Genomic DNA, 55718 nt, shown 5'->3' on the forward strand with positions numbered 1-55718 from the left:
TACGGCGAGGAGCGACAACGCCGCATGAGCGCAAAAAGCGCCGCGAGTTATGGTCGTTATTTGTGAAACACCACACTCGTGCTCCGGCAGTGCTAGAGTCACCTTCTTTTTTTGTCCCGAGGATGGAACATGCGAGCAATTCTGCCGATCACCGTGGCGCTGCTGCTGGCGGGCTGTGCATCGTCGACCATGGAAGCGGCGCGCGGCGGCGCACCCACCGCGCAGCTGGATTCGCACAAGACGCCGGATCTGGTGGCCCAGTGCATTCAGTTCAGCTGGCAGGAAGAGAACACCTTCGGGGTCGACGCCAGCGGCTACCTGGAGGCCCGCAAGCAGGGCGGATTCACCGTGTACACCCGCGAGGCCGAGTCGTTCGTCGACGTCTATGCCCAGGCCGGCGGCACGCGGGTGGACTACTACGCGCAGAAGAACGACGGCATGGCCCTGCGCCGGCGCGCGGCAGCCGCCACCTGCCTGTAGGCCGTACTCGGCCAGCGGCGCAGGGTCACATCGGCAGCAGCCGGTCCTGAATCACTTCCTTCATCACCAGCGTCGAACTCAGGCGCTTCACATTGGGAATGCTGGTCAGTTGCTCGTCATACAGCTTCTGGAAGGCCGGCAGGTCCCTGGCCACCACGTGCAGCAGGTAGTCGGGGTCGCCGAACAGGCGCTGGGCCTCGACGATCTGCGGGATCTCCGCCAGCGCCGCCTCGAAGTCCGCCACCGGCTGGCGGGTCACCTCGCGCAGGGTCACGAACACCAGCGCGGCGAAATTCAAGCCCAGGGCCGCCGGGGCCAGGCGGGCGTGATAACCGAGAATGGCGCCTGTGTCCTCCAGCGCCTTGAGGCGCCGGTGGCAGGGCGACAGGCTCAAGCCCACGCGTTCGGCCAGTTCGGTCACCGACAGGCGCCCGTCTTTTTGCAGCTCGGCAAGGATCTTGCGATCGGTTCGATCCATGGGGAAGATTCTTCCATTGTTCGGCTTGTTGCGGGGAATATACGAAAGAATATCCCTGGGCGATATCCGTAGTCTTTCTTTCACCGAAACCTGTGTGAAAGGAAGGCTCGAAATGGCCATGAGTGTACTGACGGCGTTCTGGGCCGTTTCTCTGCTGTTCGTGATTACCCCCGGTGCCGACTGGGCCTACGCCATCTCGGCCGGCATGCGCGGGCGTTGGGTCGTGCCGGCGGTGGCGGGCATGTTGTCCGGGCATCTGCTCGTCACCCTGGTGGTCGCTGCCGGGGTCGGCAGCCTGATCGCCGGTCACCCGCTGGCGTTGACCTTGCTGACCCTGGCAGGGTGCGTGTACCTGCTGTGGCTGGGCGGCAACCTGCTGCTGAGCCCGGCGGTGCCTGAGGCCGGCGCGGGTGGCGAGCAGGACTCGGGGTCGCGCTGGGCATTCAAGGGCCTGTGCGTCAGCGGCCTCAACCCAAAGGTGTTCCTGCTGTTCCTGGCCTTGCTGCCGCAGTTCACCGACCCGCAGTCGAGCTGGCCGTTGCCGCTGCAGATCCTGCTGCTGGGGTTGGTGCACCTGGGCAGTTCGCTGGTGATCTACCTGATGGTCGGCTACGGCGCCAAGGCCGTGCTGCGCACCCGACCTGCCGCGGCCCAGGCCGTGGGCCGGTTGTCCGGTGGGGTGATGATCCTGATTGCCGTGGGGCTGATTGCCGGGCAGTTGCGTTGAGCCTGTCAAGCACGGCGGGTTGGGCTATGCTGACGGCCCTCACGATTCGGACCGGACCCTCATGAAATACGCCGCCGCACTTCTGCTCAGCCTGCTGGCGCTCGTGGCCCACGCCGCGCAACCTGGCGAAACCCTCGCGCCCTGGACTTTGCTCGACCAGTACGACCAGCCTTACAGCCTGGGGGCCGACACCCAGGTCCTGCTGGTCGCCCGCGACATGGACGGTGCCAAGCTGGTCAAGGCGGCCCTGGCCGAACAGCCCAAAGGCTACCTGGAGGCGCGGCATGCCGTGTTCGTCGCGGATATCCAGCGCATGCCGGCGCTGATCAGCAAGCTGTTCGCCATCCCGGCCATGCGCGACTACAGCTACCGGGTACTGCTCGACCGCGAAGGCCGGGTCGCCAGCCGCTATGCCGGGGACGAAGGCAAGGTGCTGTGGCTGGCGCTGGATAACGGCGTGGTGGCAGCGCGCAACAGCTACGCCGATGCCGATGCCTTGAAGGCTGCGTTGGACCAGGCTGGCCGCTGAACCGGCCTGCCCGGTAGCTCAGGCGAAGGCCTGGCGCAGCAGTTGCGGCAGCACCTCACCCGCCTTGCCGGGCAACATGAACGCCCGCGGGTGCTCGCAGGGCACGGGCTGCGGATTGACATGCACCACCGTTGCCCCCGCCGCCAGTGCCATGCGAGGTATCGAGGCCGCCGGCTGTACCAGGCCTGAGGTGCCTACCGACAGCAGTACATCGCACTGCTGCGCGGCGGCGAATGCCTGCTCCAGTACAGCCTCGGGCAACATCTCGCCAAACCACACCACACCGGGGCGCAGAGGCCCGGCGCAGCAAGCGCAGCGCGGTGGTTCCATACGGCAGCCGTGAGCGGCCTCCTCGGGCAGTGCCACGGGCTCATCCGCCGGGCGCGCGCAGTCCAGGCAGCGAAAGGCATCCAGCCGCCCATGCAGGTGCAGCACGGCGCGGCTGCCGGCGCGTTCGTGCAGGTCGTCGACGTTCTGCGTTACCAGGGGCAGCTTCGGCACCTGCGCGGCCAGCGCGGCGATGGCCAGGTGACCCGCGTTGGGCGCGGCCTTGGCGATCCCGGCGCGGCGCATCTGGTACCAGCCCCAGACCAGCGCCGGGTCGGCGCGAAAGCCCTCGGCGCTGGCCAGCTGCGCCGGATCGAAGCGCGCCCACAGGCCGGTCAGCTTGTCGCGAAACGTGGAGATGCCACTTTCCGCGGACACCCCGGCACCGGTGAACACCACCACGTGGCGGGCCTGGGCAAGCAGCGTCGGATCGAATGGCATGAGGGCTTCCATGGTGCGGTGCAGGGCGGCCGGTCACTGTGCCAGTGGGCCGCGTGCCGGACAAGATCCGAGTGAACCCTCGGCGCGCGCGACAACCCAAGCCAGTACAGCCAATAGGAGAAGACTCATGGAAATCGGAACAATCTGGTTCGTTGTCGCGCTCGTCGTCATCCTCCTGGAAATCTGGGCCATCTGGCACATCATCGGCAGTGACCGGCGCGCCGAGCGCAAGATGCTGTGGGTGGTTTTCGTCGTCTATGCACCGTTCCCGGGCCTGTTGTTCTGGGCCTGGCGTGGGCCGCGCGCGGTGAAGGGCAGGGCGGTGTTGCAGGAAAAATAAGCGCCGATCAAGGTGTGGCAGGCGGGGCTTGACCTCGACCTAACCTGAGGTTTGATACTCGACCGCTCTTTCCATCGATGGAGCGATACCATGACCCAGCCAGCCGCCTTTGCCCTGAGCAACCCCGAAGGCCTCTACGACCCCAGCGGCAATGCCTATTCCCACGTTGCCGAGGTACGCGCCGGCAGCCGCCTGCTGTATATCGCCGGCCAGGGCGGCGAGGACCTGCAGGGCAAGTTGTCGGCACGTTTCGACGAGCAGGCGCGCCAGGCCCTGGTGAACCTGAAGATCGCCCTGGCTTCCCGTGGGGCAACGCTCGAGCACGTGTGCAAGCTCACCCTGCTGGTGGTCGACCATTCCGAGGCGCGGCTGCGCCAGTGGGTGGCCGAGGCCGAGCGTGCCTGGGGCGGCAGGATGACCCCGACCTGCACGTTGATCCCGGTCCCGCGCCTGGCGCTGGACGGCATGCTGGTGGAAGTGGACGCGGTGGCGGCCTTGCCGCAGGGGTGACAAAACCCGTATCCATCGTCGTGGCGACGCGCCGCGAGGATGGATGCGACGCCGCCCCGCTGCAAACACCTGAGCGCCCAGGTAGACTCGCGCTCCCGCATTCATCGAGCCTGTACCATGACCCTCCCCGTCGAACTGCTCCAGACCGGCCCCGAGCATGCCGACCTGGTGCGCAACCTCTACCAGTTCTACGCCTACGAGTCTTCTGGCTGGGAGCAGGAAGATGTCGAGGCGGATGGGCGCTTCTACCTCCATGAGCCACACTTCACCCGCTACTGGCAAACCCCGGGCTGGAGCGCCAGCCTGATACTGGTGGACGGTTTCATCGCCGGCTTCCTGCTCGTCGAGCGCAGTGAACTGCCCGGCATCGACGCCTGGGAGCTGGCCGACCTGTTCGTGCTCAAGAAATATCGCCGCCAGGGCGTGGGCCTGGCGGTAGCGCGGCGCACGCTGTGCGACGGTCAAGGCGACTGGTTGGTGCGGTGCTACGGCGAGGATGCCCCGGCCCTGGCGTTCTGTCAGGCGGTACTGGCCGACCTGCCACGGCCAGTGCAGGAGATTGCCCTGGATGACGAGCCGTCGCTGCGCAATTTCCTGGTGACCCCGCGATTGCACTGAAGGACTGCGGGTCTAGCGCCAGCATGCTTTGTGCCCTCGCTGCCAGCGAAGATCGCTGGCGTTGACGGACAGGTGCGAAAGTGGCCGATCAGCGAACGGAATGTACTGATTGGACCACAATGCTTTGTCCACCCTGTGGCTTCTCTTCTAGAATCCGCCCATGCCTGGGCGTCATGCCGGGGCAATCGCCCGAGAGCCCCATGAGTTCCAGTACACCGTTGTCCGGAGTCAACCAGCCACTGCGCGGTATCGCCCTGGTGGTCGTGGCCACCTTCCTGTTCGCCAGCCACGACGCTTTGTCGAAATTCCTCGGTGGGATCTACCCGGTCATCATGGTGGTGTGGGTCCGTTACCTGGTGCACACCTTGCTGATGGCCGGGATCTTCCTGCCCAAGGCCGGCCTGGCGGTACTGCGCACCCGCCGACCGTTGTTGCAGACCTTGCGTGCGCTGAGCCTGCTCAGCACCAGCCTGCTGTTTACCGCCGGGCTGCAATACCTGCCGCTGGCGGAGGCGACCTCGGTCAACTTCCTCGCTCCGGTGCTGGTCACCGCATTGTCGGTGCCGCTGCTCGGGGAGCGGGTGAGCGCGGGGCAGTGGCTGGCGGTGGTCATGGGCTTCGTCGGCGTGCTGGTGGTGGTGCACCCGGGCGGGGCGATGTTCACCCCGGCAATCCTGTTCCCCTTCGGTTCGGCCCTGGGCTTTTGCTTCTACCAGTTGCTGACGCGCAAGCTGGCGACCCATGACAGCCCGACCACCAGCAACTTCTACGCGGGCTTATGTAACACCCTGATCATGACAGCGCTGGTGCCGTTCTTCTGGCAGACGCCGCAGTGGCCGCATATACCGCTGATGCTGGCGCTGGGCGGTTGCGGGATGACCGCCCACCTGCTGCTGACCCAGGCGTTCCGCCACGCTGCGCCGGCGTTGCTGGCGCCGTTCAGCTATTGCCAGATCGTGTTCGCCGGGTTGCTGGGCCTGGTGGTGTTCGGGCAGGTGCCGGACGGTACGAGCCTGGTGGGCATCGCGGTGATCTGCCTCAGCGGGCTGGGGGCAGCCTGGATGCAGCGGCGGCGTTGAACGGCCCTTAACCCGCGCGTCCTTCGTGCTGTTTGCGGTATGCCCCCGGCTGCACCCCGATGGCCTTGGCGAACGCCCGGGTGAATGCCGCCACCGACTGATACCCCGCCTGCGCGCCTACCTGCTCGACGGTATTGCCAGCCTTGAGCAACTGGCAGGCATGGCGCATGCGCAGCGCCAGCAGCACTTGCCCGGGGGATTGCCCAGCCAGTTCGTTGAAGCGCTTGAAGAACGCCGAGCGCGACAGCCCCGCGCAGGCCGCCATGGCCTCCAGCGTCCAGGCCTGGCCTGGCGCCTCGATCAAGCGCTCCAGCAACCCGGCGAAGGCCGGCTGGCGGGCGAGGGCGACCAGCCCTCCCAGTGCCTGGCCGTCATGCACCTGCTGGCGCAGCACGTAGAGAAACAGCAGGTGGGTCAGGCGCTCCAGCAGCGCCTGCGAGGGTTGCGGGCGGCGGCACTCCTCGAGGATCAGCCCGAACAGCGCCCGCGCCGCGCTGCCGGCCGGATCGCTGGCGCGCAGCAGGATCCAGTCCGCCAGCCCGTCGACGATCAATGACGACAACCCCGACTGAAAGTGGAAGAAACCGCATACCAGCCCCACGCCGTCCCCGGCTTCCAGGTCCAGCGCCCGCATGCTCCGGCGCGGCTGGGCACAGGCGTTGGCGGCATCCTCGTCGCCGGACAACCGATAGGCCAGGTCACGCAAGAGGAATACCGCGTCGCCGCTTTCCAGGCGCAGCGGCTGCGCCTGGCCGTCGATGTGCAGCCAGCAATGGCCCTGCACCACCAGGTGGAAGCTGGCCCGGCCCAGGCCTTGGGTGCTGGCGTGCCAGCCGCCGCAGTAGCGGCCTACATGGAACAGGCTGGCATCGAGCTCCAGGCTCTCTAATAACCAATCGACGAGGGGGCTGGAAGAAATCATCTAATGCAAGGACTCTGGAGCAAGGAAAGACGACTGATGAATATGGATGCTACTTCTTATAACCAACAGACTGTAGCGACCTACATCAAAGGAGACCACTCCAATGTCCGCGCGCATCACTCTACACAGTCTGCAGACCGCTCCGGAAGCCGCCCGCCCGTTCCTCGAGAACGCGCAGAAGAACTCCGGCTTCATCCCCAACCTGCTGGGCATCCTGGCCAACGCCCCGGCGGCGCTGGAAACCTACGTCACCGTTTCGGCGCTCAACGGCAAGTCCGAGCTGACCCTGGCCGAGCGCGAAGTGGTGCAGCTGATCGCCGCCACCCAGCACGGTTGCGACTTCTGTGTCGCCGGCCACACCGCGGTGGCCCTGAACAAGGCCAAGCTGCCTCAGGAAGTGGTCGATGCCCTGCGTGCCCGCGGCGAACTGCCCGACGCCCGCTACGAGACCCTGGCCGCGTTCGCCCGTGAAGTGATCGCCACCCGTGGCAACGTCAGCGACGCCACCTACCAGGCCTTCCGTGAAGCCGGTTTCAGCGAAGGCAACGCGCTGGAAGTGATTCTCGGTATCAGCCTCGCAACCCTGTGCAACTTTGCTAATGTGTTCGCCCAGACGCCGCTCAACGACGAGCTCGGCAAATACCGCTGGCAGCCTTCGGCCTGACCGAGGCCTGATGCCGGCGCGCCCGGCGTTTCAAAAGGAGTTAGGGACATGCTTGACCATGCATTTCGACAATGGCTGGATGCCAATGCCGAGGCCATTGACCAGGGCCAGTGCGATCCGCACCTGGTGCTGGCGCAGATCGCCGAGTCGCAGTTGCTGCGCATCGGCGTCGACCCGACCCTGGGTGGCACGGGCGGCGACGTCAGCGAGGCGGTCGAGGCCATCGCCGCCATCGCCAGCCGGTCGCTGGCCGCGGCCTTCGTCTGCTGGGGTCAGCGCGCCTTCATCGAATACCTGCTGCAAAGCCCCAACCGGGAGCTGTGCAAACGGCTGATGCCCGACCTGCTCAAGGGCGAACTTGCCGGGGCCACCGGCCTGTCCAATGCCATGAAGTTCCTCTCTGGCATCGAGGCCTTGCAGGTGCGTGGCCGCCTTGCGGCCGATGGCTGGAACCTCGAAGGCCGGCTGCATTGGGTGACCAACCTGCGCAAGCGCGGTTTCGTGGTGGCGGCGGCTGTCGAGGATGACGCCGGCGGCGCGCCGTTCGTGGTCGCCATACCCTCCAACGCGCCGGGCCTGGAGCGTTCCGACGATCTGCAACTGATGGGCCTGCAGTCGAGCAACACCGCGGCGCTGGCGTTCCACCAGGTGCCACTGGCCCGCGACTGGCTGCTGCATGACAACGCCCGCGAGTTCCTGCCCAAGGTTCGCCCGGCGTTCCTGGCGCTGCAGTGCGGCATGGCCATGGGCCTGGCCCGGCGCGCGCTGGATGAAGTGCAGGAACACCTGCAAGGCCGTGGCGCGTTCCTCGAAGAGGCCCGCCAGGTGCTCAAGGAACGCCTGGAGAATACTGTCGGCGAGCTCAAGCAGGGGCTGCTCGACGGGCGCTTCCAGGGCCAACCGGCCGCCTTGTTCAAGTTGCGCATCACCCTCGCCGAATGCGCCGCCGATGCCGTGCAGCTGGAGCTTCAGGCCAGCGGTGGCAAGGCCTACCTGACGGCCTATGGTGAAGGCTTCGCCCGGCGTTGGCGCGAGTCGGCGTTCGTGCCGATCGTCACCCCGAGCCTGGTGCAACTGCGCGCCGAACTGCAACGCCAGGCGGCCAGCGCATGACCGAGGTGCTGCTCGAAGCCAGTGAGATCAGCCTGGGCTACCCGCGCGACGGTGGCTGGCAGGCGGTGCTGGAACAGTTCGACCTGGCGCTGGCGCCCGGCGAGGTGGTGACCATCCTTGGCCCAAGCGGGGTCGGCAAGTCCAGCCTGTTGCGCGTACTGGCCGGGCTGCAGCAGCCCCGTGGCGGTAGCGTGCACCTGCGCGGCGAGCCACTGCAGGGCCCGCACCCGCGCCTTGCGGTGGCGTTCCAGGACCCAAGCCTGCTGCCCTGGCTGAGCCTGGAAAAGAACGTCGCCTTCGGCCTCGACTTCGCCCGCCAGCCCAAGCTGGCCGCGGCCGAGCGGCGTGCACGGATCGACCACGCCATCGACGCGGTGGGCCTGGCCCATGCCCGTGGGCAGTACCCGGCGCAACTGTCCGGCGGCATGGCCCAGCGCACCGCGCTGGCCCGCTGCCTGGCGCGCCAACCCGAGGTGCTGTTGCTGGACGAGCCGTTCGGCGCGCTGGACGAGGTGACCCGCGCCGACATGCAGCAACTGCTGCTGCAACTGATCGCCACCCACAACACCGCCGCCGTGCTGATCACCCACGACATCGACGAAGCCCTGCTGTTGTCCGACCGCGTGCTGCTACTGGGCAACCACCCGGCGCGCACCCTCGGTCAGTGGCACATCGACCTGCCGCAGCCGCGCGCGCAGCGGGTCGAGGAGCTGGGCGCACTGCGTATCGAAATCCTCAAAACCCTTCGGCGGGCAAGCCGCACAGCTGAACCCACCCCATCCCCCTTGCCCTCGGAGGCTGTCCATGTGCATGGATGACTGCTGTTCCACCACGTCCCGTCGCGATTTTCTCAAGTTGAGCGCCATGCTCACCGCCGCCGGCGCCGTGCCGTTGCTGTCGAGCCTGCAGGCACGCGCCGCCGCCGAGCCGGACGCGCCGGTGCGCATCGGCTACCTGCCGATCACCGATGCCACGCCACTGCTGGTGGCGCACAACAACGGCCTGTTCGAGGCCGAGGGCATCAAGGCCGAGCGCCCGGTGTTGCTGCGCAGCTGGGCACAGGTGATCGAGGCGTTCATCTCCGGGCAGGTCAACGTCATCCACCTGCTGTCGCCGATGACCGTGTGGGCGCGCTACGGCAGCAAGGTGCCAGCCAAGGTCGTGGCCTGGAACCACGTCGGCGGCTCGGGCCTGACCGTGGCCCCGGACATCACCGACATGAAGCAGCTCGGCGGCAAGACCGTGGCCATTCCGTTCTGGTACTCGATCCACAACGTGGTGCTGCAGCAGATGCTCACCGACAACGGCCTGAAGCCTGTGTCCAAGCCCGCCACCGCGCAGCTGGCGGACAACGAAGTCAACCTGCTGGTGCTGCCGCCTTCGGACATGCCGCCGGCCCTGGCCAGCAAGCGCATCGCCGGCTATATCGTCGCCGAACCGTTCAACGCCCTGGCCGAGAACCTCAAGGTCGGCCGCGTGCAACGCTTCACCGGCGATGTCTGGCGCAACCACGCCTGCTGCGTGGTGTTCATGCACGAGCACGACCTGAACAATCGCCCGGAGTGGTCGCAGAAGGTGGTCAACGCCATCGTCAAGGCCCAGCACTGGACCCGCGAGCACCGCGCCGAGGCCGCGGCGTTGCTGTCCAAGGCCGGCCCCAACAAGTACACCCCGCACGAACCGGCGGTGCTGACCAAGGTGCTGGCGCCATCGGCCGATGACCGTGCCGGCTACATCGCCAGTGGCGCGATCCAGCACCAACAGTGGGACGAGAAACGCATCGACTTCCAGCCTTATCCGTTCCCCAGCTACACCGAGGAGTTGGTCAAGCGCCTGAAGAACACCCTGATCGTCGGCGAGAGCGATTTCCTTGCCGCCCTCGATCCGGCCCAGACTGCCCGCGACCTGGTGGACGATCGCTTCGTGCGCAACGCCATCGCCGCGGTGGGTGGCCCGGCGGCGTTCGGCATTGCCGAGAATTTCCAGCGTAGCGAGGAGTTCGCGGTCTGATGCGCAGGCATTTCGTGCATGGCGCCCTGGGCCTGGCGGGCCTGGCGGCGCTGCTGTTGCTGTGGTGGGCGGGGGTGCGCCTGTTCGGCGCCGCCGATGGCCTGTCGGCGCGCTTCGCGCCCCAGGCCACGTTGCAAAGCCTGATCGAGCTGCTGGGGCAGGGTGAGGTCTACGGGCATATCTGGGTGAGCCTCGAGCGTATCCTCATCGGCCTGCTGCTGGCGCTGCTGATTGGTGTGCCGTTGGGCCTGCTGGTGGGCAGCTATCGCCACCTGGAGGCGGCGACCACGCCGGCATTCCAGTTCCTGCGCATGATCTCGCCGCTGTCGTGGATGCCGGTGGTGGTGATGCTGATGGGCGTGGGCGACCAGCCGATCTACTTCCTGCTGGCCTTCGCCGCGCTGTGGCCGATCCTGCTCAACACCGCCGCCGGGGTGCGCCAGCTCGACCCGCGCTGGCTGCAGTTGAGCCGCAGCCTCAGCGCCACGCGCTGGGAGACGTTGTGCAAGGTGATCATCCCCGGGGTGATCGGCCATGTGCTGACCGGCGTGCGCCTGGCCATCGGCATCCTGTGGATCGTGCTGGTGCCGTGCGAAATGCTCGGGGTGAGTGCCGGGCTTGGCTATTTCATCCTCGACACCCGCGACCGCCTGGCCTATTCGGAGCTGATGGCGATGGTGCTGCTGATCGGCGCACTGGGGTTCATGCTCGATGCCTTGGCGCGGGCGCTGCATCGACGTTGGGTGCATGCCTGAACAAAGAAGGCGCGTATAGCGAATCCTGGCGCGGATCTATGGGGGCGGCGTAGCGCAGCGCCCACAAAGTCCGCGTTCAATCTTGGTATCAAGCGCATCCCTGCGCCTGAGCTGGTCAGAAGCTGTACTTGGCGGTCAGCATCAGGTTGCGCGGATCGCCAAAGGTGTCGCCCCCGTAGTTCACCGAGCTGGAAATCGACGAGTAGTACTTCCTGTCGAACACGTTGTTGGCATTGAGCTGCAGGTCCAGGTGCTGGTTGACCGCGTAGCCGGCCATCAGGTCGGTCACCGCGTAGGCACCTTGCTCAAGGCGGTAGCGGCCGCCATCGGCCACGCTGAAGTCGTTGTACATGCGGCTCTGCCAGGTGACGCCGCCACCGACGCGCAGTTTTTCCAGCGGGCCCTGGAAGCGGTAGGTGGTGAACAGCTTGAGCTGGTGCTCGGGGGTGTCGGAGGACAGCGGCTTGTTGACGTTGGCGGGGTTCTTGGCGTCCTTGATGGTGTGCACGCGGGCGTAGGTGTAGCCGGCACCGATCTGCCATTGCTCGGTCAGCGCGCCTTGCACCTCGAAGTCGATACCCTGGCTGCGCACCTCGCCGGAGGCTTCGTAGCAGGTGAACTGGCCCGCTCGGCAGACGCTCTTGTCGTCCACCTCGACCGCGCGGTTTTCCTGGTCGATGCGGAACACGGCAAGGCTGGCATTGAGCGCGCCATCGAAGTATTCACCCTTGATGCCTACCTCGTAGTTCTTGCCTTCGATCGGCCGCACCGGCGTGCCGCTGCTGTTCTGGCTGTCCTGTGGCTGGAAGATATCGGTATAGCTGGCGTAGACCGAGTGGTGTTGGTCCAGCTCGTAGATCAGGCCGGCATAGCGGGTGACGTTGCGGGTCACTTTGTAGTCGCCATCGTTGCTGCCGCGCTTGTCGTAGTCGTACCAGTCCAGGCGCCCACCGAGGATCAGCTTGAGCGGGTCGGCCAGGCTCAGGCGAGTGGTGGTGTACACGCCTTCCTGGTTGATCAGGTAGCGGCTGCTGCTGGTGTGCAGGAAGTCGGGCTTGCCGCCGTCGATGGGGTAGTCCATGTCGTAGGGGCTGTAGTTGCGCTCGCTCATGTCGTAGATGCGCTTGCTGGCGCCGACCACCAGTTCGTGGGTGCGCCCGAATGCCTCGAACGGGCCGCTGGCGAAGGTGTCCAGGCCCAGTTGGTTCTCGTCGTGGGCCGACTGGTAGACCGTTCGGCTCAGCGGCTTGGCCAGGTCCCAGCGCGACTGGTAGGAGCCGCGGAACAGCGCGTTCTGCTCACTGTAGGTGGCGTTGACCTGCAGCTTCCAGTCATTGGCCAGGCGCTGGCGCACCTCGGCGAACAGGGTATTGATCTCCTGGTCCTTTACCTCCCAGTCGGTGGCCGGGTTATAGGAGCGTGGCAGGTCCAGGTGATGGCCGTCGAGGGCGCTGGGGATCGCGCCCCAGAACACGTTGGTCTTGTCCTTCTGGTGGGAGAGGCCGAGGGTGAGGGTGGTGTCTTCGCTCAGGTCGGCCTCGGTGATCGCGTAGAACAGCCCGTGGTCCTCCTGCTGGCCGTCACGGAAGCCGTTGGCGTCCTGGTACGAGGCCACCACGCGGCCGCGCAGGGTGCCGCTGTCGTTGAGCGGGCTGGAGGCGTCCAGTTCGCCGCGGTAGTTGTCCCAACTGCCGGCGGCGCCGGTGAGGGTGACTTTCTGCTCCGCCAGCGGGCGCTTGCGCACCAGGTTGATCGCCGCCGAGGGCGTGCCGGAACCGGTGACCAGGCCGGTGGCGCCGCGTACCACTTCCACCCGGTCGAACATCGCCAGGTTCGGCTGCGCACCGACCACCCAGCCGGTGTAGGCGCTGGGGATGCCGTCGTACATGATGTTGTCGACGTCGAAGCCACGGGCCTTGTAGGTCTGCCGGCCTGGGCCGTTGGACTGGTTGAGGAACAGGCCCGGGGTGAACCTGGCCACGTCGTTGATGCTGGTCATGCCCTGGTCGTCCATGCGCTGGCGGGTGATCACCGTTACCGCCTGGGGCGTTTCGCGCATGGTCAGCGGCAACTTGGTGGCGGTGGACATGGCACCGGTGGTGTACGACTTCGATCCCTCGGTGGTGCTGCCCAGGCTGCTGTCGTCAATAGCCGTGGCGCCCAGCTCGATCACGGCAGGGGCCTGTTCGGCTGCCAGCGCGGGCGTGACGGTCGCCATGCAGATGGCCATGGCCAGCAGGTTGCGGGTTGGCGCGAAACGGTGGGGCAAGGGAAGCGATGACATGCCGAGCTTTATCCTTATTACTAGTGCTTATGAGAATGATTAGCAATAAGTATGTCGGGATTGCCCGGTCAAGAACAGGGTGGATGCATTGGAAATGATGAAATTTTCACAATTTTCTATTCGAATGGATTGTTTCTCCGGCTTTCGTGGCTACCGGTCCGCGCTACCTGGGCCAATCCGTTTACCTTGTTGTCGACCTATTTCCAGCGCTTGGCCATCGCGTTGCTTGCCGTGCCGTGCCTGGCCCACCAGCTCGGGGATCAGCGGCCCCTCGGGCAGATGACGCCAGAAGCGTCCGGGCAGATGCTGGCGTAGAGCGCCGGGGTTGAGCCGGGCAGGGTTGAAGGTGTGCCGGTAGTAGGCCAGCCACAGTTCGGCCCCAGGGTCGTCGGCGTTGCGCGCCCATTGCCGCCAGTCTTCCGGGCATTGGCGACGGTAGTCCAGTTGCGCGCCGTCGTAGCGGATGCCGTCGTGGGGCGTGGCGATCAGCCAGCGCTGGCGGCCCAGGCGTTCGGCGAAGTGCGCGCTGGCGCTGTCGAGGATGTCATGCGCGGGTTCGTGGTAGGCCACCAGGTCCAGTTGCAGCTGCTCGGCCAGCGTCTCGGGCAGTGGCACGAAGCGCACGAAGGCATGCAGATGGTGAGCCTCGCGTCCGACCTGGCGGATGCGCCGTTGCAACTCGCTGCCCAGGCGGTCGCCGGCCAGCATCGCGGTGCGATCGCCATGGGCGACGCGCCAGAGCACCTCGTACAACAGGTTCCAGCGCTGCTCGCCGCGGTAGCGCCCGGCCTGTTCCAGCTGGGCCAGCAGCGCCGCTGGCACTCGGGCGTGGAACGGGCCGGGGCCTGCGGGCAGGGGCGTGGGCACGGCCAGCAAGTCATCCATCCAGGTCTGGCCCCAGGTCACCGTGGCCGGGTCGATGCCGTGGCCGAGCAGTTGGCGGGCCTGGTCGCGCCAGGTGGCGAAGTCATCGCCGCACTCCAGCGCGATCATCCCCACAGCCCCATCTGCACGGGCGCCTGAGGTTCACGCAGGCGGGCCCTCAGCAGGCCGCTGCGCAGCTCGGCCTGGGCCGGGCGGTAGTCACTGGTGACGATGAACGGGCGGGCCTTCTCCAGCACGCAGCGCAACTGAATCAGGTCGTCGTAGCGGATGCGCCGCTCCCGGCGCAGGGCGACCAGGCGCTGCACGCTGCGCAGGCCGATACCGGGGATGCGCGCCAGCAACGCCGGTTCGGCGCGGTTGACGTCCAGCGGGAAGACCTCGCGGTTGGCCAGCGCCCAGGCCAGCTTGGGGTCGATGTCCAGGGCCAGGTTGCCGGTCTCGCCCAGCAGTTCGCCGGCCTTGTAGCCGTAACCGCGCAGGAGGAAGTCGGCCTGGTACAGGCGGTGTTCGCGCAGCAGCGGCGGTGCGGCCAGGGGCACGCTGGAGGGGCTGTCGGGGATCGGGCTGAAGGCGGAGTAATAGACCCGTTTGAGGCCATAGCCCTGGTACAGCGACTCGGCGTTGCGCAGCAAGGTGCTGTCGTCGGTGGCGTCGGCGCCGACGATCACCTGGGTGCTCTGCCCGGCGGGGGTGAAGCGTGGTGCCCGTGGTTCGCCGGCGACGGCCTGCTGGCCGTGGTGGATCACGCCCATGGCCTGGCGGATGGTGCTGGCGCGCTTTTCCGGGGCCAGGCGCTGAAGGCTGGCGTCGGTGGGCAGTTCGATGTTCACGCTCAGCCGATCGGCCAGGCGCCCGGCCTCCTCGATCAGCAGCGGGTCGGCGTCGGGGATGGTCTTGAGGTGGATGTAACCGCGAAAGGCATGCTCTTCGCGCAGCAGGCGCGCCACCCGGATCAGTTGCTCCATGGTGTAGTCGGCCGAGCGGATGATGCCTGAGCTGAGGAACAGGCCGCTGATGCAGTTGCGCCGGTAGAAATCCAGGGTCAGGCGCACCACCTCCTCGGGGCTGAAGCGTGCCCGGGGCACGTTGCTGGAGCGGCGATTGACGCAGTACTGGCAGTCGTACAGGCAGAAGTTGGTCAGCAGCACCTTGAGCAGCGACACGCAGCGGCCATCGGGGGTGTAGCTGTGGCAGATGCCCATGCCATCGGTGGCGCCGAGGCCGTCGCGGCCGCGCGAGCTGCGCTTGGGCGCGCCGCTGCTGGCGCAGGACGCGTCGTACTTGGCGGCGTCGGCGAGGATGCCGAGTTTGGCGATGAGTTGCATGGGGTGGTCCACTGAATACTGAATATTCATACAGTATTTCGGGGTTGGTCTGATGGCAAGGGCTTCTGATCGGCCAGGCGCTGCCAAGTCCCCCGTGGAACGCCCGAGCGCTCGATTACAGAATTGTAATCTTCACGCCACCCCCCAGATAACCAAGGCTCCCTAAAGTCCCTCGCCAAAGCATTCCGCCGCTTGTCGACGAGGACTTCCGCCGTGCCCATCCCCCGCAAGATCGCCTTGCTCTGCCTGTTGCTGGCCGGCCCTGCCGGCGCCGAGGGCCTGAGCCTGGACCAGGCGCTCGACGCCGCCTTTGCCCAGAACCCGGACTTCGCCGCCATCGGCCGTGAGATCGGCATCGCCGAAGGCGAGCGCCGCCAGGCCGGGCTGATCCCCAACCCCGAGCTGTCCTGGGAGGTCGAGGACACCCGCCGCGACACCAGCACCACCACCGTGACCCTCAGCCAGGCCCTGGAACTGGGCGGCAAGCGCGGTGCACGGATCGAAGTGGCCGAGACCGGCCAGGCGATCGCCCGGCTGGAGCTCGAGCGTCAGCGCAACAGCCTGCGTGCCGATGTGATCCAGGCCTTCCATGCCGCTTTGCGGGCACAGACCGCGCTGGAGTTGGCGCAACAGTCGCAGGCGCTGACCGAGCGTGGCCTGCGGGTGGTGGAAGGGCGGGTGCGAGCCGGACAGTCCTCGCCGGTGGAGGCCACCCGCGCCCAGGTTCAGCTGGCCCAGGCCGAGGCGGCGGTGCGTCGGGCGCGCACCGAACGTGGCGTGGCCAACCAGACCCTGGCGCGTCTGACGGGCAGTGCCGAGGCCGGCTTCGACCGGCTCGACGCGAGCAACCTCTCACCCGGCCCGGCGCCGCAGACCGAGCCCTTGCTGGCCAAGGTCGAGCAGACCGCCGAGTGGCGCCTGGCCGCGGCGCAGATCGAGCGTGGCGATGCCAGCCTCGGTTCCGAGAAGGCCCAGCGCATCCCCAACCTGACCGTCAGCCTGGGCAGCCAGTACAGCCGTGAGGCGCGTGAGCGGGTCAATGTGGTGGGGTTGTCCATGCCGCTGCCGCTGTTCGACCGCAACCAGGGCAACGTACTGGCCGCCGCGCGCCGCGCCGACCAGGCCCGTGACCTGCGCAACGCCGTCGAACTGCGCCTGCGCAGTGAAACCCGCAGTGCCCTGGAGCAGTGGGGCACGGCCATGGGCGAGGTGCAGGCGTATGACCGCACCATCCTGCCCGCCGCCCAGCAGGCGGTGGACACCGCCACCCGAGGTTTCGAGATGGGCAAGTTCGCCTTCCTCGATGTGCTCGATGCCCAGCGCACGCTGATCGAGGCGCGCGGGCTTTACCTTGACGCGCTGGCCCAGGCGACCGATGCGCGAGCGCAGGTGGAACGCATCTACGGCGAGCTTCCGACAGGACTGTGAACGGGGGCTGCTGCGCAGCCCTATCGCCGGCGAGCCGGCTCCCACTCGAATCCGCGTCAACCCTTGTGGGAGCCGGCTCACCGGCGATCTGACAGACGACATTTCAAGCAGGAGCAACAATGACCAACCCACGCAAGCTCGCCATCCTCGCCGCCGCCCTGGCCGTTATCGGCCTCGGTGGCGCGGCCTGGACCGGCACCCTTGGCAAGGCCGGCGGCGGCCAGGCCCAACACGACGACCACGGCGAAGCCGGCCATGGCCATGACGAAGAGAAGGACGACGGACACGGCCACGGCGAGTCCGCAGGCGAGGGGCATGGCGAGGAGGAGGGCCAACTGCACCTGACTGCCGAGCAGATCCGGGCCGCCGGTGTGCAGCTGGCCACCGCCGGCCCGCGCACCTTGGGCACTGCCATCAATTTCCCTGGCGAAATCCGTTTCGACGAAGACCGCACCGCTCATGTGGTGCCACGGGTTCCTGGCGTGGTCGAGTCGGTGCAGGCCGAGCTGGGCCAGGCGGTCAAGCGTGGCCAGGTGCTGGCGGTTATCGCCAGCCAGCAGATCTCTGAGCTGCGCAGCGAACAGCAGGCCGCGCAACGGCGCCTGGAGCTGGCGCGATTGACCTTCGAGCGTGAAAAACAGTTGTGGCAGGAGCGCATCAGCGCCGAGCAGGACTACCTGCTGGCCCGCCAGGCGCTGCAGGAGGCCGAGATCGCCGCCGCCAACGCCGGGCAGAAGGTCGCCGCGGTGGCGCCGGCCGGCAAGGGCAACCGCTACGAGCTGCGCGCACCGTTCGACGCGATGGTAGTGGAAAAGCACCTGACCGTGGGCGAGGTGGTGGACGAGACCAGCAATGCCTTCACGCTATCCGACCTGAGCCGGGTCTGGGCCACCTTCGCCGTGGCCCCGCGCGACCTGGACAAGGTGGTCAGTGGCCGTGGCGTCACCGTCAGCGCGCCGGACCTCGGCGCCCAGGTGGAGGGCAAGGTCAACTACGTCGGCAGCCTGCTCGGCGAGCAGAACCGCGCCGCCACCGTGCGCGCCACCCTGGCCAACCCCAATGGCGCCTGGCGTCCCGGGTTGTTCGTCAATATCGCGGTTACGGTCGAACGCTTCGACGCCGCGGTGGTGGTGCCGGAAAGCGCCCTGCAGACCTGGGAAGAGCAGACCGTGGTGTTCGCCCGCACCGATGAAGGGTTCGCGGCCCGTCCGGTCAAGCCCGGCCGGCGTGATGCCGGCCAGGTGGAGATCCGTGAAGGCCTGGCCGCCGGTACCGAGGTGGCCGCCGCCGGCAGCTTCGTCCTCAAGTCCGAGCTGGGTAAAGGCTCGGCCGAACACAGCCACTGACCGGGGACGCTTTTCATGTTCGAACGCCTGATCCAATTCGCCATCGAGCAACGCCTGGTGGTAATGCTCGCCGTGGTACTGATGGCCGCCGTGGGCATCCACAGCTACCAGAAGCTGCCCATCGACGCCGTGCCCGACATTACCAACGTGCAGGTGCAGATCAACACCGCCGCGCCCGGCTATTCGCCCCTGGAGACCGAGCAGCGCATCACCTTCGCCATCGAGACCGCCATGGCCGGGTTGCCGGGCCTGAAGCAGACCCGCTCGCTGTCGCGCTCGGGCTTGTCGCAGGTGACGGTGATCTTCGATGATGGCACCGATATCTTCTTCGCCCGGCAACTGGTCAACGAGCGCCTGCAGGTGGCCCGCGAACAGTTGCCCGAGGGCATCGAGGCGGCCATGGGGCCGATCTCCACCGGCCTTGGCGAGATCTTCCTGTGGACGGTCGAGGCCAAGGAGGGCGCCGTGAAGGACGACGGCACGCCCTATACCGCCACCGACCTGCGGGTGATCCAGGACTGGATCATCAAGCCGCAGCTGCGCAATGTGCCGGGTGTGGCCGAAGTCAACAGCATCGGCGGCCATGCCAAGCAGTACCTGATCGCCCCGGAACCCAAGCGCCTGGCAGCCTACAAGCTGACCCTCAACGATCTGGTCGCCGCCCTGGAGCGCAACAACGCCAACGTCGGCGCCGGCTATATCGAACGCAACGGCGAGCAATTGCTGATCCGTGCCCCGGGCCAGGTGGCTTCGGCCGAGGACATCGCCAGCATCGTCATCTCCAGCGTCGACGGCACGCCGATCCGCGTCAGCCACGTGGCCCAGGTCGGCCTGGGCCAGGAGCTGCGCTCCGGCGCCGCCACCGAGAACGGCCGGGAAGTGGTGCTGGGCACGGTATTCATGCTGATCGGCGAGAACAGCCGCACGGTGTCCCAGGCGGTGGCGGCCAAGCTCGAGGAGATCAACCGCAGCCTGCCCAAGGGGGTGGTGGCGATCACCGTGTACGACCGCACCAACCTGGTGGAAAAGGCCATCGCCACGGTGAAGAAGAACCTCATCGAAGGCGCGATCCTGGTCATCGCGGTGTTGTTCCTGTTCCTGGGCAACATCCGCGCGGCGCTGATCACCGCCATGGTCATCCCATTGTCGATGCTGTTCACCTTCACCGGCATGTTCAGCAACAAGGTCAGCGCCAACCTGATGAGCCTGGGGGCACTGGACTTCGGCATCATCGTCGACGGCGCGGTGGTGATCGTCGAGAACGCCATCCGCCGCCTGGCACATGCCCAGCAGCATCATGGCCGCATGCTGACCCGTTCCGAGCGCTTCCACGAAGTGTTTGCCGCCGCCCGCGAGGCGCGCCGGCCGCTGATCTACGGGCAGTTGATCATCATGGTGGTGTACCTGCCGATCTTTGCCCTGACCGGGGTCGAGGGCAAGATGTTCCACCCCATGGCTTTCACCGTGGTGATGGCGTTGCTGGGGGCGATGATCCTCTCGGTGACCTTTGTCCCGGCGGCCCTCGCGCTGTTCGTCACCGGCAAGGTGAAGGAAGAAGAAGGCGTGGTCATGCGCGCTGCCCGCCGCCGTTACGCCCCGGTGCTGGAGTGGGTGCTGGGCCGGCGCAACCTGGCCTTTGCCGGCGCCGCGACCCTGGTGCTGCTGTCCGGCTTGCTGGCCAGCCGCATGGGCAGCGAATTCATCCCCAGCCTCAGCGAAGGCGACTTCGCCCTGCAGGCCCTGCGCGTGCCAGGCACCAGCCTGTCGCAGTCGGTGGACATGCAGCAGCGCCTGGAGAAGACCATCATCGAGCGGGTGCCGGAGGTGGAGCGGGTGTTCGCCCGCACGGGCACCGCCGAGATCGCCTCCGACCCGATGCCGCCGAACATTTCCGACGCCTATGTGATGCTCAAGCCGCGCGAGCAGTGGCCGGACCAGGGCAAGTCACGTGACGCCCTGATCACCGAGGTACAGCAGGCGGCAGCCAGCGTGCCGGGCAGCAACTACGAGCTGTCGCAGCCGATCCAGCTGCGCTTCAACGAGCTGATTTCCGGGGTGCGCAGCGACGTGGCGGTTAAGGTGTTCGGCGACGACATGGAGGTGCTCAACCGCACCGCCGCGCAGATCGCCGCCAGCTTGCAGAACGTGACAGGGGCGTCCGAGGTGAAGGTCGAGCAGACCACCGGCCTGCCGGTGCTGACCATCGATATCGACCGCGACAAGGCCGCTCGCCACGGCCTGAACGTGGGCGATGTGCAGGACGCCATCGCCATTGCCGTGGGGGGCCGTACTGCCGGTACCCTTTATGAAGGCGACCGTCGTTTCGACATGGTGGTGCGCCTGTCCGAGGCGCTGCGCACCGATGTCGATGGCTTGGCGAGCCTGCTCATCCCGGTGCCGGCCAGTGCCGCCGCAGGCGCTGCGCAGATCGGCTTCATCCCGCTGTCCCAGGTGGCCACGCTGAACTTGCAATTGGGGCCCAACCAGGTCAGCCGCGAGGATGGCAAGCGCGTGGTGGTGGTCAGCGCCAACGTGCGCGGGCGTGACCTGGGCTCGTTCGTCGAGGAAGCTTCGCAGACCTTGATCGACCAGGTGCAGATCCCACCGGGCTACTGGACCCGCTGGGGTGGTCAGTTCGAGCAGTTGCAGTCGGCGGCCGAGCGCTTGCGCGTGGTGGTGCCGGTCTCACTGCTGCTGGTCATGGCCTTGCTGCTGATGATGTTCAACAACCTCAAGGATGGCCTGCTGGTGTTCACCGGGATTCCTTTCGCCCTCACCGGTGGCGTGCTGGCGCTGTGGCTGCGCGACATTCCGCTGTCGATCTCGGCGGGCGTGGGCTTTATCGCGCTTTCCGGGGTGGCGGTGCTCAACGGTCTGGTGATGATCGCCTTCATCCGCAACCTGCGTGAGGAAGGGCGCGGCCTGCGTGCCGCAGTCGAAGAGGGCGCCCTGACCCGTTTGCGGCCAGTGCTGATGACCGCGCTGGTGGCATCGCTCGGGTTCATCCCGATGGCCCTGGCCACCGGTACCGGTGCCGAGGTGCAGCGGCCGCTGGCGACGGTGGTGATCGGCGGGATCCTGTCGTCGACGGCGCTGACCTTGCTGGTGCTGCCGGCGTTGTACCAGTGGGCGCACCGGCGCGATGAGGCCGAGACTGTGTGAGCCTCTATCGCGGGGCAAGCCCGCTCCCACGCAAGCATCACAGTGGGAGCGGGCTTGCCCCGCAATGCTTCAACGCCGACGCCACAGCCAGTGGTCCAGGCTCAACCTTCCAGAGCCTTTCAACAGCAGTGGCAACAACGCCACCAGGTAGATCAGCGGCAGCTTGAAGTTGCCAAACCCCTGGTCGCTGATCGCATACCCCCGCCCCAGTTCCGCCAGGCTCGACCACTGGCTTGGCCAGTGCACCGCCGCGATCGCCACTACCGTCACCACCATCAGCACCGCCGAGGCCAGGCGGGTGCCGAGCCCGAGCAGCAGGAGCAGCGGGCAGAGCAGCTCGGCCCACATCGACAGTTGCCAGTTCAGGCCCGCTGGCAGCAAATCGAACGGGAACGGAAAACTGCCTTGCAGGTCGGTGAACCAGTTGGCGCCATTGAACTTCTCCAGGCCCGATTCGAAGAACTCCCAGGCCAGGAACAGGCGCAACGGCAGGTCGGCGCTCCAGCTACCGGCCCGGTCGAGGGCCATGAACGGGCGAGTCAGGGTGTTTGTCAGCATGGTGAACTCCTTGTGTCAGTGCGACAGGGCAGGGGCGGCCCGGCGTGAGCGCTGGGATTGCTTGGCGATGAGCTTGAGGGTGATGGCGGCGAACATCAGGGCGAACGCCAGCGGGTACCAACCGCCCATGGCGACGCGCTTGTAGAACGACAGGCAGAACACCGCCGCCAGCACCCAGGTGCCGGTGCTGTGCAGGCCCTTCCACAGGCGTGGACCGAGCACGCTCATCGGTGCCTTGAACGAGGTCAGGGCCAGCAACAGGATGAACAGGTAACCCACCGAGCCCGGGATGTTCGCCACGGCGCTGCGCCCGGCCCAGAACAACTCCGGGTAGCGATGCGCAAACAGGTAGATCAGCACACCATGCACGGTGTGCGAGAAGGCGAAGGCCAGGCCCAGGTAGCGCCGTTCGCGCAGCAACTGGCGGCTGGCCCGGCCGGGTAGCAGGGTGACCAGCGTCGAAGCCAGGAAGGTCAGCAGAAACAGTGCGAAGGAGCTGCGTGCCGTGGCGCGGATGGCGCTGCGCAAGCCGTCGGCACCGAGCGGATGGGTGGCGATGACCAGAGCGGTCATCAGCAGGGTCAATGCCGCGAGGGCGTGGAACAGCTTCCAGCCAGTGGGCAATGGCAATACTTTCATGGGCAAGGGTCCCGGCGTGCTTGGCGACGGCGGGGGCCGTCGCGCGGTGTGGCCGGAAGTGTGCGGGGGCGGCGTATCGGCAGTGTGTCGCGGGAGGCTGGGTTATGTATCGCTGTGTAGCGGTGCTCAGCGGGTACTGGTCAGGCGCTGCTGCGCCGCCGCGCAACCGTTGATCTCCACTGCCTTTTGCAGGTAGGCCTGGCGCTGGCGCGGGTCCAGCTCGCCCAGCAGCCGGTAGATCTCGGCCTGATAGTCACGCTGGCGCCCCCACTGCAGCTGCAGGCCTTGTGGCCTGCTGCGGTTGCACGCCAGGCGGGTGGCCGGCTGCGGATAGTAGGCGGCATACAGGGTGGCCATGCTCGGGACTGCCTCCAGGGCCTCGCGGTAGGCGGGGCTGGCATTGTAGGGTGCGCACCAGTGGGCGATAGCCAGCGCCGGTGGGGCAAAACCTTGCTTGAGGCTGGCCTCGAGCAAGGGGCAGGCAGCCTCGGCGATCTGGTTGGCGGGCAGGTAGGTGGTGTAGTACAGCGCCAGTCGGTACTGGGCCACCGGGTGGCCGAGGGCGACGGATTTCTTCAGCAGCGCCACGGCCGTGGGCAGTGTGTGCGCCATGGCCTGGCCCTGGCGGCTGAGCTCGGGGTCGCCAACGGCGGTGCGCAGCGGGCTGGCGCTGTCGTCCTGGCTGTCGGCCTGCTCCAGCAGGGGCAATGCCTGGCGGTAAAGCAGGTCGGCATGGGGGTCGATGTTCACTTCCAGGGCCTGGGTGCCGACGGCGGCCAGCAGCAACGGCATCGCCACGGCTAGGCTGGCGCGATGGCTGCGACCCTGAGGGCGGGCCGGGAACGAAGGAACGTCTGGGATGGTCATGGCAGTTACGCGGTTGCCTCGGGCAAATCAGGAGCGACGACAGCGTATTCTATCCATCCGCGCCCCTTCCCCGAAAGCCCGGCGTACGGCCATCAGACCAGCTTGATTGGTGCGACCTTGCGCAGGGCCTGTCTTTCCTGGGCCAGCCCCAGCTTGGCGGTGATCACCTTGGCCAGCGCGTTATTGCCCAGGTCGTTGAAGTGCAGGCGGTCGACGAACAGGTGTTCGCTGAAGACCGGCGAGCTGCTGAGCATGCTGTTCATGTCATAGCACGGCACCGGCTCAGCCTGGTTCTTGATACGGCGAAAGAAGGCCATGTGCAGTTGGCTGTCGAAGGTGTCGCCGAGCAGGCGATCGAAATTCGACGGCTGGCGCTCAAGCTCGCCGAGCATGGCCTGTTCGGCGCTGGGCACGACCTCGCGGCACCAGGGCAGCAGCGGCTGGAGGATGAAGGTGAGGGTGGTATGGCCGTCGGCCAGCAGGCGATCCCATTGGCGCAGGGTGCGGCCGACGCAATCGGCGGCGCGGATCAGACGCTTGTCGGGACTGGACATCGGCTCGATGTCCGGCCAGCGCGGTTGTCGCGCAGGCGCCAGAACCTGGCCCAGGCGTTGCCAGAGCGATTCGCGGCGTGCCTCGCCGGTAGCTTGCACCCCTTCGTTGAAGCGATTGAGAAAGTCCTGATAGGCCTGTGCCCGATGCGGATCCTGCGCGCCGGCCAGTACCTCGGCCAGGGCCTCCTGGGCCAGCGAGTTGAGGCCACTGAGCACCACCACATGACCGATCTGGCCAAAGCGGTGCTGGTGGGTGAGGAACATCAGCAGTTCCTGCGTGGCATTGAGCCCGCAACCGGTCAGGTTCAGCCAGATCTCGCCGGTCAGCATCGACAGGTACGAGGCCACGGTGTGCTCGTCGGAGCTGGCGCCGATACCCATGGCGGTGGAACCGCCTACCAGCAGGTTGACCCGCGCCGCGCCGCCGCGTTCGGCCACCGAGAAGCGCTTGCCGGCGCAATGGCTGTAGCGCATGCCCAAAGCGTCGGTGTTGATGGTGCCGGAACGGTAGCCGCGTTCATGCACGTACAACGTGTGCGGCGCCCGGCGGCTGCCCAGTTGCAGGAAGCGCTGGTAGTCCTCTGCCAGGGGGTCGGGCGTGCCCATGCTGCCGGGGTTGGCGCTGTCGGTCGGTGTCATGGGCGCTCCTTGGTGTGGGGGCAGGCTCAGGCGGCCAGTTCCCTGATGTTGTAGGCCAGGCCCACGGCGGCGATCAGTAGCAGGGCGACGCCCGAAGCCAGGCTGATCAGGCGGTTGCTGCGCGGCGAGGCGATCTTGCCGATTGCGAAGATGTAAAGGCTGAGCACGGCGAAGTCGATGGCGATCCACAGCAGCGACAGCACCACCATGCTCTTGCCGAACGACTCGGTGATCTGGATGAACTGCGGGAAGAAGGCGATGAAGAAGATGATGTCCTTGGGGTTGGAGATACCGACCATGAAGCCCTGCAGCAAGCCGCCACGGCCCGGTTGCACAGCGGTTGCGGCCTGCGCGGCGCTCTTGGCCGGTACCTGCAGCGCTTCGCGCAGGGTGCCCAGGGCGATGTAGCCGATGAACAGGCAACCCAGCAGGCTCATGCCGCTGAGCCAGGTCTTGTCGATGGCCGCGCTGGTCAGGATGATCCAGGCGGCCGCGCCGATCAGTACCAGTGATGCCCAGTTGGTGCCGACCGCCGTGAACAGGGCTTTGCGCGAACCCGAGGCGGCGGCGGTATTGACGATCAGCGCCACCACCGGGCCGGGCGTGGCGATCAGCAGCAGGACGGTGAGGGCATAGGTGGCGGTCAGTGCGGTATTCACGTTCAGTTCTCGGTAGGGCGTTCAGCCATTGCGTGGGTGTGGAACGGGCAGCGCGCCGGGCTCGGCGAACCGGGCTCCTGCAGTTGGTACTGCTTCCATTCGAAGTTGTCGTCCTGGCCGAAGAAGCCAAGGGTCTCGGGCATGACGCCGTCGTTGTAGTGACGCACCCGCTCGCGGATGCGCGCACGGATGCGCTGGCCGCTCTCGGTGCTGGCGCTGGCCACTTCGTCGAAGCTCTCCCGCGGATTGATGACGAAGGCAATGTGCGGGCCCAGGTTGCGGCTTTTCATCAGGCGATGGGCGGGAAAGCTCATGTTGATGAACAGCGGCATGCCGGCGAAGCAGAATGACCAGCGTGCGTCGTGTGGGTCCTGCGGGATCTCCTCGGGCCATGGCAGCGAGTCGCGGGCGTGGACCTCGCGCAGCACATCCCAGGCCAGCGCCTGCTGCGCCTCGAGCGAGGAGTCAGGGGCCGTTTCGAGAAACACCAGCAGCGGGTTGCCGATGCGCTGCTTGAGCGGGATCGGCTCGATGGTGGCGATGTAGTCGGCCAGGCCCAGGGCGATATCGTCGGCCAGCCGTGCGGCGCGAGCGAAGACGATATGGCAGGTGCGCGCGGTGACCGCCTTTCGCCCGAACAGGCAGGGGAAGTCAGGGTTGGCCAGGGTTTCCTTGAAGTGTTCGATGGTCTTGTGTGTCCAGTGGTGTCGGTTCTGGACATGTTCGTCGGCGAGCTCTAGCGCATCCAGGCGATAGCAGTTTCCATAACCCGTAAACATGATTTCCCCAGGTAGATCCGAAGGTAGCGTTAATAGAACTTTTTCGTCATATCCGTGCAGGTTGGTTATATATAATTGTTATTTACCGGCATTTTCGGAGATGGCCTCTGCGTTGTAAAACGCCTGGATCTATGACCTACTATTAGCTTCACTCATGCTCGGAAGGCGCCATGTCGGAACGGATTCAAGCCTTGCACGCCCTGCGGGCCTTCGAAGTGGCCTCGCGCTATGGCTCTTTCACCCGCGCAGCCCAGGAACTGGCCCTTACCCAAGGCGCGGTCAGCCATCACATCAAGACGCTTGAGGCCCTGTTTGGCTGCGACCTGTTCGAGCGTCGCGGGCCCAAGCTGCGCCTGACCGAGCACGGCCGTCTGCTGGCCCAGGAGCTCAAGGTCGGCTTCAAGATCATCGAGAATGCCTGTGCGCTGTTGCGCCAGGACCGCTATGGCGTGCGGCTCAAGGCGCCGTCCACGCTCACCGTGCGCTGGCTGCTGAGGGCCCTGGATGGCTTCAAGAAGGTCGACAACAGCTGTTCGGTGCAATTGTCGAGCGTGTGGATGGACATCGATGCGGTGGATTTCTATTCCGAGCCCTATGACTGCGCCATCCTGTTGGGTAACGGGCGCTTTGCCGCGGATGTGGAGAGCCTCAAGCTGTTCGATGAATGGCTGATCCCGGTATGCCACCCGAACTACCTCGAGCAGGCGCGGCCGGAACTCTCGGTGCTCTCCAGTTGCGAATTCCTCCACCCGTCGCCGGACCGCCGCGATTGGCGGCGCTGGCTGGCGCGCATGGACGCGCTGGACATCAGCATCGACCAGGGCCAGGTGTTCGACACTCTCGACCAAGGTATTTCAGCCGCCCAGCAGGGGCTGGGCATCTCGGTGGTCGACCTGGTGCTGGCCAGCGCCGACCTCGCCGCCGGTAACCTGGCCACGCCGTTTCCCCAGGCCGTGGCCACCGGCGACGGCTATTACATGACCTGGCTCAAGTCCAGCCCCAAGGCCCACCAGATGCACAAGTTGCGCGACTACCTGGTGGCGCAGGTGCCGCCGCTGTCGCACAAGGACATCAGCTACCTGTACGGCTGAGGTCGGTGGCTGGCAGCACTCGCTTGAGCATGAAGTCGATGAACACCCGCAGCTTGGGCGGCATCTGCCGGCCGGATGGCCACAGCAAATAGAAGCTGCCGCGCCGCTCCATGAAGGGGTCGAGCACGCTGACCAGGCTGCCGGCCGCCAGCTCCCGGCGCACGCTGAAGTCCGGCAGGCAGGTGATGCCACGGTGGTTGAGGGCGAAGCAGATGCGCGTCTCTACATGGTTGCAGACCATCGAGATGGGAATGGCGTAGTCCTGTTCGGGGTGCTCCCGGCGCAGCGGCCAGGTTTCCAGCTTGCCGCTGCTGGGGAAGCGGTAATGCAGGCAGCTGTGCCCGCCAAGCTCGCGGGGGTGCTGTGGCGTGCCGCGTTCGCGCAGGTACTCGGGGGACGCCACCAGGCGGTGCTGGAAGTGCCCGAGGAACTTGGCGTTCAGCCGTGAATCCAGCGGCTGGCCGCCGCGCATCACCACGTCGAAGCCTTCGCCGACGATATCCACCATGCGGTCGCTGAAGTCCAGGTCCAGTTCGATCTCCGGGTAGCGCGCCATGAACTCGGCCAGCGCCGGCATCACCAGCCCGGTCACCTGCGGCAGGCTCACCCGCAGGCGTCCGCGCGGCGCGCCGCTGGCCTGGGACAGCGCCTGCTCGGTGGCCTCGATCTCGGCCAGGATGCGCCGGCTGCGTTCAAGGAACAGCGTGCCCTCGGCGGTCAACGTTATGCTGCGCGTGCTGCGGTGGAACAGACGCACTCCCAGTCGCTCCTCCAGCCGGGCCACACGCTTGCCCACGGCTGACGCACTGATCCCCAGCGATTGGCCGGCGGCGACGAAGCTGCGGGCTTCGGCGACCCGGATGAAGACCATGAAGCCACTGAGGCTGTCCATGCTGCACTCCGATTGCGGACCTTGGTGTCCTTACTGCGCGGAATTGTACCCGGCTTTTTCCGCAATACCCCAGCGGCGCAAGATGCCTGTCTGTTCGACAAACCGGAGACAATCATGCATTCACCTTCCCCGGCGGCGTGCGCCAGCGCATCTCCCGTCAGCGCCACGCGGCTGCCCCTGAGCGGCTTGCTGGCCCTAGCCCTGACCGGCTTCATCGCCATCCTCAGCGAAACCCTGCCGGCCGGCCTGCTCGACCAGATCGCCGACGGCATGCATATCAGCCAGGCCATGGCCGGGCAATGGGTCACGGCCTACGCCTTGGGGTCTTTGCTTACGGCCGTCCCGTTGGTGACCCTGACCCAAGGCTGGTGGCGTCGCCGGGCACTGCTGCTGGCCATTGGCGGATTCATCCTGTTCAACGGGTTGACCGCGGTGTCGTCGGACAACACGCTCACCTTGCTCCTGCGTTTTTGCACCGGTGCCGCCGCCGGCCTGGCCTGGGGCCTGATCGCCGGTCATGCGCGGCGCATGGTGGCGCCGGCCCAGCAGGGCAAGGCCATGGCGGTGGCGATGCTGGGGCAGCCCATTGCCTTGTCGCTGGGCTTGCCCATCGGTACCTGGCTGGGGGCATTGATGGGATGGCGGGCCACCTTCGTGATGGTGACCCTGGCCGCATTGCTGCTGGCCGCTTGGGTGGTGCGGGCGGTGCCGGACTTTCCCGGCCAGGCCACCGGCAAGCGCCCCGCGGCCCTGGCGGTGCTGCGCACCCCGGGCGTGGCGCGGGTGCTGCTGGTGATCCTGGCGTGGATCCTCGGGCATAACATTCTCTACACCTATGTCGTGCCGCTGCTGGCCGCAGCGGGCATGGCTGACGCGGTGGGCCAGGTGCTGATGACCTTCGGCCTGGCCTCGCTGGCCGGCATCGTCCTGGTCGGCCTGGGGGTCGATCGGCATCTGCGCGGGCTGGTGCTGTTGTGCCTGGCCGGCTTCGCCCTGGCGACCCTGGCCCTGGGGCAGGTGCAAGGCACACCCTGGCTGGTGCATGCCAGCGTGGCACTGTGGGGGCTGACCTACGGCGGCGCGCCGACGCTGCTGCAAACGGCCTGTGCCGATGCGGCAGGCGAGGGCGGCGACGTGGCGCAGTCGATGCTGGTGACCGTGTGGAACAGCGCCATCGCCCTGGGTGGCATCATCGGCGGGCTGTTGCTGGTGGGCGCCGGGGTAGGGGCGTTTGGCGCGGTGGTGCTGACACTGGTGGTGCTGGCATGGTTGCTGGTGCTGGGCGGACGCCGAGCCGGGTTCGCCGCCGGCGCCCGCTAGCCCGACGTCTGTATCCGCGAAGCAGCATTTCTGACGACAGGACAGTTACAATCAGCAGGTGCGAACAAAGCAGCGATTCGAGGTTCTCCCGCAGTGCAATTGCAACAAGGCTTCGTCCTGACCCGCCACTGGCATGACACGCCCGAAGGCACCTGCGTGGAGTTCTGGCTGGCCACCGACCAGGGGCCCCGGCGCGTGCGCCTGGCCCCGCAGCCCTCGGTGGCTTTCCTGCCCGCCGCCCAGGCCGAACACGCCTGCTTGCTGCTGGCAGATGAACAGGGCGTCGAACTCAAGCCGTTGCAACTGCGCGACTTCGACCTGCGCCCGGTCATGGGCCTGTACTGCCGCCAGCACCGCCAGCTGATCGCCCTGGAAAAGCGCCTGCGCGGCGCCGGCATCGAGGTGTTCGAAGCTGATATCCGCCCGCCGGAGCGCTACCTGATGGAGCGCTTCATCACCGCGCCAGTGCGTTTCGATGGCCGCGCCGACGATCAGGGTACCTTGCTCGATGCCCAGCTCAGACCCGACCCCGACTATCGCCCGGACCTGCGCCTGGTGTCGCTGGATATCGAGACCAGCGAGCGTGGCGAGCTGTACAGCATCGCCCTGGAAGGCTGCGGCCAGCGTCAGGTCTATATGCTCGGGCCGGCCAATGGCGAGGCCGGCGAGGTGGATTTCGACCTGCATTACTGCAGCGACCGCGCCGAACTGATCACCTGCCTCAACCAGTGGCTGGCCCGCCACGACCCCGATGCGATCATCGGCTGGAACCTGGTGCAGTTCGACCTGCGCCTGCTGCACGAGCATGCCCAGCGCCTGAACGTGCCGCTGTGCCTGGGCCGTGACGGCGCGCCGATGCACCTGCGCGAGCATGGCAGCCACAGCCATTTCTTCGCCGAGGCGCCGGGCCGGTTGCTGATCGACGGTATCGAGGCCCTGCGCTCGGCGACCTGGAGCTTCCCCTCGTTCAGCCTGGAAAGTGTCGCGCAACAATTGCTCGGCGAGGGCAAGGCCATCGATACGCCCTACCAGCGCATGGACGAGATCAACCGCCGGTTCGCCGAGGACAAGCCGGCCCTGGCCCGCTATAACCTCAAGGATTGTGAACTGGTCACGCGGATCTTCGCCCATACCCGGCTGCTGGAGTTCCTGCTCGAGCGCTCATCGGTCACTGGCCTTGCCGTGGACCGCAGCGGCGGTTCGGTGGCCGCGTTCTGCCACCTGTACATCCCACACATGCACCGCCTGGGCTATGTCGCACCCAACCTGGGCAGTGTCGAGGGCGAGGCCAGCCCGGGCGGCTTTGTCATGGACTCGCGGCCCGGCCTGTACGATTCGGTGTTGGTGCTCGACTACAAGAGCCTTTACCCCTCGATCATCCGCACCTTCCTGATCGATCCGGTGGGTCTGGTCGAGGGCTTGCGCCAGCCGGACGACACACATTCGGTGGAGGGTTTTCGCGGCGGGCGTTTCTCGCGCAGCCAGCATTGCCTGCCAGCGATTGTCGAACGGGTGTGGCAGGGCCGCGAGGCGGCCAAGCGTGACGGCAACGCGCCGCTGTCGCAGGCGCTGAAGATCATCATGAACGCCTTCTACGGCGTGCTTGGCTCCAGCGGCTGCCGCTTCTTCGACCCGCGCCTGGCCTCCTCGATCACCATGCGCGGGCACCAGATCATGCGCCAGACCCGGGCACTGATCGAAGCGCGGGGCTTTGATGTGATCTACGGCGATACCGACTCCACCTTCGTCTGGCTCAAAGGCGCCCACGACGAAGAGGGCGCGGCGCGCATCGGCCGCGAGCTGGTGGCCGAGGTCAACCAGTGGTGGCGCCGACACCTGGTCGAGACCCTGGGTCTGTACTGCGCCCTGGAGCTGCAATACGAAACCCACTACCGGCGTTTTCTCATGCCGACTATCCGTGGCGCCGACGAAGGCAGCAAGAAACGCTATGCCGGCCTGGTACGACGTGGCGACGGCAGCGAGGAGATGGTCTACAAGGGCCTGGAGTCTGTACGCACCGACTGGTCGCCCCTGGCCCGACAGTTCCAGCAGGAGCTCTATGGCCGGGTATTTCGCGGCCAGCCGTATCGCGACTATGTGCGCGGCTATATCGAGCGCACCCTGGCCGGTGAACAGGATGAATTGCTGGTCTATCGCAAGCGCCTGCGCCGGCCGCTGGCCGACTACCAGCGCAACGTGCCGCCGCATGTGCGCGCGGCGCGGCTCGCGGACGAGTACAACGCCCGCCTCGGGCGCCCGTTGCAGTACCAGCGCGGCGGCTGGATCAGCTATGTCATCACCACGGCCGGCCCGGAGCCCTTGGAGAACCGCCAGGCGCCCTTGGACTACGACCACTACCTGACCCGCCAGCTGCAACCGGTGGCCGATGCCATCCTGCCCTTTGTCGCCGATGACTTCGCGGCGCTGATCGATCGTCAACTGGCGCTGTTCTGAGCGCGGTGGTAGCCGGCTAGTGCGAGGCGCAAGGCGGCTGTCCCTAAGCTGTGGCCTCCAGCACAAGGAGACCACGCATGCCCACCGACAGCGATTCAGGGGTTGCGCAAAGCGACGACACGCTCAGGCTCGAACAGGCATTCCAGGATGGCCTGATCGCCAAGCGGCTGCCCGAATGGTTGCACGGGCTTGGCGATGCCCCTCTGGCGGAATTGAGCGCCGCCCTCAAGACCAGCCTTGACTGCCGGCAACGACTGCAGGCGCGCTGGGGGCGTGTGCAGGGGATCGAAGCGTTTGTCGGTGCGGCCTTGCAGGATGCCTTCGACAAACGATTCGCCACAGGGGTCGATGTCGGCACCCTGTGGTTTCGCCAAGGGTATCCGGTGCCGTTGCGCGGTCAGTACTTCACCACCCGGGTTCCGGTTTCGGGTACTGACTATGCGCAGGTACCGCTGCTGGAAGCCACACTGCGCAATTTCGTCGCCAGCGAGTCCACACCTACCGGCCAGCCGCGTGGCAACGGTGTGTTCGACGGGACCGGGCGGCGTCTTGACCAACCCAGCGCGATCGGGTTTGCCCGGTTATGCCGCGAACTGGATGCTGGCGCACGCTACCAGCGCCACCTGGACGCAGTCCTTGACCCGCCCGGCGAGCAAAGCATGCGCGAGTTGCTGGCGCGGTTGCTGCATTCCACGCTTGTCGTCGATACGTGCAAGGCCAATGCCGACGGCATCCTGAGCGCCGCCGAGCTCGACCTGCTTCTGCGCGTGTGCCGCAATGGCGAGCCGCAGGCTTCGGACGGGGCGCCGGTGGTTGTCAAGCAACTGCGCGTGCTGGAGTGCGCGCTGGAGCAGATCATCGTGTTCGACGTCGTCGATCAGGGCTGGTTGCGCACTACCAGCAAGCGCATCCTCTGCTACATCCCGGGTGACCCACACGGCCCCTGGAGTGCCCATCCCGACCTGGAGCACCTTAGCCGCAAGCGGCTGGGTCGCCACTTGCGCGATGGCGCCTACCTGAAGTTCTTCAGCCGTTTTCTGAGACGCCGCGACAGCCAACGCTTCTTTTCGGCCGTCATCGAGTTGTACCGGGATGTGGCGATCTGGGCTACCCGCGACCTCCAGGTACACATGCGCCCCATGCCACAACCGCTGTTCGACCATCTGGCGGCGGCGCGTATCGCGCAGATCAAGGATGACGCCGCAGTGATCGCGCCGCCCGTGGCACAACTCGATCGAGCGGTGCAGCAGGCCCATGACCGGTACCTTGCCGCGCAGGGGTGGTTGCTTGTGGGCCTGGCAGGTTTTTTCATCCCTGTTGTCGGGGCTGCGTTGCTCGCGGTCTTTGCCTGGGATCTGCTCACCGAGGTTTTCCATGGCGTCGAGGATTGGCAGGACGGCGATACCTCTGCCGCTCTCGACCATCTGACGCATGTGGTACGCGATCTGGCCGTGGTGGCGGCGACTGCGGCCGGGGTGTCGGCCGTGCGTCATGCATGGGGGCGTTCGCTGCTGGTCGACAGCCTGGTGCCGGCGCAAATGGAAAATGGCGAGACGAAACTGTGGAACCAGGACTTGGCGGCCTATCGCAGTGAGGCGCCACCGTTGGCTGCGCGGCAAGATAGCGATGGCGTTCAGCGGCTTGCTGGGCAAGCGTTCATCGAGATGGATGGGCAGCACTATCCGGTGCAGCAGCACAGCGTGGATGGCGCGTGGCAATTGCGCCCCCGGGCAGGCTTCGGTCCTGTGTTGCGTGGCAACGGTGCCGGAGCTTGGCGGTTGGCCAGTGCGCAGCCGTCGTGCTGGCAGGGCGCACGCCTGATGTTTCGTCGATTGGGCAGACCGTTCAGCGAACTGGATGCTGCCAGGGTTGACGCAGCATTGAGTATTCACGGGATTGGCACAGGCAATCTGCGGGTCTTGCATATGGAAAACCAGGTGCCCGATCCCTGGCTCTGTGACAGCGTCGAACGCCTGCTCCTGGAGGCGCGCATAGGTCGGGCGATCATGGATCTACGTTCCGGAGTGGGCAGCGAGGATCATGAGCTGCTGCGCCATGCCCGGCGTTTGTCGGAAATACCTGGGCTGGAGGGCGCGCGGCTTGCCGGGCAGATTGGAGTGCACCGGCGGCGGTTGTTGCAGGCGCTGTACGACAGTGGGCAGGAAGCCGATACGGTCGCTATCGCCACGCTGCGACGGATCTTTACAGGCTTGCACAGACGAGCGGCGCAGGCCTTGCTGGAAGGTGCCGATGCCGACGACTACCGGCGCCTGGTCGAAACCGGCAGGATACCCATGCGCCTTGCCGAGAGTGCCAGGGCGAGCGTCGCGCGGATCCGTACGGTGCGGGTTCTGGAGGCCCTGCATTACGACATGCCGCAGTCAGCGGACCTTGCGCGGGTGGTGATCGGGCTGCTCGAAGGGTTGACGGGCGCTTCCAGGTCCATACGCTGGCGCCTGCTGGACGAGCATGTCGGTGGGACGGTGCTGGTCGCGGGCGGCGACCCCGCGACGGCGACCGGCCTGTTGCACCTCGATGGCCGGTTTGTGCGCCTGGATCCACAGGGCAACACCGTGGGAGAGGCTGGTGACCTGTTCGAGGTCATGGCCGCTGCCTACGACGCTGGCCAACTCACGGCGCTGGGCCTGGACGCACCTTTTGCCGCCAGCCTGCGCCTGGCGGTGCGGCGGCGCGCCGTTGCCGACCGGCAGGCCGTGGAGCGCCTGCTGTCACCTGCGCGGCCAGGTGCCTTGCGCGCGCCATCGCGGCTGCAGGACGGTCGCTTCGGTTATCTGCTGAGCGGGCGCCAGCCCGGCAGAGGGTGGCGCAGGGGCAGGCCGCAGGCCCTTATCGACAGGGTGCACGGCCTGTTTCCAGCTCTGGAGCAGGCAGAGCTCGATAGGTGGATCAGCGCGGTCCAGGCCTCGGGGCGGCGCGTCGAGGAGATCCTGGCTACGGTGCGTGCGCAATCCGAACTGTTGCGCCAGCACATGGACCGCTGGATCAGAAGCGTTTCGGGTGGCGAGGCCCGGGAGCAGCGCCGCTACTTCGGTGACGCGCTCATGCAGTGCTGGCAACGCAGTACGTTCGAAGAGTCCATTCATCGCTTCCCTCCTATCGAGCTCTGGTGGAGCCAGAGGGGCGCCAGGCCAGGCGCCCTCCCGGAACTGCCGGATCAAATCCGTCTAAGTCGCGTTGCGATCCTGTCATTGCGCGGCATGGAACTGGAAGCGGTTCCCGACAGTTTTCTCCAGGCGTTTGCCAATCTCAGAGTACTGGAGCTGCCCGGCAACAGGCTGACTCGTCTGCCGGCGCAATTGCAGCATATGCGCCAGTTGCAGTGCCTGGACCTGTACAACAACCAGATCGCGCTGGATCCTGGTCAAAGCGCGGTGCTCGCCGGTTGCGAAGCGCTCACCTACCTGAATCTTTCCCACAACCCGCTCGGGCGCACGTTCTCGGTGCATGCGATGACACAGCTCAACGAGCTGCGTTTGAACGGCAGCAGGATCGCCGAGCTGCCTCACGGCACGCTGGAGTGCCAGCGGCTGGTTACGCTCGATGCGCGCGACAACCTCCTCACCGCGTTGCCCGAAGGTTTTTACCAAGCACAGCTTTGGACCAGGGGCCGGGTGTGGCTGCAGGGCAACCCCTTGACGTCCGAGCAGCGTCAGCGGTTGCTGGCAGCCTTGGCTCTGCCGGTTGCACCTGTGCAATTGATTGAGCCTGACATCCCGGCGCGTATGCGCTGGCTCGATGCGATCGAGGATAGGCACCGCGATGAGTTGGGTTCGGCCTGGGCGCTGGTGGACGGCAACGAACACGGCGAAGCGTTTTTCGACCTGCTCACGGGCTTGACGAAATCGGCCGACTTTCGCAGCCCTGTCGGTGCCCGCGATCTCGCCTTTCGGGTACTGGAGATGCTCCAGGCGATGGATGCGGATGCAGAGCTATGCAATGAACTGTTCGCCTGCGCCCGCGATGTCACCTGCCAGGACAGCATCACCCTGCGCTTCAGCGACCTGGAAGTGCGTTTGCTGGTGAGGCAGGCGCAGCAGGGCAGCGTTGTGGGTAATCGTGAACGGGCCTTGCTGCATCTTGGGCGTCAGCTGTGGCGGCTGGACGCCGTCGATCGTATCGCCCTGGAAGATGTTCAGGCACGCCGAGCGGCAGGCGGGAACCCGGACGAAATCGAGGTGGTACTGGCGTATCGGCTGGCGCTGCGCCGCGATCTGGACTTGCCGCTGCGGATCAATGATATGTTGTTCCGCGACTTTGCAGGTGTCGGCATGCAGCAGGTCGCGCAGGCGCGTGAGCGTGTGCTGGCGGCAGAGAGTAGCGAGACGGTGGCACGGTCGTTGGCCGAGAGGGATTTTTGGTGCCGGCACCTGCGCCATGTCTATCAGACACGCTTCGATGCCTTCAATGCGCCCTATCACGCCCGCGTGGAGGCATTGATGGCGGATCGGAGTCTATCGGAAGCAGCTCGGCTGGAGCAGATCGGCCAGGTACAGGAGGCGCGGGCGCTAGCCGAGCGCACGATGATGCTTGAAATGACTCGTCATGCATTGGAGCGAGTTGCCGAGCAGGAAATCTTCGTTCGCTGAGTTCCCTTCGGACCATGATGGCTTTGGACTACGCTCAAGGTTGGGAGTGGTGATTCCGTAAAGGGTGTCAGCAAGATCTGCGAGGGTTGCGGAAACCGCTGGTTACCTTTGACCCAAGCAGATAGATGAACACTTGGTTTAGGCTCCCGGCCCGGATCTTTCTCCCTGATCTGCAGTCTTTGGTTTATCGAGAGAATAAGGAGATGCGCATGCTCGTTCGGTCACTGACCCTCGCCACCTTGCTCGCCGTAGCCGGCCCTTTGCACGCCGCCGACAGCGATGCCCCGCTTGCCAGGGAACTGGGCAAGGCCAGGCCATTGGTGGTCATTGCCCCGAGTTCAGCCGACCCGACCCTGCGTGGCCTGGAAGAGGCGCTGAAAAAGCCTGCGACCCAGGCCGGATTCAAGGAGCGTGGCCTGGTGCTGTACAGCGTCGCCAACATGATGGGCAAGCGTGAGGACAAGAACCTCGAGCAGCAGACCACCATGGCGTTGATCCGAGAGCTCAAGCTGGGGGCCAGCAAAGGCACCAAGGTGATCCTGGTGGGCAAGGATGGCGAGCGCCATGTGCTCAAGGACGACGACAGCGGCGAGAAGCTCGACCCGCAAGTTATTTTCAAGGCAGTCGATGAATTGCCGGGCAGCGAGCAGGCAGTGACAGCGCCGGAGCCGGTAGCCGCTGCGCCAGCCGAGCCAAAGGCCAAGGACAGCAAGGCCAAGCCGAGCAAGCCCGCCAAACCTGCCGCGCCGCCCAAGCCGCTGGAAGACTGACGCCTCTGCCACGGCCTTCTGCGAGGCAGAAGGCCGTCCGTGTATCTCTGTGTATCTGCGCCTCGCCCCGACCCACTGCCATACAAAACCACGCCCGCACCGATACATCGGCGACACACCGCTGCGGCTCAATGGCTCCACTTTCCAACCACAGTGGAGCGATACCATGAAAACGACCCGTCAAACCCTCGGCCTGCTCGGCGCCACCCTGCTCGGCGGCATGGTCCTGGGCAACAGCGCTTTCGCAGTAGAACCGTTGGCCCAGGGCTACCAGCTGGCCGCTGCCAAGACCCCTGGCGAAGGCAAGTGCGGCGAGGGCAAATGCGGTGCCAGCGGCAAGGTCACGCAAAGCGAAGGCAAATGTGGCGAGGGCAAGTGTGGCGCCAGCGCCAAGGCCGGTGCCGAGGGCAAGTGCGGTGAGGGCAAGTGCGGCGACGCCTCGTTCGCCCGCACCGACAGCAACCATGATGGCAAGGTCTCGCGCGAGGAGTTCCTGGCCGTGGCCAAGGACCGGGCGGCCGACTTCGACAAGATCGACCGTAACCACGATGGCTTCATTTCCGAGCAGGAGGCCCACGATCACCTGGCGGCGATCTACAAGGCCAATGGCAAGGCGATGCCCGACGGGCTGTTCAGCCACCTGACCGGCGAGTCCTGACGCCTGTCGCGGGGCCAGTCCGCTGCCACCGGAACCTGCCCTGTGGGGGCGGGCGGCCCCGCGATGCCGATCCCTGCAATACGGAACCCTCCGATCATGCCCCAACACACCTTGCACACCGGTCTCGGCCTGCGCCGCGGCCTGCTGCCCGACCTTTTGACCATGGAGGCGGGTGCGGTGGACTTCCTCGAATGCGCCCCGGAGAACTGGATCGGTGTCGGCGGCGCCTTCGGGCAGGGCCTGGCGCGCCTGGCCGAACGCTTTGCCATCGCCTGCCACGGTCTGTCGTTGTCACTGGGCGGCACCGCGCCGTTGGACCTCGGCTTCCTCCAGCGCACCCGGCAGTTCCTCGACCACCACCGGGTGCGGATGTACAGCGAGCACCTGAGCTATTGCTGCGATGACGGTCACCTCTACGACCTGATGCCGATTCCGTTCACCGACGAGGCCGTCCACCATGTGGCCGCCCGCATCCGCCAGGCCCAGGACATCCTTGGCCGGCGCATCGCCGTGGAGAACATCAGCTACTACGCCGCGCCGTACCAGGCGATGGCCGAGCTGGATTTCGTCCGCGCCGTGCTCGACGAGGCCGACTGCGACCTGCTGCTGGACGTCAACAATGTCTTCGTCAACGCCTGCAACCACCGTTACGACGGCTGGGACTTCCTCGCCGGCCTTCCCCGCGAGCGCGTGGTGGGCATGCACGTGGCCGGTCACTTTGACGAGGCGCCGGACCTGAAGGTCGACACTCACGGCGCGCCGGTCAAGGAGGATGTCTGGGCCTTGTTCGCCGATGCTTGCCAGCGCTTCGGCGCGCAACCCACCGTGCTCGAGCGCGACTTCAACTACCCCCCGCTGGCCGACTTGCTGGCCGAGACGGCACGCATTCGCGACGTGCAACGTGCCCATGGAGCGTAAGACCATGATCGAAACCCTGCGCAACCAGCAGTTCACCCTGGCCCGCCACCTGCGCGACCCGGTCGGCAACCCGCCGCCGCCAGGTATCGAAGCGCGGCGCCTGAAGGTCTACCGCGAATTGTTCTATGGCGCCATCGAAGGGCTGTTGGCCGGCAGTTTTCCGGTGATGCGCCGGACCCTTGGCGATCAGCGCTGGCATGCCCGGGTGCGTGATTTCTACGCCCATTACCGTAGCCAGACGCCACTGTTCACCGAAGTAGCCGAAGCCTTCATCGACTACCTGCAGGGCGTCGCGCCGGACGCTCCCTGGCAGCTGGAGCTGGCGCACTACGAATGGATCGAAGCGCAGTTGTACCTGAGCGACGCCGAGGATCCGCCGTACGACCCGGACGGCGACCTGCTGGCCGGCGAGCCGTTGCTGTCGTGCGTGGCCCGGGTGCTGGCCTACCGCTGGCCGGTGGAGCGCATCGGCCCTGAGCACCAGCCCGGCGAGGCGCCGGAGCAGCCCACCTTGTTGCTGGTGTACCGCGACGCCGACCTGCAGGTACGCTTCGCCCGGTTGGCGCCTTTGGCCTGGCAGCTGCTGGTGGGCTTGCCCGGCACCGGGCGCGAGCGCTTGCGGGCGCTGGGGGATCAGCACCTGCAGCAGGGGCTGCAGATGCTGCGACAGTTGCGTGAGCAGGGCATCATCGTCGGTACTCGAGATGCCCTGTAGGCGCGCGCAAATGTACCGTCAGGCCACCGGGATCAATGGATCGGCTGCCGCCAGCGCTGCCGCGCGGTCGGCCGCCGGCGGATAGATCCATACCGAATTGATCTGCTGCTTGAGCTGCTTGGCCTCGGCCTTGTCCGTCGGCGGCGAGACGGTGCGCTCCCAGCCTTCGGTGTACACCGCGCCCCAGGCGCCCAAGTCCAGGCAGGTGACGTACTTGGGCTGGCTGTAGGTCATCGGTGCCACGCCGATCAGCTCGGCGGCGGCATTGTTGCCGGCGTAGCGACCCAGCGGAATGGCATGCTGACAGGACATCACTGCGAAGTTGCCAACCTCGTCGCAGGCAGCGTAGGCCACATCGCCCGCGGCATATACCGACGAGTTACCGATGACCTTGAGGTGGCCGTCCACATGCAGGCGACCTTGTCGGTCGCGTTCACCGCTGATCTGCTCGGTCAGCGGGTTGGCCTTGAAGCCCACGGTCCAGATCACCGTGTTGGCGGCAATGCGTTCACCGTTGTCCAGCAGCACGCCGTCGCCATCCACCGACGCCACCGTGGCGCCACAGACCCACTCGATCCCCAGCGCCGCCGATGCCTGTTCGATGGCCGGGCGGATGCCGTCGCCCAAGGCGGCGCCGATCTTCGCGCCGCGGTCGACCACGACGATGCGCGGCTTGACCTTGTCGCCAAGGATCGCCCGCAGCCGGCTGGGCAGCTCGGTGGCGGTCTCGATGCCGGTGAAGCCGCCACCGGCCACCACCACGGTGTTGCGCGCCGGGCTGTCTGGGCGGGCGGCCAGGGACTTGAGGTGTTCCTCCAGGCGGGTGGCCGAGTCGATCTTGTCGACATCGAAGGCGTGCTGGTCGAAGCCTGCCAGCGCCGGGCGGTTGAGCAGGCTGCCGCAGGCCATGATCAGGCGGTCGTAACCCAGCTTGGCCTCGATACCACCCGCTTGACGATAGGCCACCTCCTGGCTGGCCTGGTCGATGTGGTAGGCCGTGCCTTTGACGAAGCGCACGTTGACCGCGTCGAACACCGCCTGCAAGGGGGCGGCCATGGTGTGCACGTCCGGCTCGTAGAAGCGCGGGCGGATGTGTAGTTCAGCCTGGGGGGCGAGCACGGTGATCAGCACGTCGTCGCGTTTGTGCAGGTCGAGCAGGCGGGCGGCGCCGAGGGCGCTCCACAGCCCGGCGAAGCCTGCGCCAATGATCAGGATCTGTTTCATGAGGGGCTCCTGGATGCCGCGATTATCGATGTTGTCGCTGCGGCAGTGGAAAAAGGGTACGCCTTGTGGGTGAGCCTGGATTGCGGCCCGACAAGCGTGGTGCAGATGCTAAGCGCCCCCTCGGTTTGCCCCTAGGCCAAAGAACCCTGGATTTCGGCCAGCGGCACGCTGCGGGCGAAGCGCGCCCGATAGTCTCGCGGGGTCACCGCCAGGTGGCGCTGGAACGCCAGGCGCATGCGCTCCTCGCTGCCGAACCCGCACTGGCGGGCGACCTGCTCGATATGCTGGTCGGAGTTCTCCAGCAAGCGGCGCGCCGCCTCCAGGCGAAACACCTCGATGGCCTTGGCCGGGGTGCGCCCGGTCTTGTGCTTGTACACCCGAGTGAAGTTGCGCAGGCTCATGCGCGCCTGTTCGGCCAGCCGCTCGACCGTCAGGCGCGGGTCGCCCAGATGCTCGCTGAGCCATAGGTGCAGGGTCTCGAAGGCGTCGCTGTCCTCGCCCTGGGCCTTGAGCAGCTCACTGAACTGCGCCTGGCCGCCGGGGCGCTTGAGGAATACCACCAATTCGCGGGCCACCTGCATGGCCACCTCGCGGCCGCAGTCGGCCTCGACCAGGGCCAGCGCCAGGTCGATGCCGGCGCTGACTCCGGCCGAAGTCCATACCTGATCCTGCTGCACGAAGATCGATTCGGCATCCACCTCGATGGCCGGGAAGCGTCGGTGCAGGGCATCGCACATCGCCCAGTGGGTGGCGGCCCGGCGGCCATCGAGCAGGCCGGCGGCGGCCAGCAGGAAGGTGCCGCTGCATACCGAAGCGGTACGTCGGGCGCGTTGGGCGGCCTGGGCTAGCCAGGCGACCAGCTCGGCGTGATCGGGGAGGGTGCGGACGATCTCCGGGGCGCCGGGCACGACCAGCGTGTCGAAGGGCTCGTGCAGCCAGGGCGCCAGTGGCTCGGTGGCGACGGCCAGGCCTTCAGCGGTGGGGACCAGGCCCCCTTCGAGGCTGGCGGTGACCACCCGGTAGCCGGGTAGGCCGCGCGCGGCGCGGGCCTTGGTCGCGGCCCAGAACACCGTCTGCGCGCCGGTGAGGTCGAGCAGGCCCATCTGCGGGTAGGCGAGGAACAGCAAGGTGCGCGGCTGGTCAAGCGCGTGCACGGGCGCTGCGGGAATCTGCGGGATGTCGGTCATGGCGCGCTGCTTGTGGACGGAGCGTAGGCCCTAGTCGAGCAGTTGGCGCGATGATGTTCAAGCACGACGCGATGGCCGTCAGACCTGGGCTCTTGTGGGAGCGGGGCAAGCCCGCTCTCACGCTGTTACCTGGCCGATCTAGAAGCTGTAGTCCACCGTGGCGAAATACGAGCGCGGCGCGCCCAGCAGCCACTGTTCGCCGCTGTAGCTCGACTGGGCGTACTCGCGATCGAACAGATTGTTCACCTGCAGGCCCAGGCGCACGTCGGGCAGCACCTGCCAGCCGATGTTAGCATCGACCACGGTGTAGCCCGGCACGCGTTGGTCATTGGCGGCGCTGGTATAGCGGGCGTCTACGTAGCGCAGGCCAATACCGGTGTCGACGCTTTGCCCGAAGCCTTTGCTCAGCCACAGGTTGGCGGTACGACGTGGGACGTCCTGCGGGTGGTTGCCAGACCGGTCGTAGGAAACGCCTCGGCTGAGCTGAGTGAAGTCATCGTACTTGGCGCGCACCAGGGCAGCGTTACCCGACAGTTGCCATTGATTGCCCAGTGCCAGCTCCAGGCTTGCCTCCAGGCCATCGGAGGTCTGTTGGCCTGCCTGCTGGCTGCGCTTGGAGACCACGTCGTACACCGGCAGCTTCTTCTTGACGATGTGGTAGGCCGCCAACGTCCATTCGCCGCGTCCGTCCCAGAACCGTTGCTTGAGGCCGAATTCGGTCTGCTTGGCTTCGGTCAGTTCAAGGCGTTGCTCCGGGCGCAGGGTCAGCAGGTCACCGACACCATCCTCGCTGGTGGAGTACTGGCCGTACACCGACAGATCGTCAGTCAGCGCGTACACCAGGCCGGCGCGCCAGTTGCCGCCACGCAGGCTCTGGTCTTCGCGAGTGTCCTTCACCAGGTCGTTGCGGTCGATGTGGTTCTGGTCGCGGCGTATGCCGGTGACCAGCGACAGGCGCTCGGTCAGTTGCGTGCGGTTTTCGGCGAACAGCGAGAAGGTGCTGGTTTTCGACAGCGTCTGCGGGCGCGTCGGATCGGCACTGTGGAACCCGCCGGGTGCCGGCCGCCAAGGGTCGAGCGGGTCGGTGTAGCCATCTTCGTAGGGCGAGTTGCTGTCAATGTTGAAGCGGATCTTGTTGTACTCGGCGCCCACCACGGTCTTGCTGGCCAGGCCGAACAGCGAGTGATCGAAGGTGAAGCTCTGGCGGTCGCCGATCTGCTCCTGGTTGTGCTTGATCTCCAGGAAACTGCCGCGCTGGATCACACCGGCATCCCAGGCGTATTCCTCGGCATTGCGCCAGTGGCGACGGCTCTTGATGTAGTACAGCTGGTTGCTGGCGCTGATGCTGTCGCTGATGTTCCAGTCGCTGGTCAGTCGCGTCCATTCATCGTGGTAGCGCTGTTCGTCATTGCTGACGTTGTAGTTCTTGTTGCGCACGCTGCTGCGCAGATGGCCGTCGATCAGCGGCGTGCCGTAGTAGTTGGCAGGTTGCGCGTCGCCGCGTTCGTGGGACAAGGTGAAACTCAGGTCGTCACTGGCATCGAAGCGCAGCGCGCCGGAAAACGCCAGGCTGCGCGAATCGGTGCGGTCGACCCAGCCGTTGCCCGCCTGCTGGTTCAGGGTGGCGCGGTAGCTCAGGCGCTCGCTCAGGCTGCCGCCGCTGTCCAGCCCCAGTTGCTGGCGGTCCCAGGAGCCATAGCCCAGGCGCAGGTGGTTGCGGATATCACCGCTGAAGGGCTTTTTCGGAATCACGTTGACCGTTGCCCCGGTGGCGCCTTCGCCATACAGCACCGAGGCAGGCCCACGGATCACATCGATACGCTCGACCATCCAGGGATCGACCGGGTAGGTGAGGGTGCCGGCACCGGCGTACAGGCGCGACCCGTCGAACAGGGTCATCACCGAACTCTGGCCCGTGAAACCGCGCGCCGACAAGCCGGTGCCGCCATCGCCAGGGGTACCGATGAAGGTGATGCCCGGCGAGCGGGTCACGGCATCCTGCACCGTGGTGTTGTTGCGTTGCATGATCTGCGCGGCGGTGATGCTGCTGGTGCTCGCCGGGGTTTCCAGGGCACTGAGGTTCAGGCGTGAACCGGCCTGGGTGGGGGTGGCCAGGTCGACGGTCTGCGGGTCGCGGCTGTCGGTGATCGCCGTGGAGGGCAGGGTGAGCGCAGGGCTGGGCTGCTCGTCGGCCAGCGCCGGCAGGGACACGGCCAGGCAGGCCGCCAGGGTGTGAAGCTTGTTGATACGGGACATGTCGTTCCACTGCTGCAGGAAAGAATGGATCCCGGTGGAAAACACGCAACGGCGAAGCGCGCGCAGGCGCGCACGCGAATACCGGCCTGCGCCCGCCCACCGCGGGTTGCCAAGTGAAGCCTCAGGCCGGTCTCCGGGCTTGCGAGGGGCATGTAACCTTCACCTTCCCATGCGTGTGCACAGTGGTCTGTCGAAGGGTTCGCTCGCTTACCGTTGCGGGGGCAGCGCCGGACTTGTCGTGGTATCGACTCACCGGCTTCCCGTTTCACCTTGCGCGCGGCGGCGCAGGGCACCTGAAACTGGCGCGCATCTGACCACCGAACGGGCAGAGAGTCAATCGTCTGGATGGGTGGGCTGAATCTTGCTGAATCGCGGTTCAGAGCGGTTGCCGTCAGGCAGGTATTGTCTGCGGCCAGGCCTCGTGGATTGGCGCAGGCCGCGCAGGGCGCTACCATCGGCAGCCAGCCTCCTTATCCAACACCAACAAGCCAAGGACGCGTATGACCGAGCACGCCCTGTCCCTGCAACAACTCGCCGCCCCCGAAGGCATCTGCTACGGCTGCGGCTGTTCCCACCCCAGCGGCCTGCATGTGCAGAGCCACTGGGACGCCGACGGCATCCACCTGTCGTGCCGGCATACCCCCGACCCGACTTTCACCGGCTGGCCCGGCCTGGTCTACGGTGGCCTGCTGGCCATGCTGGTCGACTGCCACTCCAACTGGACCGCCATGGCCTGTCACTACCGTGCCGAAGGCCGCGAACCTGGCACCTTGCCACGTATCGACTGCGTCACCGGCCAGCTTGGCCTGACCTACCTCAAGCCCACGCCCATGGGCGTCGAACTGCTGCTCAAGGCCCGGGTCGAGGGTGAGCTGGGGCGCAAGACCCGGGTGATCTGCGAGGTCTGGGCCGGGGATGTACTGACGGTCACCGCCGATTCGGTATTTGTGCGGGTCGACACCGAGAAGCTCAAGCGCCAGGCCCATGGCGACGCCTGAACTTGCACCCATGGGGTGGGGCTGGCATTGTCGAACGTGACCCGGCTGCCCGACAGGATGTTGCCATGCCCTACCAGATTCGCCCCGCCCGTGACGAAGACTGCGTGGCCCTGAGCCTTGTCGGCCAGGCGACCTTCGCCCTGGCCAGCCCGCCCGATAGCGCGGTCAGCGCCCAGCAACACTACATCGCCCACCATCTCCAGCCCGAACATTTCCAGGCGCACCTGGAGCACCCGCACAAGCGGTTGCTGGTGGTCGAGCGGGATGGCCAGGTGCTGGGCTACAGCATGCTCGACCTGGCGCCCGGCAAGCTGGGTATTGCCGAGGCCGATCAACTGGCGGAAATCTCCCGCTGCTATGTACTACCCTGCGCCCATGGCACCGGCGCCGCGCAATTGTTGCTCGCCACCACCCTGGCCCAGGTCGATGGCCAGGCGCGCCTGACAGTCAATGAGCTGAACGCCCGGGCGATCGGTTTCTATCAGCGCAACGGCTTTCGCAAGGTGGGCGAGGCGATCTTCCCTTGCGGCGACGAGCGGCACCGCGACTGGGTGATGGTCAGGATGGCCGAAGATCATCTAGATTGAACGCTTCCAACGCGAAGGCACCCCCATGACCGAACTTTCCGCATTCCCCATCACCGGTAAATGGCCGGCGCGACACCCCGAGCGCCTGCAACTGTACTCGCTGGCCACGCCCAACGGGGTCAAGGTCTCGATCATGCTCGAGGAAATCGGCCTGCCCTACGAGGTGCACAAGGTCAGCTTCGAAACCGAGGACCAGTTGAGCCCCGCGTTCATCTCCCTGAGCGCCAACAACAAGATCCCGGCGATCCTCGACCCCAATGGGCCGGGGGGCCAACCGTTGCCATTGTTCGAGTCGGGGGCGATCCTGCAGTACCTGGCCGAGAAGAGCGGCCAGTTGCTGAGCCAGGACCCGGCCCAGCGCTACCAGACCCTGCAGTGGCTGATGTTCCAGATGGGCGGCATCGGGCCGATGTTCGGCCAGGTGGGGTTCTTCCATTTCTTCGCGGGCAAGGAGTACGAGGACAAGCGTCCGCGAGACCGCTACGTCAATGAGTCCAAGCGCTTGCTGGCGGTGCTCGACCGCCACCTGCAAGGGCGGGAGTGGATGGTCGATGCATACAGCATCGCCGATATCGCCATCTTCCCCTGGGTGCGTAACCTGGTGGAGCGCTACAACGCGCGGGAGCTGGTGGAATTCGACACGTTCAAGGAAGTGCAGCGGGTGCTGGCGCGGTTCCTCGAGCGCCCGGCCGTGCAGCGTGGCCTGAAGATTCCGGCATGACCTCGTCGGAGGGCTGCGCGGCAGCCCCCGTCGCACCTCCTCAGAGGATCTGGTTCAGCAACCAGTACAAGCACCCCGCCAGCAGCATCGCCGCCGGCAACGTCAGCACCCAGGCCATCAGCAGGTTGACCAGCGTCTTGCGTTGAATCCCCGAGCCGTTGGCCACCATGGTCCCGGCCACCCCCGAACTCAGTACGTGGGTGGTCGATACCGGCAGGCCGAACATATCCGCCGCGCCGATGGTGCACATCGCCACCACCTCGGCCGAAGCGCCCTGGGCATAGCTCAGGTGGGCCTTGCCGATCTTCTCGCCCACCGTCACCACGATGCGCCGCCAGCCGACCATGGTGCCCAGGCCCAGGGCGATGGCCACCGCCACCTTGACCCACAGCGGGATATAGCGGGTGGCGTCGTCCAGCTGGCGCTTGAACAGCTGCACGTGGCGGGCGGTATCAGCGTCGTAGCGGGCCAGCTGGTGCTTGTCGATCTGGCGGATGGCTTCGCTGGCCAGGTACATGTCGTTGCGCACGTTGGCCATGGCCTCGGCCGGCACGCGCTTGAGCGAGCCATAGCCCTTGACCTCCTCGCCGATCATGCCAGTCAGCGCGGCCAGCGCCGGCAGCAGCTCGGGGCTGGCCTTCGGGGTGGCGACGAACGCGGTCAGCACCTGGCGCGGATCGGCCGGGGCGGGCGCGGGCGCGGCCCGTACCAGCGCCTGGCGGGTGACCTCGGCGACGGCCGAGAACTGCAGGGCCTGCTCGTTGGGCATGGTCTTGTTCAGGGCATAGGCCATCGGCAGGGTGCCGACCAGGATCAGTATGATCAGGCCCATGCCTTTCTGCCCGTCGTTGGAGCCGTGGGCGAAGGACACGCCGGTACAGGTGAGGATCAGCACGCCGCGGATCCACCAGGGCGGCGGCGTCTGGCCTTCTGGTGCCTGGTACAGCTCGCGGCGCTTGACCAGCGCGCGCAGGGCGAGCAACAACAAGGCGGCGCAGGCAAAGCCGATCAAGGGCGAGAGCAGCAGGGCGTAGCCAACCTTGCTGGCCTGGGCCCAGTCAACGCCGCTGGTGCCATCGCGCCCGTGCATCAGCGCGTTGGCCACCCCCACGCCGATGATCGAGCCGATCAGGGTATGCGAGGACGAGGCCGGCAGCCCCAGCCACCAGGTGCCGAGGTTCCAGATGATCGCCGCCAGCAGCAGGGCGAAGACCATGGCGAAACCGGCCGTCGAGCCGACCTGCAGGATCAGCTCCACCGGCAGCAGGGCGATGATGCCGAAGGCCACCGCGCCGCTGGACAGCAGCACCCCGAGGAAATTGCACAAGCCCGACCACACCACCGCCACCGAAGCTGGCAGTGAATGGGTGTAGATCACCGTGGCGACGGCGTTGGCGGTGTCGTGGAAGCCATTGACGAACTCGAAGCCCAGGGCGATCAGCAGGGCCAGGCCCAGCAACAGGAAAGGGGTGACGGTGGTGACGACGGTGCCGCTGGCGCTGACATCCTGCTTGAGGCTCCAGAAGGTGTAGGCCAGGCCCGCCAGCAGCAGGCCGAAGAACAAGGTGAGGGTTGCGCGTCCGGGTTTGTGGGCAAGGAGTGGGCCTGGGGGGCGCAGGCTCAGGTCGGGCTGGCTGGCCAGTGACGGGGTTGCCATGAGGGCTCCGGTTGGCGTCGGGCGGTGGTGCCGAAGGTATACAGCATAGAAACAATTCGTTACCGGGCCGTGACCTCGATCAATGAAGGCCCTAGGCTGGTAGGGGAACGATGTCGCAGGAGTACCTGATGATCCGCTGCAAACGCGTCTATGAAAGCGTCGAGGTGCAGGATGGCCAGCGCGTGCTGGTCGATCGCCTGTGGCCCCGCAATAAGCGCAAGGAAGACCTGCATGGGCAGTGGTTGCGCGAAGTCGCGCCCTCCGATGCACTGCGCAAGGCATTTCACGCCGGTGAATTGGACTTTGCAGCCTTTGTCCAGCGCTATCAGCAGGAACTGGCCGCCCACCCCGAGCACTGGTATCCGTTGCTGGACCTGGCCGGTAAAGGCAATTTGACCTTGCTCTACGCTGGCAAGGATACCGAGCACAACAATGCCCAGGTCCTGGCCCGGTGGCTGGAGGATGAGCTGGAGCGCCGTAGCCCGGCCAGTTCACCGGTGTGCTATGCCCCTTGAACTGATTCCCGCCAGCGATGACTACCTGACGTTTGCCCGCGACCTTACCCGCCGCGCCATGCTGCCGTACTACCGCGAGTTCGACCTGCTGTGGATCGAGGAAGCCTTCGACGAGGCCTGGGGCTGGCGCGAACAGTGGTTGGTGGTCGAGGACGATCAGGTACTGGGGTTCTGCAGCCTCAGTCAGGATCGCCAGGCGTTGTTCATTCGCGAGTTGCACCTGTTGCCCGAATATCGAGGCCGCGGCGTGGGCGGCTGGGTGCTGGAGGAACTGGCCGCCTGGGCGGCGCAACGCCGGCTGCCATGGCTGCGGCTGATGGTGTTCGCCAGCAACCCGGCGCGGCGCCTGTACCAGCGCCGGGGCTTCGTTGAAGTGGGCATGGACGAGTGTTTCGTGCGGATGCAGCGCCCGGTCGCCTGAGCTACTACTGACGCAGCCGCACCATCCGCCCCTGGACCAGCGTCGCCTCCAGCACTTGTCCCTGCAGCGCCAGCAGGTCACCGGCCAGCAGGTTCTGCAGCAGCGCCTTGCCGTCGAAGGTATTGTTCCCCAACTCGACCTCCCGCAGTCCCTCGACCCGCACCACCGCCTTGCCCACCTGTCCCAGGCGATTGCCACTGAGCAGCAGCGGGCCCGGCAGGGGCGTGGCATTGCGCAGGCTGACGGCGTACTCCGGTGTGTTGCCGATGCGATTGCCGACCAGGGCCAGGGCCGCCACCTCGCTGGCGTCCACCGCGCTGCCCTGGCTGCTGGCCAGCAGGTTGTCGTCGATCAGCAGCGGCGCCTCGGGCGTGGGCGCCAGGTTGCGCAGCTGGATGCCGTTGCCCCGGCTGTCGCCGATACGGTTGCCCGCCAGCCACACGGCGCCGCGCTGGTCGCTGATTTCGATGGCGGCCTTGGCGGCGCCAAGGATCAGGTTGCCCTCGACCAGCGCCCGGGTCTGGCCGCGCAAGCGCACGCCGCTGTTGTTGTCGATGCCCCGCACCTGATTGTCATGCAGGTGCAACTGGCTGTCGCGGGCGTCGATGGCGTATTGCTGCGAGCCTTCGAAGCGGCTGCCGGCGATGGTCGCCTGGCTGTGTTGCAGCTCCACCGCGCTGGACAATTCGCTGAACTGACTGCTTTCGATCAGCAGCGTGGCGGGGCGCGTACCGGCGGGTTGCTGGGTACTCAGCGCGGTGCTCAGGCCCCGGGACAGGTTGGCGTTGTAGCCCAGGCGCCGGAGCGTCGAGCCGATCACCTGGGTGTGGCTGCCGGCCCAGGCCACCACGAAGGGGCGCCAGGCGCGATCGGTGTTGCCCGGTTTGTCGCCGGTCACGCTCTCCAGTGTCGAACGCTCCAGCCCCAACCAGCCCTGGTTGATCAGCGCGGTGCCGGAAAAACTGTACAGGTAGAGATGGGCGCCCTCGAGCAGCAGCCCGGCATCGGCGCCGATCATCAGCGGGTAGCTGAGCAGGTAGCCATCCTTGTAGGGCCTGAGCACCCGCGGATCGCGCAGCGCGTCGTGCAGTTGCGCCAGGGTGATGCTGCCACCGCGCAGTACCACGGCCTGCGGGTGGTGCGCCTGGTAGCCGGCGATGGCGCGGAACAGGCCATTGTTGACGAATGGCTCGAACGGCCAGCTGCCGGCCTGGGACGAGAACATCGGTTGCAGGCTCACGCTGGCGCGGCCTGCGGGAGGCGCTCGACGGGCCTGTTCGAAGCTTACGGCCTGGCGGACCTGGCGGCGCAGTTGGTCCAGCTGTTGCTGGTGCTGCGCCTGGGGCAGGGTGTCCATTACCGGCGCGGCCTGGGCGGTCGTCGCCAGCAGCAGGGCGGCCAGGCAGGAGAGGGAAAAACGGCTGAACGGTGCCATGGAAACGTCCTTGATCAAGGCAGGGTGGGGTAGGCCGGTTTGAGCAGGCCACCGATCTGGCTGTAGTTGTCCACCTCACCGTCCTCGCTGTCGTACAGCTGGCGGGCGAGGGCGTGCCCGGGCCGGCGGGCGAGGAACGGGATCAGCCAGGCCAGCTTGTACGGCGCGACTTCGGCCTGGCGCTGGCCCTTGAGTTCGGGCAGGGTGTCCGGGGCGAGCACGCTGCTTGCGGCGAAACTGGCCAGTTGGTCGAGGATGCGCTGGTCGTCGTCGCTCCAGGGCAGGCCATTGGCGCGCGCCGATTCGCTCAGCAGCACCAGCGGCACCAGGGCGTACTGGCTGTAGTTGGCAGCCAGCCTGCTGCGCGCCACCTCCAGCGGCAGGTAGGCCTGGTCGCCCCTGCGCACGGCCTGGGCCAGGCCCCGGCGCAGGTTGCCGTCGGCCCAGCGGATGAAATCGTCGCGGCCCACCAGCATGCCGGCGGCGGCCACCGCCCAGGCGGCCCAGTAGTCGTGGTTGTTGAAGTACACGGTGGTGGACTGGCGGCGCGGGTTGTACTCGCGCATCACCTGTTCGCCAAGCTGGCTGAACCAACGGTGCTGCACGGGAGTGAGGCGGACCTTGCCGTCGGCCGCCGCCTGGGTCAGCAGCACCGCGCCGGCCATGGCCGCCAGCGCCCACTTGCGCGCCGCCATGCCGGTGTTGCTGGCATCCGGATCGAGTAGGGCACCGGCTTGCGCCCAATGCTCCAGCCACTGCTCCTGGCAGGCCAGGGCCATGTTGGCCTCCTGGGGCTTCTTCGCCTTCTGGAAGCGCTTGCCGGCCTGGATCACGCCTGCGATGAACTGTTTGACCTGCCGGGCAATGCGCTCGCTGTCGGCGTCGGGCGCGGCGCGCAAGGTCGACTTGCTGGCGTCGCGTTGGTCGTACTTGCTCTGCAGGTGCAGGCTGCCGGTATAGGGTGGTGGCGGTTGCTTGCTGCAGGTCAGGCTCTGGTAGTCGGCGATCAGGGCCGACTGCGCGGTGGCGCGGGCGGGCCAGATGGTTTGCGCAGCATGGCTGGGGAGGGGCAGCAGGGCGGTTGCAAGCAGCAGGGGCACCCCTGTCAGCGATTTCACAGGCACAGGCGCGTCTCCACATCAGTGGCGGCCGTGCCGGCCTTGGTCGGCTCGAGGAATACCGAGAGCAGGTTGGCGCCGGCGAACTCGGGCGCCCGGCTCAGCTCCAGGTAGTACTGGCCGCCACCGACCGCCGCCTCGCGACGGAACCACACCTTGTCGCGGGCACCGTTGTCGTAATAGACGATGATGTAGAAGTCCTTGACGTTCCTGTCGCTCAGGCGGATGTCGAGAAAGCCCTTGGACACCGCCTGCCGGGCACTTCCGGCATTGCTCAGCAGTTCGATGCGCTCGCCGACCTGCAGTGCCGGACGCTGCAGTTTCGTGCCCAGTAGCTCTTTGGACGTCTTGCAGCCACCGTGTATCGCGGGCACCAACTGGCGATACATCAAGGGCGAGTCCAGCCGGTAGTTGGCCGGCAGTTCCCAGACGATCAACTTGGGCGGCGCCTCGGGCTTGTAGTCGGCGGACAGCAGATATTCCAGGAGCGAGCCGTCCTCGCCCACGCCGGGCAGTGCATAGTTGAGCACATCCGTCTGCAGGTACTGTTTCAGGTAGCCGTCGAAGTTGAACTGCTTGCTCTCGTCCTCACGAGCCGCGGCATTGCTGTCGCCGACCAGGATCACCTCAGGGTCGGGCGCTTCGTCGAACAGGGCATCGCTGCTATCGGCCACAGGCACGGTCTGGTAGCCGCGTACGTACTGGAACCCGTAGTTGTTGCCGCAGATGTAGCTCAGGGCCAGGTTCAGCGTGCCGTCCTTGGGTACCATCACGCCGGGCTCGGTGCTGTAGCGTTTCTTGCTCAAGCCACTGTAGAACGGCTGGCGGCGGATCTCTTCGGCCATCAACCTGGCCGTGGCCTCGGCGCCGGCCGGCGTCCAGTGGTGGTCGCGGCGGAAGAAGTATTCGCCCTGAGGCGGCTGGCGCACCAGCTGCATCATCGGCGCCACCAGCGCGCCGCCTTGGCGCAGTTGCCCCAGGTAGGTGTTGAGGTTGCGGCTGGCGCGTTCGAAGTCGAAGCCATGCAACTGGTCGGTGTAGAGCTTGTCGCGGTGCATCAGGCCGCGGGTCGGCTGGACCGCCATGGCCACCTGGATACCCTGGCGGTGGAATGCGTCCATCAGCCGGGCGAACTCCGGGCGCATGGGCGCGGGAATGCCGAAGTCGTTGGTCAGATCGACCATCGAGCGGAACAGCCAGCGCTCCTTGCCGGGGACGATCTGACGCATCAGCTTCATGCGCCCTTCGGCATAGTGCTGCGGTTCGGCCAGGGCCGGGCAGACCATGCACTGCAGGTTCTCGCAGCCGGGCCGGGCGGGCTCGGCGGCCTGGCCGGGCAGGGCCGTCAGCGCCAGGGTGGCCGCCAGGCCAAGGGGGAGGAAGGTGTTCATGGGCCAGTCATCCTTGCGGCGGTGTGTCACTCGGTCGGGTCGATGCTGTTGGCCAGGCTCAGGCTGCGATTGCCAGGCAGCAGCACGTAGCTGTAGGAGCGGCCTTTCTTGAGAAACAACTCGTCGAAGCTGGCCACTTCCTGACCGCCGACATAGGCGGCGAAGTCGATCTTGATTTCGTTGACCATGCGCGCGCCAGTCTGGCCCTTGCTCAGGGCCTTGACCACCTCGTGCTTGCCGTCGGCGGTGCGCAGCGTGGCCTGGGCCGGGGTCAGGTTGTAGAAGGCCACCTGGGCCTTCTTCGGCTCGTTCACATACTGGTCGGCAATGAGCTGCAGTTGCTTGCCGTCGTACACCACGGTGCTGGCGGCGTTGGCCGCCAGGGTCGGCTCGATGGCCGTGGCGCCGATGCCGATCCGGTGTACCCCGGCCGGCACGAAACGGTAGCCGCTGAGCTGCCCCGGGGCGACCTTCTGCGCATTGAGCTTGCCGCTGAGGGCCACGTCGATGCTGTTGTCGGACAGGTTGAGCACGCGCACGAAGGCCGAGTCGGCCGGGGCCACGGCGTCGTACAGGTCGGCATTGCCGTCGGCGGCCAGAGCGGTGTGGCTGGCGGTGGTCAGGGCCAGGGCGGTGAACAGGGGCGAAAGCTTCATCAGGTTCTCCTTGGGACGTCAGAAATGCGCGGGCTGGGCGTCGCGGGCAAGCGCGCCGGGGCGATGGGCAAGCAGGGTGCGCAGGGGAAACTCCCAGATCACGGTGTCGATCTGCGGGTTGTGCAACTGGTCGCTGGCGAGGAACTGGTTCATCGCCTCGAACGGCCCTCGGGCCTCTACGGCGACAGACAACAGGTCACGGTTGAGCGCTTCCTTGAGGAAACCGACGAAGTTCCAATCGTCGATCTTGCTGTAGCTGGTGCCCACCAGCAGCAGGCTCTGCGCCTGTTCGGCGAACAGCTCGTCACTGCCCTGTGCGGCCTTGAGGGTTTCGTACAGTTCGATCGGATTGCCGCCGAACTGTGGCGCCAGGCGGGCATGGTCGAACTGCAGGTAGTTCATCAGGTCGCCCTTGACCGTCTTGTCGCCGGCCTTGTGCGAGACATACACCTGGTCACCGAGCAGGCGCGGGCGCTGGCGTGCCAGTTCATAGGCCGACAGCCGCGCGCCGTCCGGGCTCCAGTGAGTGTCGGACTTGAGGAACAGGCGCGGGCCGGTCAGGTTGCGCAGGTAGGCGTCACGCAGCGGCACCACATCCAGGCGGCGCAGTTGCAGGTCGGCGACGAAGCGGTCGTAGAGGCTGGCCACCCGTGGGTCGAAGGCGCGCCCGGCATGGCTGGCATAGATATCCAGCTTCATCGGCAAGGGCAGCAGCACCAGGTGCTTGCCGTGCTCGGCCAGTTGTTGCTCGACCTGGGCGATCTGTTTCAGCTGGCTCGCCAGGTTGGCGTCCAGGTCGTTGGGCACGCGGTACTCCTGGCTGGTGTAGAGCCAACCGTCCTTGCCCAGCACCACGCCCTGGGTGCCCTCGCCGAACAGCTGGAAGCGTGCGTCGGCCCACAGTTGAACCGAGGGTTCGCGCAGGAAGAAGCGCTTGTCGTAGACCTGCTCGAACTTGCGCAACAGCTTGCCGTCGACGAACAGGTTCCAGCTGTCGGTCTGGGCGCGGGCGAAGCTCAGCACTGGCGGCAGCGAGTAGACGAACATCGCCGCCAACGCCAGGGCGAATATCACACCGTTGGCCTTGCTGGCCGTCTTCATCACCGGGTACACGGCACTCTCCTAGAACTGGAAATACAGGAACGGCGAAAACGAACTGGCCGCCAGGCTGCTCAGCGCCAGCAGGAAGCCCGCCCACAGCAGCAGGCTGTGCAGCACCCCGACATGACGCATGAAGTAGCCGTCCTGGTTGCCGGCGTAGAAGCGCACGTTGTTGATCCCGGCCAGGATCAGCCAGGCGACTGCCACCAGGGCGAAGGCCATGGCCATCTTCGAGGCGCCGAGCACGTACAGCTCCAGCGAGCCGAAGCCGTTCAGGCCCAGCAGCGCCCGGTAGATGTCGAGGCTGTGGCGCAGGTCCATGGTGAAGAACAGCGGCATGCTCAGGATGATCAGCAGCGCGGTGCGCAGGTTGCGGCCCAGGCGGTACGGCGTGCTGACCTTGGTGGCCAGGCCGAACGTGCGCTCCAGCACCATGCCGATGCCGAAGAACAGCCCCCAGCAGATGAAGGCGAAGCTCGCCCCGTGCCACAGGCCCGACAGCAGCATGGTCCACACCAGCGCCGGCAGGGCGCCGGCCACGCGCTTGCGCACCAGGGGCATGTAGACGTAGTCGCGCAGGAAATGCGCCAGGGTCATGTGCCAGCGCGACCAGAACTCGGTGATGCTTTGCGACACATAAGGCTGGTTGAAGTTTTCCGGGAAGCGGAACCCCATCATCAGCGCGAGGCCCAGGGCCATATGGCTGTAGCCGGCGAAGTCGAAATACAGCTGCAGCGTCGACACCACCAGGCCGAACCAGGCATCGCTGAACTGCAGGCTGCCTTCGCCGATGAACAGCACGTTGATCGGCGCCAGGCGGTCGGCAATCAGCACCTTCATGATGAAACCGAGCATGAACCGGCACACGCCCAGCGAGAACAGCTCCAGCGAGTGGCTGCGCTGGCGCA

The 55718-nt window shown here is 66.4% G+C and carries 51 protein-coding genes and 1 riboswitch (1 of these 52 running past the window's edge); of the genes, 28 read left to right on the plus strand and 23 right to left on the minus strand.

From position 1 onward, the window contains the following. Window positions 1-129 precede the first annotated feature (129 nt). On the plus strand, window positions 130-480 hold the full coding sequence (locus AC3WL2_RS20855) for a hypothetical protein (RefSeq protein WP_046855051.1): 351 nt from the start codon (window positions 130-132) through the stop codon (window positions 478-480). 25 nt (window positions 481-505) lie between these two features. Here AC3WL2_RS20855 and AC3WL2_RS20860 read toward each other — a convergent pair whose 3' ends face one another. Next, on the minus strand, window positions 506-958 hold the full coding sequence (locus AC3WL2_RS20860) for an Lrp/AsnC family transcriptional regulator (protein ID WP_046855052.1): 453 nt from the start codon (window positions 956-958) through the stop codon (window positions 506-508). Window positions 959-1070: 112 nt separating this feature from the next. Here AC3WL2_RS20860 and AC3WL2_RS20865 point away from each other — a divergent pair, with 112 nt between their 5' ends. Both AC3WL2_RS20865 and AC3WL2_RS20870 read left to right on the plus strand, forming a co-directional pair. Continuing rightward, window positions 1071-1685: a LysE family translocator gene (locus tag AC3WL2_RS20865; RefSeq protein ID WP_102684080.1), complete on the plus strand. Its 615-nt coding sequence runs from the start codon at window positions 1071-1073 to the stop codon at window positions 1683-1685. A 61-nt stretch (window positions 1686-1746) separates the two neighbouring features. Continuing rightward, a complete protein-coding gene (locus AC3WL2_RS20870) occupies window positions 1747-2214 on the plus strand; it encodes an FAD/FMN-containing dehydrogenase (RefSeq protein WP_102684081.1) in 468 nt (155 codons plus the stop codon). 18 nt (window positions 2215-2232) lie between these two features. On the opposite strand, the gene AC3WL2_RS20875 is transcribed toward AC3WL2_RS20870, so the two are convergent. Beyond that, window positions 2233-2982, minus strand: a complete 750-nt coding sequence (locus AC3WL2_RS20875) for an SIR2 family NAD-dependent protein deacylase (protein WP_102684082.1) — start codon at window positions 2980-2982, stop codon at window positions 2233-2235. Between the two features lie 127 nt (window positions 2983-3109). Between AC3WL2_RS20875 and AC3WL2_RS20880 the strand changes: the two genes are divergently transcribed. The 4 genes from AC3WL2_RS20880 to AC3WL2_RS20895 all read left to right on the plus strand — a co-directional run bounded on the left by AC3WL2_RS20880 (window position 3110) and on the right by AC3WL2_RS20895 (window position 5529). Continuing rightward, window positions 3110-3322, plus strand: coding sequence for a PLDc N-terminal domain-containing protein (locus tag AC3WL2_RS20880; protein WP_031315336.1), 213 nt, complete (start codon window positions 3110-3112; stop codon window positions 3320-3322). Between the two features lie 90 nt (window positions 3323-3412). Further along, window positions 3413-3832, plus strand: coding sequence for a RidA family protein (locus tag AC3WL2_RS20885; RefSeq protein ID WP_102684083.1), 420 nt, complete (start codon window positions 3413-3415; stop codon window positions 3830-3832). Window positions 3833-3949: 117 nt separating this feature from the next. Next, window positions 3950-4450, plus strand: a complete 501-nt coding sequence (locus AC3WL2_RS20890; protein WP_102684084.1) for a GNAT family N-acetyltransferase — start codon at window positions 3950-3952, stop codon at window positions 4448-4450. Between the two features lie 200 nt (window positions 4451-4650). Further along, window positions 4651-5529: a DMT family transporter gene (locus AC3WL2_RS20895; RefSeq protein WP_102684085.1), complete on the plus strand. Its 879-nt coding sequence runs from the start codon at window positions 4651-4653 to the stop codon at window positions 5527-5529. Between the two features lie 7 nt (window positions 5530-5536). Here AC3WL2_RS20895 and AC3WL2_RS20900 read toward each other — a convergent pair whose 3' ends face one another. Next, window positions 5537-6451, minus strand: a complete 915-nt coding sequence (locus tag AC3WL2_RS20900; protein WP_102684086.1) for an AraC family transcriptional regulator — start codon at window positions 6449-6451, stop codon at window positions 5537-5539. 103 nt (window positions 6452-6554) lie between these two features. Here AC3WL2_RS20900 and AC3WL2_RS20905 point away from each other — a divergent pair, with 103 nt between their 5' ends. The 5 genes from AC3WL2_RS20905 to AC3WL2_RS20925 are packed head-to-tail and all read left to right on the plus strand — an operon-like array spanning window position 6555 to window position 10993. Continuing rightward, window positions 6555-7115 carry a carboxymuconolactone decarboxylase family protein gene (locus AC3WL2_RS20905; RefSeq protein WP_102684087.1) on the plus strand — a complete coding sequence of 187 codons (561 nt, stop codon included), beginning with the start codon at window positions 6555-6557 and terminating at the stop codon, window positions 7113-7115. 48 nt (window positions 7116-7163) lie between these two features. Beyond that, complete coding sequence (locus tag AC3WL2_RS20910) at window positions 7164-8228, plus strand: acyl-CoA dehydrogenase family protein (RefSeq protein WP_102684088.1); 1065 nt, start codon at window positions 7164-7166, stop codon at window positions 8226-8228. Next, window positions 8225-9046: an ABC transporter ATP-binding protein gene (locus AC3WL2_RS20915; RefSeq protein WP_102684089.1), complete on the plus strand. Its 822-nt coding sequence runs from the start codon at window positions 8225-8227 to the stop codon at window positions 9044-9046. The genes AC3WL2_RS20910 and AC3WL2_RS20915 overlap by 4 nt, the downstream gene beginning before the upstream one ends. Beyond that, window positions 9033-10238: an ABC transporter substrate-binding protein gene (locus tag AC3WL2_RS20920; protein ID WP_102684090.1), complete on the plus strand. Its 1206-nt coding sequence runs from the start codon at window positions 9033-9035 to the stop codon at window positions 10236-10238. Before AC3WL2_RS20915 ends, AC3WL2_RS20920 begins: the two co-directional genes overlap by 14 nt. Beyond that, window positions 10238-10993 carry an ABC transporter permease gene (locus AC3WL2_RS20925; protein WP_102684091.1) on the plus strand — a complete coding sequence of 252 codons (756 nt, stop codon included), beginning with the start codon at window positions 10238-10240 and terminating at the stop codon, window positions 10991-10993. Before AC3WL2_RS20920 ends, AC3WL2_RS20925 begins: the two co-directional genes overlap by 1 nt. Window positions 10994-11108: 115 nt before the next feature. Here AC3WL2_RS20925 and AC3WL2_RS20930 read toward each other — a convergent pair whose 3' ends face one another. The 3 genes from AC3WL2_RS20930 to AC3WL2_RS20940 form a co-directional block, all read right to left on the minus strand. Next, window positions 11109-13277, minus strand: coding sequence for a TonB-dependent siderophore receptor (locus AC3WL2_RS20930; RefSeq protein ID WP_102684092.1), 2169 nt, complete (start codon window positions 13275-13277; stop codon window positions 11109-11111). Between the two features lie 150 nt (window positions 13278-13427). Next, the gene (locus AC3WL2_RS20935; RefSeq protein ID WP_102684093.1) at window positions 13428-14270 is read right to left on the minus strand and encodes a TIGR03915 family putative DNA repair protein; all 843 of its coding nucleotides are present in this window, start codon (window positions 14268-14270) and stop codon (window positions 13428-13430) included. Beyond that, window positions 14267-15487, minus strand: a complete 1221-nt coding sequence (locus tag AC3WL2_RS20940) for a putative DNA modification/repair radical SAM protein (protein WP_102684094.1) — start codon at window positions 15485-15487, stop codon at window positions 14267-14269. The genes AC3WL2_RS20935 and AC3WL2_RS20940 overlap by 4 nt, the downstream gene beginning before the upstream one ends. Window positions 15488-15700: 213 nt before the next feature. Here AC3WL2_RS20940 and AC3WL2_RS20945 point away from each other — a divergent pair, with 213 nt between their 5' ends. The 3 genes from AC3WL2_RS20945 to AC3WL2_RS20955 all read left to right on the plus strand — a co-directional run bounded on the left by AC3WL2_RS20945 (window position 15701) and on the right by AC3WL2_RS20955 (window position 21423). Continuing rightward, window positions 15701-16915, plus strand: a complete 1215-nt coding sequence (locus tag AC3WL2_RS20945; RefSeq protein ID WP_102684095.1) for a TolC family protein — start codon at window positions 15701-15703, stop codon at window positions 16913-16915. 119 nt (window positions 16916-17034) lie between these two features. Continuing rightward, window positions 17035-18261, plus strand: coding sequence for an efflux RND transporter periplasmic adaptor subunit (locus AC3WL2_RS20950; protein ID WP_102684096.1), 1227 nt, complete (start codon window positions 17035-17037; stop codon window positions 18259-18261). Between the two features lie 15 nt (window positions 18262-18276). Next, window positions 18277-21423: an efflux RND transporter permease subunit gene (locus AC3WL2_RS20955; protein ID WP_102684097.1), complete on the plus strand. Its 3147-nt coding sequence runs from the start codon at window positions 18277-18279 to the stop codon at window positions 21421-21423. A gap of 69 nt (window positions 21424-21492) precedes the next feature. Here AC3WL2_RS20955 and AC3WL2_RS20960 read toward each other — a convergent pair whose 3' ends face one another. The 6 genes from AC3WL2_RS20960 to AC3WL2_RS20985 all read right to left on the minus strand — a co-directional run bounded on the left by AC3WL2_RS20960 (window position 21493) and on the right by AC3WL2_RS20985 (window position 26118). Then, the gene (locus AC3WL2_RS20960) at window positions 21493-21981 is read right to left on the minus strand and encodes an HvfX family Cu-binding RiPP maturation protein (protein ID WP_102684098.1); all 489 of its coding nucleotides are present in this window, start codon (window positions 21979-21981) and stop codon (window positions 21493-21495) included. Between the two features lie 15 nt (window positions 21982-21996). Then, window positions 21997-22620 (minus strand): ferric reductase-like transmembrane domain-containing protein, encoded by a 624-nt coding sequence (locus AC3WL2_RS20965; RefSeq protein WP_102684099.1) that lies wholly within the window; start codon window positions 22618-22620, stop codon window positions 21997-21999. A gap of 126 nt (window positions 22621-22746) precedes the next feature. Beyond that, window positions 22747-23412, minus strand: coding sequence for a hypothetical protein (locus AC3WL2_RS20970; RefSeq protein WP_102684100.1), 666 nt, complete (start codon window positions 23410-23412; stop codon window positions 22747-22749). A 167-nt stretch (window positions 23413-23579) separates the two neighbouring features. Beyond that, window positions 23580-24680: a hypothetical protein gene (locus AC3WL2_RS20975; RefSeq protein ID WP_102684101.1), complete on the minus strand. Its 1101-nt coding sequence runs from the start codon at window positions 24678-24680 to the stop codon at window positions 23580-23582. Between the two features lie 26 nt (window positions 24681-24706). Continuing rightward, the gene (locus AC3WL2_RS20980; protein ID WP_102684102.1) at window positions 24707-25339 is read right to left on the minus strand and encodes a LysE family translocator; all 633 of its coding nucleotides are present in this window, start codon (window positions 25337-25339) and stop codon (window positions 24707-24709) included. A gap of 2 nt (window positions 25340-25341) precedes the next feature. Continuing rightward, complete coding sequence (locus AC3WL2_RS20985) at window positions 25342-26118, minus strand: YqcI/YcgG family protein (RefSeq protein WP_102684103.1); 777 nt, start codon at window positions 26116-26118, stop codon at window positions 25342-25344. Window positions 26119-26288: 170 nt separating this feature from the next. On the opposite strand from AC3WL2_RS20985, the gene AC3WL2_RS20990 reads away from it, so the two are divergent. After that, the gene (locus AC3WL2_RS20990; RefSeq protein WP_102684104.1) at window positions 26289-27209 is read left to right on the plus strand and encodes a LysR substrate-binding domain-containing protein; all 921 of its coding nucleotides are present in this window, start codon (window positions 26289-26291) and stop codon (window positions 27207-27209) included. On the opposite strand, the gene AC3WL2_RS20995 is transcribed toward AC3WL2_RS20990, so the two are convergent. Further along, window positions 27190-28101, minus strand: a complete 912-nt coding sequence (locus AC3WL2_RS20995) for a LysR family transcriptional regulator (RefSeq protein ID WP_102684105.1) — start codon at window positions 28099-28101, stop codon at window positions 27190-27192. The two genes, AC3WL2_RS20990 and AC3WL2_RS20995, sit on opposite strands and share 20 nt — an antisense overlap. Window positions 28102-28215: 114 nt before the next feature. Here AC3WL2_RS20995 and AC3WL2_RS21000 point away from each other — a divergent pair, with 114 nt between their 5' ends. The 7 genes from AC3WL2_RS21000 (at window position 28216) to AC3WL2_RS21030 (ending at window position 39543) form a co-directional block, all read left to right on the plus strand. After that, entirely contained in the window at window positions 28216-29421 is a 1206-nt protein-coding gene (locus tag AC3WL2_RS21000) for an MFS transporter (protein ID WP_102684106.1), read from the plus strand. Between the two features lie 93 nt (window positions 29422-29514). Further along, a complete protein-coding gene (locus AC3WL2_RS21005) occupies window positions 29515-31875 on the plus strand; it encodes a DNA polymerase II (protein ID WP_102684107.1) in 2361 nt (786 codons plus the stop codon). A gap of 77 nt (window positions 31876-31952) precedes the next feature. Next, window positions 31953-36482, plus strand: a complete 4530-nt coding sequence (locus tag AC3WL2_RS21010; RefSeq protein WP_102684108.1) for an NEL-type E3 ubiquitin ligase domain-containing protein — start codon at window positions 31953-31955, stop codon at window positions 36480-36482. 209 nt (window positions 36483-36691) lie between these two features. Next, complete coding sequence (locus tag AC3WL2_RS21015; RefSeq protein WP_102684109.1) at window positions 36692-37252, plus strand: DUF4174 domain-containing protein; 561 nt, start codon at window positions 36692-36694, stop codon at window positions 37250-37252. Between the two features lie 166 nt (window positions 37253-37418). Then, window positions 37419-37910: an HvfA family oxazolone/thioamide-modified RiPP metallophore gene (locus AC3WL2_RS21020; protein WP_102684110.1), complete on the plus strand. Its 492-nt coding sequence runs from the start codon at window positions 37419-37421 to the stop codon at window positions 37908-37910. A gap of 96 nt (window positions 37911-38006) precedes the next feature. After that, window positions 38007-38828 carry an HvfB family MNIO-type RiPP peptide maturase gene (locus tag AC3WL2_RS21025; RefSeq protein ID WP_102684111.1) on the plus strand — a complete coding sequence of 274 codons (822 nt, stop codon included), beginning with the start codon at window positions 38007-38009 and terminating at the stop codon, window positions 38826-38828. 4 nt (window positions 38829-38832) lie between these two features. Continuing rightward, on the plus strand, window positions 38833-39543 hold the full coding sequence (locus AC3WL2_RS21030) for an HvfC family RiPP maturation protein (RefSeq protein WP_102684112.1): 711 nt from the start codon (window positions 38833-38835) through the stop codon (window positions 39541-39543). 18 nt (window positions 39544-39561) lie between these two features. Here AC3WL2_RS21030 and AC3WL2_RS21035 read toward each other — a convergent pair whose 3' ends face one another. From AC3WL2_RS21035 to AC3WL2_RS21045, 3 genes are all read right to left on the minus strand, one after another. Beyond that, window positions 39562-40767: an NAD(P)/FAD-dependent oxidoreductase gene (locus AC3WL2_RS21035; RefSeq protein WP_102684113.1), complete on the minus strand. Its 1206-nt coding sequence runs from the start codon at window positions 40765-40767 to the stop codon at window positions 39562-39564. A gap of 131 nt (window positions 40768-40898) precedes the next feature. Continuing rightward, a complete protein-coding gene (locus AC3WL2_RS21040) occupies window positions 40899-41954 on the minus strand; it encodes a GlxA family transcriptional regulator (protein WP_102684114.1) in 1056 nt (351 codons plus the stop codon). A gap of 138 nt (window positions 41955-42092) precedes the next feature. After that, entirely contained in the window at window positions 42093-44210 is a 2118-nt protein-coding gene (locus AC3WL2_RS21045) for a TonB-dependent receptor (RefSeq protein WP_102684115.1), read from the minus strand. A gap of 107 nt (window positions 44211-44317) precedes the next feature. After that, a riboswitch (cobalamin riboswitch) is annotated at window positions 44318-44522 on the minus strand. 188 nt (window positions 44523-44710) lie between these two features. Between AC3WL2_RS21045 and AC3WL2_RS21050 the strand changes: the two genes are divergently transcribed. The 3 genes from AC3WL2_RS21050 (at window position 44711) to AC3WL2_RS21060 (ending at window position 46516) form a co-directional block, all read left to right on the plus strand. Next, window positions 44711-45208: a PaaI family thioesterase gene (locus tag AC3WL2_RS21050; protein ID WP_102684116.1), complete on the plus strand. Its 498-nt coding sequence runs from the start codon at window positions 44711-44713 to the stop codon at window positions 45206-45208. A 65-nt stretch (window positions 45209-45273) separates the two neighbouring features. After that, window positions 45274-45795, plus strand: a complete 522-nt coding sequence (locus AC3WL2_RS21055; RefSeq protein ID WP_046855088.1) for a GNAT family N-acetyltransferase — start codon at window positions 45274-45276, stop codon at window positions 45793-45795. Window positions 45796-45820: 25 nt separating this feature from the next. Further along, window positions 45821-46516, plus strand: coding sequence for a glutathione S-transferase N-terminal domain-containing protein (locus AC3WL2_RS21060; RefSeq protein ID WP_102684117.1), 696 nt, complete (start codon window positions 45821-45823; stop codon window positions 46514-46516). A 40-nt stretch (window positions 46517-46556) separates the two neighbouring features. Here AC3WL2_RS21060 and AC3WL2_RS21065 read toward each other — a convergent pair whose 3' ends face one another. Then, window positions 46557-48173 carry an inorganic phosphate transporter gene (locus AC3WL2_RS21065; protein ID WP_102684118.1) on the minus strand — a complete coding sequence of 539 codons (1617 nt, stop codon included), beginning with the start codon at window positions 48171-48173 and terminating at the stop codon, window positions 46557-46559. Window positions 48174-48301: 128 nt separating this feature from the next. Between AC3WL2_RS21065 and AC3WL2_RS21070 the strand changes: the two genes are divergently transcribed. Together AC3WL2_RS21070 and AC3WL2_RS21075 are read left to right on the plus strand one after the other, a co-directional pair. Next, on the plus strand, window positions 48302-48688 hold the full coding sequence (locus AC3WL2_RS21070) for a DUF488 domain-containing protein (protein ID WP_102684132.1): 387 nt from the start codon (window positions 48302-48304) through the stop codon (window positions 48686-48688). Then, window positions 48678-49109, plus strand: coding sequence for a GNAT family N-acetyltransferase (locus AC3WL2_RS21075; protein ID WP_102684119.1), 432 nt, complete (start codon window positions 48678-48680; stop codon window positions 49107-49109). Before AC3WL2_RS21070 ends, AC3WL2_RS21075 begins: the two co-directional genes overlap by 11 nt. 4 nt (window positions 49110-49113) lie before the next feature. On the opposite strand, the gene AC3WL2_RS21080 is transcribed toward AC3WL2_RS21075, so the two are convergent. The 6 genes in view from AC3WL2_RS21080 to AC3WL2_RS21105 are tightly spaced (at most 26 nt apart) and all read right to left on the minus strand, a layout consistent with a single transcriptional unit that may run on beyond the window. After that, complete coding sequence (locus tag AC3WL2_RS21080; protein ID WP_102684120.1) at window positions 49114-50544, minus strand: right-handed parallel beta-helix repeat-containing protein; 1431 nt, start codon at window positions 50542-50544, stop codon at window positions 49114-49116. A 14-nt stretch (window positions 50545-50558) separates the two neighbouring features. Next, the gene (locus AC3WL2_RS21085) at window positions 50559-51668 is read right to left on the minus strand and encodes a polysaccharide lyase (protein ID WP_102684121.1); all 1110 of its coding nucleotides are present in this window, start codon (window positions 51666-51668) and stop codon (window positions 50559-50561) included. Beyond that, complete coding sequence (locus AC3WL2_RS21090; protein WP_102684122.1) at window positions 51659-53053, minus strand: alginate O-acetyltransferase AlgX-related protein; 1395 nt, start codon at window positions 53051-53053, stop codon at window positions 51659-51661. The genes AC3WL2_RS21085 and AC3WL2_RS21090 overlap by 10 nt, the downstream gene beginning before the upstream one ends. 26 nt (window positions 53054-53079) lie before the next feature. Further along, window positions 53080-53709, minus strand: a complete 630-nt coding sequence (locus AC3WL2_RS21095; RefSeq protein ID WP_102684123.1) for an alginate O-acetyltransferase AlgF — start codon at window positions 53707-53709, stop codon at window positions 53080-53082. A gap of 18 nt (window positions 53710-53727) precedes the next feature. Beyond that, window positions 53728-54822 carry an alginate O-acetyltransferase gene (locus AC3WL2_RS21100; protein WP_173862448.1) on the minus strand — a complete coding sequence of 365 codons (1095 nt, stop codon included), beginning with the start codon at window positions 54820-54822 and terminating at the stop codon, window positions 53728-53730. A gap of 9 nt (window positions 54823-54831) precedes the next feature. Then, window positions 54832-55718, minus strand: the 3' portion of a protein-coding gene (locus tag AC3WL2_RS21105; RefSeq protein WP_102684124.1) for an MBOAT family O-acyltransferase. 541 nt of this gene lie beyond the right edge of the window; 887 of the gene's 1428 nt are visible here — the last part of the coding sequence; its start codon lies beyond the right edge, outside the window; the stop codon is at window positions 54832-54834.

It is taken from the genome of Pseudomonas sp. FW305-96, assembly GCF_058783825.1.

Bases quoted from the DNA above. Each gene is read 5' to 3' on its own strand.
- AC3WL2_RS20855 (WP_046855051.1), top strand. From the start codon at position 130: ATGCGAGCAATTCTGCCGATCACCGTGGCGCTGCTGCTGGCGGGCTGT.
- AC3WL2_RS20860 (WP_046855052.1), bottom strand. From the start codon at position 958: ATGGATCGAACCGATCGCAAGATCCTTGCCGAGCTGCAAAAAGACGGG.
- AC3WL2_RS20865 (WP_102684080.1), top strand. From the start codon at position 1,071: ATGGCCATGAGTGTACTGACGGCGTTCTGGGCCGTTTCTCTGCTGTTC.
- AC3WL2_RS20870 (WP_102684081.1), top strand. From the start codon at position 1,747: ATGAAATACGCCGCCGCACTTCTGCTCAGCCTGCTGGCGCTCGTGGCC.
- AC3WL2_RS20875 (WP_102684082.1), bottom strand. From the start codon at position 2,982: ATGCCATTCGATCCGACGCTGCTTGCCCAGGCCCGCCACGTGGTGGTG.
- AC3WL2_RS20880 (WP_031315336.1), top strand. From the start codon at position 3,110: ATGGAAATCGGAACAATCTGGTTCGTTGTCGCGCTCGTCGTCATCCTC.
- AC3WL2_RS20885 (WP_102684083.1), top strand. From the start codon at position 3,413: ATGACCCAGCCAGCCGCCTTTGCCCTGAGCAACCCCGAAGGCCTCTAC.
- AC3WL2_RS20890 (WP_102684084.1), top strand. From the start codon at position 3,950: ATGACCCTCCCCGTCGAACTGCTCCAGACCGGCCCCGAGCATGCCGAC.
- AC3WL2_RS20895 (WP_102684085.1), top strand. From the start codon at position 4,651: ATGAGTTCCAGTACACCGTTGTCCGGAGTCAACCAGCCACTGCGCGGT.
- AC3WL2_RS20900 (WP_102684086.1), bottom strand. From the start codon at position 6,451: ATGATTTCTTCCAGCCCCCTCGTCGATTGGTTATTAGAGAGCCTGGAG.
- AC3WL2_RS20905 (WP_102684087.1), top strand. From the start codon at position 6,555: ATGTCCGCGCGCATCACTCTACACAGTCTGCAGACCGCTCCGGAAGCC.
- AC3WL2_RS20910 (WP_102684088.1), top strand. From the start codon at position 7,164: ATGCTTGACCATGCATTTCGACAATGGCTGGATGCCAATGCCGAGGCC.
- AC3WL2_RS20915 (WP_102684089.1), top strand. From the start codon at position 8,225: ATGACCGAGGTGCTGCTCGAAGCCAGTGAGATCAGCCTGGGCTACCCG.
- AC3WL2_RS20920 (WP_102684090.1), top strand. From the start codon at position 9,033: ATGTGCATGGATGACTGCTGTTCCACCACGTCCCGTCGCGATTTTCTC.
- AC3WL2_RS20925 (WP_102684091.1), top strand. From the start codon at position 10,238: ATGCGCAGGCATTTCGTGCATGGCGCCCTGGGCCTGGCGGGCCTGGCG.
- AC3WL2_RS20930 (WP_102684092.1), bottom strand. From the start codon at position 13,277: ATGTCATCGCTTCCCTTGCCCCACCGTTTCGCGCCAACCCGCAACCTG.
- AC3WL2_RS20935 (WP_102684093.1), bottom strand. From the start codon at position 14,270: ATGATCGCGCTGGAGTGCGGCGATGACTTCGCCACCTGGCGCGACCAG.
- AC3WL2_RS20940 (WP_102684094.1), bottom strand. From the start codon at position 15,487: ATGCAACTCATCGCCAAACTCGGCATCCTCGCCGACGCCGCCAAGTAC.
- AC3WL2_RS20950 (WP_102684096.1), top strand. From the start codon at position 17,035: ATGACCAACCCACGCAAGCTCGCCATCCTCGCCGCCGCCCTGGCCGTT.
- AC3WL2_RS20955 (WP_102684097.1), top strand. From the start codon at position 18,277: ATGTTCGAACGCCTGATCCAATTCGCCATCGAGCAACGCCTGGTGGTA.
- AC3WL2_RS20960 (WP_102684098.1), bottom strand. From the start codon at position 21,981: ATGCTGACAAACACCCTGACTCGCCCGTTCATGGCCCTCGACCGGGCC.
- AC3WL2_RS20965 (WP_102684099.1), bottom strand. From the start codon at position 22,620: ATGAAAGTATTGCCATTGCCCACTGGCTGGAAGCTGTTCCACGCCCTC.
- AC3WL2_RS20970 (WP_102684100.1), bottom strand. From the start codon at position 23,412: ATGCCGTTGCTGCTGGCCGCCGTCGGCACCCAGGCCCTGGAAGTGAAC.
- AC3WL2_RS20975 (WP_102684101.1), bottom strand. From the start codon at position 24,680: ATGACACCGACCGACAGCGCCAACCCCGGCAGCATGGGCACGCCCGAC.
- AC3WL2_RS20985 (WP_102684103.1), bottom strand. From the start codon at position 26,118: ATGTTTACGGGTTATGGAAACTGCTATCGCCTGGATGCGCTAGAGCTC.
- AC3WL2_RS20990 (WP_102684104.1), top strand. From the start codon at position 26,289: ATGTCGGAACGGATTCAAGCCTTGCACGCCCTGCGGGCCTTCGAAGTG.
- AC3WL2_RS20995 (WP_102684105.1), bottom strand. From the start codon at position 28,101: ATGGACAGCCTCAGTGGCTTCATGGTCTTCATCCGGGTCGCCGAAGCC.
- AC3WL2_RS21000 (WP_102684106.1), top strand. From the start codon at position 28,216: ATGCATTCACCTTCCCCGGCGGCGTGCGCCAGCGCATCTCCCGTCAGC.
- AC3WL2_RS21010 (WP_102684108.1), top strand. From the start codon at position 31,953: ATGCCCACCGACAGCGATTCAGGGGTTGCGCAAAGCGACGACACGCTC.
- AC3WL2_RS21015 (WP_102684109.1), top strand. From the start codon at position 36,692: ATGCTCGTTCGGTCACTGACCCTCGCCACCTTGCTCGCCGTAGCCGGC.
- AC3WL2_RS21020 (WP_102684110.1), top strand. From the start codon at position 37,419: ATGAAAACGACCCGTCAAACCCTCGGCCTGCTCGGCGCCACCCTGCTC.
- AC3WL2_RS21025 (WP_102684111.1), top strand. From the start codon at position 38,007: ATGCCCCAACACACCTTGCACACCGGTCTCGGCCTGCGCCGCGGCCTG.
- AC3WL2_RS21030 (WP_102684112.1), top strand. From the start codon at position 38,833: ATGATCGAAACCCTGCGCAACCAGCAGTTCACCCTGGCCCGCCACCTG.
- AC3WL2_RS21035 (WP_102684113.1), bottom strand. From the start codon at position 40,767: ATGAAACAGATCCTGATCATTGGCGCAGGCTTCGCCGGGCTGTGGAGC.
- AC3WL2_RS21040 (WP_102684114.1), bottom strand. From the start codon at position 41,954: ATGACCGACATCCCGCAGATTCCCGCAGCGCCCGTGCACGCGCTTGAC.
- AC3WL2_RS21045 (WP_102684115.1), bottom strand. From the start codon at position 44,210: ATGTCCCGTATCAACAAGCTTCACACCCTGGCGGCCTGCCTGGCCGTG.
- AC3WL2_RS21050 (WP_102684116.1), top strand. From the start codon at position 44,711: ATGACCGAGCACGCCCTGTCCCTGCAACAACTCGCCGCCCCCGAAGGC.
- AC3WL2_RS21055 (WP_046855088.1), top strand. From the start codon at position 45,274: ATGCCCTACCAGATTCGCCCCGCCCGTGACGAAGACTGCGTGGCCCTG.
- AC3WL2_RS21060 (WP_102684117.1), top strand. From the start codon at position 45,821: ATGACCGAACTTTCCGCATTCCCCATCACCGGTAAATGGCCGGCGCGA.
- AC3WL2_RS21065 (WP_102684118.1), bottom strand. From the start codon at position 48,173: ATGGCAACCCCGTCACTGGCCAGCCAGCCCGACCTGAGCCTGCGCCCC.
- AC3WL2_RS21070 (WP_102684132.1), top strand. From the start codon at position 48,302: ATGATCCGCTGCAAACGCGTCTATGAAAGCGTCGAGGTGCAGGATGGC.
- AC3WL2_RS21075 (WP_102684119.1), top strand. From the start codon at position 48,678: ATGCCCCTTGAACTGATTCCCGCCAGCGATGACTACCTGACGTTTGCC.
- AC3WL2_RS21080 (WP_102684120.1), bottom strand. From the start codon at position 50,544: ATGGCACCGTTCAGCCGTTTTTCCCTCTCCTGCCTGGCCGCCCTGCTG.
- AC3WL2_RS21090 (WP_102684122.1), bottom strand. From the start codon at position 53,053: ATGAACACCTTCCTCCCCCTTGGCCTGGCGGCCACCCTGGCGCTGACG.
- AC3WL2_RS21095 (WP_102684123.1), bottom strand. From the start codon at position 53,709: ATGAAGCTTTCGCCCCTGTTCACCGCCCTGGCCCTGACCACCGCCAGC.